The sequence below is a fragment of the Komagataeibacter xylinus genome (assembly GCF_009834365.1).
Lineage (GTDB): Bacteria > Pseudomonadota > Alphaproteobacteria > Acetobacterales > Acetobacteraceae > Komagataeibacter > Komagataeibacter xylinus_D.
The window spans coordinates 624,402-682,072 of sequence record NZ_CP041348.1; the positions used below are offsets into that span (position 1 = coordinate 624,402).

General features: G+C 63.9%; 49 protein-coding genes, 1 tRNA gene and 1 other annotated feature (2 of these 51 cut by a window edge). Of the genes, 19 read left to right on the plus strand and 31 right to left on the minus strand.

What is annotated here, in order from left to right:
* The 3 genes from speE to uvrA all read right to left on the minus strand — a co-directional run.
* Window positions 1-860, minus strand: the 5' portion of a protein-coding gene (gene speE, locus FMA36_RS02975) for a polyamine aminopropyltransferase (protein WP_159260699.1). 1 nt of this gene lie to the left of the window's left edge; the window shows 860 of its 861 coding nt (coding positions 1-860); it begins with the start codon at window positions 858-860; only part of the stop codon is in view: it crosses the left edge, with 2 bases visible at window positions 1-2.
* Window positions 861-996: 136 nt separating this feature from the next.
* Window positions 997-1,461 carry an adenosylmethionine decarboxylase gene (gene speD, locus FMA36_RS02980; protein WP_025437442.1) on the minus strand — a complete coding sequence of 155 codons (465 nt, stop codon included), beginning with the start codon at window positions 1,459-1,461 and terminating at the stop codon, window positions 997-999.
* Between the two features lie 159 nt (window positions 1,462-1,620).
* Window positions 1,621-4,668: an excinuclease ABC subunit UvrA gene (gene uvrA / locus FMA36_RS02985; RefSeq protein WP_159260701.1), complete on the minus strand. Its 3,048-nt coding sequence runs from the start codon at window positions 4,666-4,668 to the stop codon at window positions 1,621-1,623.
* Window positions 4,669-4,937: 269 nt separating this feature from the next.
* Here uvrA and ssb point away from each other — a divergent pair, with 269 nt between their 5' ends.
* The 8 genes from ssb to FMA36_RS03025 all read left to right on the plus strand — a co-directional run bounded on the left by ssb (window position 4,938) and on the right by FMA36_RS03025 (window position 13,199).
* Complete coding sequence (ssb, locus tag FMA36_RS02990) at window positions 4,938-5,483, plus strand: single-stranded DNA-binding protein (RefSeq protein WP_159260703.1); 546 nt, start codon at window positions 4,938-4,940, stop codon at window positions 5,481-5,483.
* A gap of 161 nt (window positions 5,484-5,644) precedes the next feature.
* Entirely contained in the window at window positions 5,645-8,422 is a 2,778-nt protein-coding gene (gyrA, locus tag FMA36_RS02995) for a DNA gyrase subunit A (RefSeq protein ID WP_159260705.1), read from the plus strand.
* Window positions 8,415-8,927, plus strand: a complete 513-nt coding sequence (gene coaD, locus FMA36_RS03000; RefSeq protein WP_159260707.1) for a pantetheine-phosphate adenylyltransferase — start codon at window positions 8,415-8,417, stop codon at window positions 8,925-8,927. The genes gyrA and coaD overlap by 8 nt, the downstream gene beginning before the upstream one ends.
* 64 nt (window positions 8,928-8,991) lie before the next feature.
* Window positions 8,992-9,483 (plus strand): peptidylprolyl isomerase, encoded by a 492-nt coding sequence (locus FMA36_RS03005; protein ID WP_061274494.1) that lies wholly within the window; start codon window positions 8,992-8,994, stop codon window positions 9,481-9,483.
* Window positions 9,484-9,648: 165 nt separating this feature from the next.
* Window positions 9,649-9,724 (plus strand) — tRNA-Lys (locus tag FMA36_RS03010).
* A 443-nt stretch (window positions 9,725-10,167) separates the two neighbouring features.
* Window positions 10,168-12,006, plus strand: a complete 1,839-nt coding sequence (edd, locus tag FMA36_RS03015) for a phosphogluconate dehydratase (RefSeq protein WP_159260709.1) — start codon at window positions 10,168-10,170, stop codon at window positions 12,004-12,006.
* Window positions 12,007-12,035: 29 nt separating this feature from the next.
* Window positions 12,036-12,650, plus strand: coding sequence for a bifunctional 4-hydroxy-2-oxoglutarate aldolase/2-dehydro-3-deoxy-phosphogluconate aldolase (gene eda, locus FMA36_RS03020; protein ID WP_159260711.1), 615 nt, complete (start codon window positions 12,036-12,038; stop codon window positions 12,648-12,650).
* 189 nt (window positions 12,651-12,839) lie between these two features.
* Window positions 12,840-13,199: a hypothetical protein gene (locus FMA36_RS03025; RefSeq protein ID WP_159260713.1), complete on the plus strand. Its 360-nt coding sequence runs from the start codon at window positions 12,840-12,842 to the stop codon at window positions 13,197-13,199.
* 12 nt (window positions 13,200-13,211) lie between these two features.
* On the opposite strand, the gene alkB is transcribed toward FMA36_RS03025, so the two are convergent.
* A complete protein-coding gene (alkB, locus tag FMA36_RS03030; protein ID WP_159260715.1) occupies window positions 13,212-13,868 on the minus strand; it encodes a DNA oxidative demethylase AlkB in 657 nt (218 codons plus the stop codon).
* Between the two features lie 184 nt (window positions 13,869-14,052).
* On the minus strand, window positions 14,053-14,835 hold the full coding sequence (locus tag FMA36_RS03035) for a DUF2076 domain-containing protein (RefSeq protein ID WP_159260717.1): 783 nt from the start codon (window positions 14,833-14,835) through the stop codon (window positions 14,053-14,055).
* A 209-nt stretch (window positions 14,836-15,044) separates the two neighbouring features.
* Here FMA36_RS03035 and FMA36_RS03040 point away from each other — a divergent pair, with 209 nt between their 5' ends.
* Complete coding sequence (locus tag FMA36_RS03040; RefSeq protein ID WP_061274502.1) at window positions 15,045-15,935, plus strand: glycine--tRNA ligase subunit alpha; 891 nt, start codon at window positions 15,045-15,047, stop codon at window positions 15,933-15,935.
* Window positions 15,936-15,941: 6 nt separating this feature from the next.
* Window positions 15,942-18,002 (plus strand): glycine--tRNA ligase subunit beta, encoded by a 2,061-nt coding sequence (gene glyS, locus FMA36_RS03045; protein WP_159260719.1) that lies wholly within the window; start codon window positions 15,942-15,944, stop codon window positions 18,000-18,002.
* Between the two features lie 74 nt (window positions 18,003-18,076).
* Here the strand turns inward: glyS and FMA36_RS03050 are convergent, their stop codons facing one another.
* From FMA36_RS03050 to FMA36_RS03075, 6 genes are all read right to left on the minus strand, one after another.
* The gene (locus tag FMA36_RS03050; protein ID WP_159260721.1) at window positions 18,077-18,469 is read right to left on the minus strand and encodes a DUF3293 domain-containing protein; all 393 of its coding nucleotides are present in this window, start codon (window positions 18,467-18,469) and stop codon (window positions 18,077-18,079) included.
* Window positions 18,469-19,626: a rod shape-determining protein RodA gene (gene rodA, locus FMA36_RS03055; RefSeq protein ID WP_130730205.1), complete on the minus strand. Its 1,158-nt coding sequence runs from the start codon at window positions 19,624-19,626 to the stop codon at window positions 18,469-18,471. Before rodA ends, FMA36_RS03050 begins: the two co-directional genes overlap by 1 nt.
* A gap of 50 nt (window positions 19,627-19,676) precedes the next feature.
* On the minus strand, window positions 19,677-21,596 hold the full coding sequence (gene mrdA / locus FMA36_RS03060) for a penicillin-binding protein 2 (protein ID WP_159260722.1): 1,920 nt from the start codon (window positions 21,594-21,596) through the stop codon (window positions 19,677-19,679).
* Between the two features lie 34 nt (window positions 21,597-21,630).
* On the minus strand, window positions 21,631-22,197 hold the full coding sequence (locus tag FMA36_RS03065) for a rod shape-determining protein (RefSeq protein ID WP_159260725.1): 567 nt from the start codon (window positions 22,195-22,197) through the stop codon (window positions 21,631-21,633).
* Window positions 22,194-23,096, minus strand: a complete 903-nt coding sequence (gene mreC / locus FMA36_RS03070; RefSeq protein ID WP_159260726.1) for a rod shape-determining protein MreC — start codon at window positions 23,094-23,096, stop codon at window positions 22,194-22,196. Before mreC ends, FMA36_RS03065 begins: the two co-directional genes overlap by 4 nt.
* Before the next feature lie 137 nt (window positions 23,097-23,233).
* Window positions 23,234-24,280, minus strand: a complete 1,047-nt coding sequence (locus tag FMA36_RS03075; protein WP_159260729.1) for a rod shape-determining protein — start codon at window positions 24,278-24,280, stop codon at window positions 23,234-23,236.
* 310 nt (window positions 24,281-24,590) lie between these two features.
* Here FMA36_RS03075 and FMA36_RS03080 point away from each other — a divergent pair, with 310 nt between their 5' ends.
* On the plus strand, window positions 24,591-25,169 hold the full coding sequence (locus FMA36_RS03080; RefSeq protein WP_159260731.1) for a hypothetical protein: 579 nt from the start codon (window positions 24,591-24,593) through the stop codon (window positions 25,167-25,169).
* A gap of 137 nt (window positions 25,170-25,306) precedes the next feature.
* Here the strand turns inward: FMA36_RS03080 and FMA36_RS03085 are convergent, their stop codons facing one another.
* The 4 genes from FMA36_RS03085 to FMA36_RS03095 all read right to left on the minus strand — a co-directional run bounded on the left by FMA36_RS03085 (window position 25,307) and on the right by FMA36_RS03095 (window position 28,601).
* Window positions 25,307-26,881 carry a 2-isopropylmalate synthase gene (locus FMA36_RS03085; RefSeq protein WP_159260733.1) on the minus strand — a complete coding sequence of 525 codons (1,575 nt, stop codon included), beginning with the start codon at window positions 26,879-26,881 and terminating at the stop codon, window positions 25,307-25,309.
* A gap of 300 nt (window positions 26,882-27,181) precedes the next feature.
* Window positions 27,182-28,111, minus strand: a complete 930-nt coding sequence (locus FMA36_RS03090; protein WP_159260734.1) for an N-acetylmuramoyl-L-alanine amidase family protein — start codon at window positions 28,109-28,111, stop codon at window positions 27,182-27,184.
* Between the two features lie 31 nt (window positions 28,112-28,142).
* Window positions 28,143-28,307 carry a hypothetical protein gene (locus FMA36_RS19120; RefSeq protein WP_167517986.1) on the minus strand — a complete coding sequence of 55 codons (165 nt, stop codon included), beginning with the start codon at window positions 28,305-28,307 and terminating at the stop codon, window positions 28,143-28,145.
* Window positions 28,308-28,379: 72 nt separating this feature from the next.
* Window positions 28,380-28,601 carry a hypothetical protein gene (locus FMA36_RS03095; RefSeq protein ID WP_159260736.1) on the minus strand — a complete coding sequence of 74 codons (222 nt, stop codon included), beginning with the start codon at window positions 28,599-28,601 and terminating at the stop codon, window positions 28,380-28,382.
* 176 nt (window positions 28,602-28,777) lie between these two features.
* On the opposite strand from FMA36_RS03095, the gene FMA36_RS03100 reads away from it, so the two are divergent.
* Entirely contained in the window at window positions 28,778-31,714 is a 2,937-nt protein-coding gene (locus tag FMA36_RS03100; RefSeq protein WP_159260738.1) for an Rne/Rng family ribonuclease, read from the plus strand.
* Between the two features lie 154 nt (window positions 31,715-31,868).
* Here the strand turns inward: FMA36_RS03100 and FMA36_RS03105 are convergent, their stop codons facing one another.
* The gene (locus tag FMA36_RS03105; protein WP_159260740.1) at window positions 31,869-32,030 is read right to left on the minus strand and encodes a hypothetical protein; all 162 of its coding nucleotides are present in this window, start codon (window positions 32,028-32,030) and stop codon (window positions 31,869-31,871) included.
* Window positions 32,031-32,106: 76 nt separating this feature from the next.
* Here FMA36_RS03105 and FMA36_RS03110 point away from each other — a divergent pair.
* A protein-coding gene (locus FMA36_RS03110; protein WP_159260742.1) for an IS3 family transposase occupies window positions 32,107-33,341 on the plus strand; the annotation gives its coding sequence in 2 pieces (ribosomal slippage) (window positions 32,107-32,401 and window positions 32,401-33,341; 1,236 coding nt in all).
* Window positions 32,394-32,510 (plus strand) — a sequence feature (AL1L pseudoknot). It overlaps the preceding gene by 117 nt.
* A gap of 187 nt (window positions 33,342-33,528) precedes the next feature.
* Here FMA36_RS03110 and FMA36_RS03115 read toward each other — a convergent pair.
* The 4 genes from FMA36_RS03115 to FMA36_RS03130 form a co-directional block, all read right to left on the minus strand.
* A complete protein-coding gene (locus FMA36_RS03115) occupies window positions 33,529-35,025 on the minus strand; it encodes a helicase HerA domain-containing protein (protein ID WP_159260743.1) in 1,497 nt (498 codons plus the stop codon).
* Window positions 35,022-36,278, minus strand: coding sequence for a TIGR03862 family flavoprotein (locus FMA36_RS03120; protein ID WP_159260745.1), 1,257 nt, complete (start codon window positions 36,276-36,278; stop codon window positions 35,022-35,024). The genes FMA36_RS03115 and FMA36_RS03120 overlap by 4 nt, the downstream gene beginning before the upstream one ends.
* Complete coding sequence (gene cysE, locus FMA36_RS03125; RefSeq protein ID WP_240906544.1) at window positions 36,278-37,054, minus strand: serine O-acetyltransferase; 777 nt, start codon at window positions 37,052-37,054, stop codon at window positions 36,278-36,280. The genes FMA36_RS03120 and cysE overlap by 1 nt, the downstream gene beginning before the upstream one ends.
* Window positions 37,055-37,194: 140 nt before the next feature.
* Window positions 37,195-38,427, minus strand: a complete 1,233-nt coding sequence (locus FMA36_RS03130; protein WP_159260749.1) for a UbiH/UbiF/VisC/COQ6 family ubiquinone biosynthesis hydroxylase — start codon at window positions 38,425-38,427, stop codon at window positions 37,195-37,197.
* 204 nt (window positions 38,428-38,631) lie between these two features.
* On the opposite strand from FMA36_RS03130, the gene FMA36_RS03135 reads away from it, so the two are divergent.
* Entirely contained in the window at window positions 38,632-38,970 is a 339-nt protein-coding gene (locus tag FMA36_RS03135; protein WP_061274536.1) for a P-II family nitrogen regulator, read from the plus strand.
* Between the two features lie 45 nt (window positions 38,971-39,015).
* On the plus strand, window positions 39,016-39,495 hold the full coding sequence (locus FMA36_RS19665; protein ID WP_159260751.1) for a hypothetical protein: 480 nt from the start codon (window positions 39,016-39,018) through the stop codon (window positions 39,493-39,495).
* A 551-nt stretch (window positions 39,496-40,046) separates the two neighbouring features.
* On the opposite strand, the gene FMA36_RS03145 is transcribed toward FMA36_RS19665, so the two are convergent.
* The 4 genes from FMA36_RS03145 to FMA36_RS03160 all read right to left on the minus strand — a co-directional run bounded on the left by FMA36_RS03145 (window position 40,047) and on the right by FMA36_RS03160 (window position 44,910).
* On the minus strand, window positions 40,047-41,492 hold the full coding sequence (locus tag FMA36_RS03145; RefSeq protein ID WP_159260752.1) for a glucosyltransferase domain-containing protein: 1,446 nt from the start codon (window positions 41,490-41,492) through the stop codon (window positions 40,047-40,049).
* A gap of 521 nt (window positions 41,493-42,013) precedes the next feature.
* Complete coding sequence (locus tag FMA36_RS03150) at window positions 42,014-42,880, minus strand: retroviral-like aspartic protease family protein (RefSeq protein ID WP_159263553.1); 867 nt, start codon at window positions 42,878-42,880, stop codon at window positions 42,014-42,016.
* A 68-nt stretch (window positions 42,881-42,948) separates the two neighbouring features.
* A complete protein-coding gene (pip, locus tag FMA36_RS03155) occupies window positions 42,949-43,905 on the minus strand; it encodes a prolyl aminopeptidase (protein ID WP_159260755.1) in 957 nt (318 codons plus the stop codon).
* Window positions 43,906-43,917: 12 nt separating this feature from the next.
* Window positions 43,918-44,910, minus strand: coding sequence for a tyrosine recombinase XerC (locus tag FMA36_RS03160; RefSeq protein WP_159260757.1), 993 nt, complete (start codon window positions 44,908-44,910; stop codon window positions 43,918-43,920).
* A gap of 214 nt (window positions 44,911-45,124) precedes the next feature.
* Here FMA36_RS03160 and FMA36_RS03165 point away from each other — a divergent pair, with 214 nt between their 5' ends.
* Window positions 45,125-47,374 (plus strand): primosomal protein N', encoded by a 2,250-nt coding sequence (locus FMA36_RS03165; RefSeq protein ID WP_159260758.1) that lies wholly within the window; start codon window positions 45,125-45,127, stop codon window positions 47,372-47,374.
* A 109-nt stretch (window positions 47,375-47,483) separates the two neighbouring features.
* Here FMA36_RS03165 and FMA36_RS03170 read toward each other — a convergent pair whose 3' ends face one another.
* Both FMA36_RS03170 and FMA36_RS19865 read right to left on the minus strand, forming a co-directional pair.
* Window positions 47,484-49,169, minus strand: coding sequence for an NAD(P)/FAD-dependent oxidoreductase (locus FMA36_RS03170; protein ID WP_159260760.1), 1,686 nt, complete (start codon window positions 49,167-49,169; stop codon window positions 47,484-47,486).
* Window positions 49,170-49,311: 142 nt separating this feature from the next.
* Window positions 49,312-49,521, minus strand: coding sequence for a hypothetical protein (locus FMA36_RS19865; protein WP_408885644.1), 210 nt, complete (start codon window positions 49,519-49,521; stop codon window positions 49,312-49,314).
* Here FMA36_RS19865 and FMA36_RS03175 point away from each other — a divergent pair, their 5' ends adjacent.
* From FMA36_RS03175 to FMA36_RS03185, 3 genes are all read left to right on the plus strand, one after another.
* Entirely contained in the window at window positions 49,522-50,418 is an 897-nt protein-coding gene (locus tag FMA36_RS03175; protein WP_408885645.1) for a cation diffusion facilitator family transporter, read from the plus strand.
* Window positions 50,419-50,440: 22 nt separating this feature from the next.
* Window positions 50,441-51,343 (plus strand): cation diffusion facilitator family transporter, encoded by a 903-nt coding sequence (locus FMA36_RS03180; RefSeq protein WP_159260764.1) that lies wholly within the window; start codon window positions 50,441-50,443, stop codon window positions 51,341-51,343.
* 168 nt (window positions 51,344-51,511) lie between these two features.
* Window positions 51,512-52,846, plus strand: coding sequence for a chloride channel protein (locus tag FMA36_RS03185; protein WP_159263555.1), 1,335 nt, complete (start codon window positions 51,512-51,514; stop codon window positions 52,844-52,846).
* Between the two features lie 76 nt (window positions 52,847-52,922).
* Here the strand turns inward: FMA36_RS03185 and FMA36_RS03190 are convergent, their stop codons facing one another.
* The 5 genes from FMA36_RS03190 to FMA36_RS03210 form a co-directional block, all read right to left on the minus strand.
* Window positions 52,923-53,960, minus strand: coding sequence for a glycosyltransferase (locus FMA36_RS03190; protein ID WP_159260766.1), 1,038 nt, complete (start codon window positions 53,958-53,960; stop codon window positions 52,923-52,925).
* 24 nt (window positions 53,961-53,984) lie between these two features.
* Window positions 53,985-55,046 carry a WD40 repeat domain-containing protein gene (locus FMA36_RS03195; protein ID WP_159260768.1) on the minus strand — a complete coding sequence of 354 codons (1,062 nt, stop codon included), beginning with the start codon at window positions 55,044-55,046 and terminating at the stop codon, window positions 53,985-53,987.
* Window positions 55,043-56,044, minus strand: a complete 1,002-nt coding sequence (locus FMA36_RS03200; RefSeq protein WP_159260770.1) for a CobW family GTP-binding protein — start codon at window positions 56,042-56,044, stop codon at window positions 55,043-55,045. The genes FMA36_RS03195 and FMA36_RS03200 overlap by 4 nt, the downstream gene beginning before the upstream one ends.
* A gap of 100 nt (window positions 56,045-56,144) precedes the next feature.
* Window positions 56,145-57,239: a glycosyltransferase family 4 protein gene (locus FMA36_RS03205; RefSeq protein ID WP_159263557.1), complete on the minus strand. Its 1,095-nt coding sequence runs from the start codon at window positions 57,237-57,239 to the stop codon at window positions 56,145-56,147.
* 14 nt (window positions 57,240-57,253) lie between these two features.
* On the minus strand, window positions 57,254-57,671 hold the 3' portion of the coding sequence (locus FMA36_RS03210; RefSeq protein WP_159263558.1) for a glutathione S-transferase family protein. It continues 251 nt past the right edge of the window; 418 of the gene's 669 nt are visible here — the last part of the coding sequence; its start codon lies off the right edge, out of view; it ends in the stop codon at window positions 57,254-57,256.

Consider the following 57,671-nt stretch of genomic DNA (forward strand, 5'->3'; position numbering starts at 1 on the left):
CAGCGCGGCAGGTTCTGCGCGATATAGGGCGGCAGGACGAAGGAGGCGACATGCATCTCCGGCGTCCAGTAGCGCGTGTCTGCAATGCCCGCCTTCTCGGCGCGCGCACGGATCACGTCAGCCGACTGCCGGCCCGGCACGGTGCCCTTGGCGGCAACGCCCAGCGTCATGAACCCGCCCACATAGGTCGGCACGGCGGCAACATAGGCCGAGACATGATCGAAGAACTGCGCACGCCGCGCACTGGTGTCACGCAGTTCATCAGCCTGCATGAACGGCACGCCGCACTGGTTCACGATAATGCCGTTGGCCGTGAGGATACGCGCGCAGTGCCTGTAGAACGAATCGGTAAACAGCACCTCGCCCACGCCGATCGGGTCGGTGCTGTCGACGATGATGACATCGAATGATCCATCGGGCGCATTGGTCACGTATTCAATGCCGTCACCCACGATCACCTCGGCGCGCGGGTCGTTCCAGGCATCGCCCGCAATGCCGGGCAGGAACTTCTTGGACAGGTCGATGACCTCGCCATCGATCTCGACCATCACGGCCTTTTCCACCGTGCGGTGCTCAAGCACGCGGCGCAGCACGCCACCATCGCCCGCGCCGATGATCAGCACGCGCTTCGCATCGCCATGCTCGAGCAGCGGCACATGGGTCAGCATTTCCTGATAGACGAATTCATCGCGTTCCGTGATCTGGACCACGCCATCAAGCATCAGCACCCGACCGAGATCGACATTCTCGAACACAGCGATGTCCTGAAACTGGCTTTTGGTGCGTGCCAGCAGCTTATCCACGCTCAGTTCCTGCCGCCAGCCTTCATACAGGCCTTCGCTGATCCACTCACGGGACATGACCAACCCCCTTTTCCGTCCTAATCGATGCACATGAAAAAGCACGGGCCGGAAATACATCCGGCCCGCCACTTCGACTTTGTTTTACTGAAAAGCATGCCAGGGCGCACAGACACGCCACCCCGGCCACAGCCACTTAAAGCTGCACGCGCCCACGGCGCTGCTCGTCCACCTCGATCCGGCCCGCCTGGAACAGGCGCTGCATGACCGGAATGGCAAGATGCGGATCGCACGCCCCACACATGAAAATATCCACGGCGGCAAAGTTGCGCTCGGGCCATGTGTGGATCGAGATATGACTTTCCGCCAGCACGACCACGCCCGACACGCCACCATTGGGCGTGAAGTGATGAAAGTGACTGTGCAGGATCGTCGCCCCTGCCGTGACGGCAGCCTCGCACAGGGTACGGTCGATCTGTTCCGGATCATCGAGATTCCGGGCATCCCATAGATCGACAAGAAGGTGCGTTCCCGCAAACTTCATTCCGTCTTTCTCGACGAAATAATCCTTCCGGTCGTCCTCGGACGAAAACGGCGCTGAAGAGATCTGGTTATCGCTCGGGTGTTCCGAGACCATCCCCAGTTGAGCAAGTGCGTTCATCACGTACCCCCAAACCAGTAGACAGCCTGTTGGGCAGAATTGCCCCCTTGGGCCAAGAGAGGCGCTGATAGGGCCTGCGGGCCTTGAGGTGCAAGTGTTTTTCGCAGCTTGCGAAAAGTTTTTTGCACCCACCGCTCAACCATCAGCACAAAGTGGTGTCTATTTTGCCGGTTTGCGCTTCGCTTTTGCCGGTTTTTCTTTCTTTTTCGGGCTTTCGGCCGTTTTGGTGCCTGCTGCCACTGTGGCTTTTTTGCCGCGCAACCTGCGCGGCGCCACAGGTGCAGGGGGCGAATCTTCCACCGGCACGAGCGGCCTGTTTTCCAGCAGCGGGCGCAGGAATCGCCCGGTATGGCTCTCGGGTGTGGCCGCCACCTGCTCGGGCGTGCCGCAGGCCACGATGCGGCCACCGCCATCGCCGCCCTCCGGCCCCATGTCGATCACCCAGTCAGCGGTCTTGATCACCTCGAGGTTATGCTCGATCACCACCACCGTGTTGCCCTGATCAACGAGTGCATGCAGCACCTCGAGCAGCTTGCGCACGTCCTCGGTGTGCAGGCCGGTGGTGGGTTCATCAAGGATGTAGAGCGTGCGGCCCGTGGCCCGGCGGGCCAGCTCCTTCGACAGCTTGACGCGCTGCGCCTCGCCGCCTGAAAGGGTTGTGGCCTGCTGGCCCAGCGCCACGTAGCCCAGCCCCACCTTCTGCAATATGGCCAGCCGGTCGCGGATGCGCGGCACGGCGGAGAAATAGGGCAGCGCCTCGTCTACTGACATGGCCAGCACATCGGCAATAGACTTGCCGCGGAACTTCACGTCCAGCGTCTCGCGGTTGTAGCGCGCGCCCTTGCAGGTATCGCAGGTGACGAACACATCTGGCAGGAAGTGCATCTCGATCTTGAGCACGCCATCACCCTGACATGCCTCGCACCGCCCGCCCTTTACGTTGAACGAGAAGCGGCCGGGCTTGTAGCCACGCGCCTTGCTCTCGGGCAGTTCGGCAAACCAGTCGCGGATGGGGCCGAACAGGTCGGTATAGGTGGCGGGGTTGGAGCGCGGCGTGCGCCCGATGGGCGACTGGTCGATGTCGATGATCTTGTCGAGCTGGTCCAGCCCGTCGATGCTGGCATAAGGCGCCGGATTCTGCCCCGAGCCCATCAGCCTGCGTGAGAGCGCCTTATACAGCGTGTCGATCACCAGCGTGGACTTGCCGCCACCCGACACGCCGGTCACACAGGTAAAGGTGCCCAGCGGGAACTTTGCCGTCACGTCCTTGAGGTTGTTGCCCGTTGCCCCGCGCAGCACAAGCTCGCGCTTCGGGTCGATCTTGCGGCGCTGAGCCGGCACGGGAATGCATTTGCGCCCCGAAAGGTAAGCTCCGGTCAGGCTGTCCGGGTTCGCGGCCACTTCCTGCGGCGTGCCGGCGGCGACGATATTGCCGCCATTCACACCTGCGCCCGGCCCCATGTCGATCAGCCAGTCGGCGGCCCGGATGGCGTCCTCGTCATGCTCGACCACGATTAGCGTGTTACCCAGCTTCTTGAGCCGGTCGAGCGTGCCGAGCAGGCGCTCGTTATCGCGCTGGTGCAGCCCGATGGAGGGTTCATCAAGCACATACAGCACGCCGGTCAGCCCCGAGCCAATCTGGCTGGCAAGGCGGATACGCTGGCTCTCGCCGCCCGAAAGCGTGGCCGACCCGCGTGACAGGGTCAGGTAGTCCAGCCCCACATCATCAAGAAAGCGCAGCCGGTCGAGGATCTCGCGCAATATGCGCCGCGCGATTTCGGCGCGCTGGGGCGTAAGCGTGGCCTCCACCGTGCCGAACCATTCCAGCGCCCTGCTGATGGGCATGTCGGATGCCTGGGCAATATTCAGCCCCGCCACTTTCACCGAGAGCGCCTCGGGCCGCAGGCGCGCGCCATCGCACACATGGCAGGGTTTTTCTGACTGGTAGCGCGAGAGTTCCTCGCGCACCCACACGCTGTCGGTCTCGGCCATGCGGCGGCGCAGGTTGGTCACCACGCCCTCGAACGGCTTGGTCAGGCTGTAGGCGCGGCGGTCATCGCGATAGGTGAACTCGATGGGGTCCCTGCCGCCTTCAAGGATCACGTCGCGCACGCCCTCGGGCAGGTCTTCCCACGGGGTATCCATCGACACGCCGTAATGCTTCGCGATGGAGGCCAGTGTCTGGGTATAGTACGGGCTCTGGCTGTTGCGCCACGGGGCGATTGCGCCAGCAGCCAGCGAAAGCGATTCGTCAGGCACGATCAGGCGCGGGTCGAAAAAGGTTTCCTGCCCGATGCCATCACAGGCCGGGCACGCACCCTGCGGGGCATTGAACGAGAACAGGCGCGGCTCGACTTCCTCAAGCGTAAAGCCACTGACCGGGCAGGCAAAGCGCGAGGAAAACACCGTGCGCGGAGCGTCCTCGCCTTCCTTCGCCCCCTTCACCACCTCCTCGGCATAGACCAACCCGTCGGACAGGCCCAGCGCGGTCTCGAAACTGTCGGCCAGGCGGCTTTCAATGCCTTCCTTGACCACGATGCGGTCCACCACCGCCTCCACCGTGTGGCGCAGGCGGCGGTTGAGTTCGGGCACCTCGTCAATGGTGTAGAGCGTGCCGTCCACCTTGGCGCGGGTGAAGCCCTTGCGCTGGAGTTCGGCCAGTTCCTTCTTGCACTCGCCCTTGCGGTCGCGCAGCACCGGGGCGAGCAGCATGAGCCGCGTGCCCTCGGGCATGGCCATGACGCGGTCAACCATCTGGCTGATGGTCTGCGCCTCGATCGGCAGGCCGGTGGCGGGAGAATACGGCACGCCCGCCCGCGCCCAGAGCAGGCGCATGTAGTCATGCACCTCGGTCACGGTGCCCACGGTGGAGCGGGGGTTCTTTGAGGTGGTCTTCTGCTCGATGGAAATGGCGGGGGAAAGCCCTTCGATCGAATCGACGTCAGGCTTGCCCATCAGCTCAAGGAACTGTCGCGCATAGGCCGAGAGGCTCTCCACGTAGCGGCGCTGCCCTTCGGCATAGACCGTATCGAATGCCAGCGAGGATTTGCCCGAGCCGGACAGGCCGGTCATGACCGTGAGCGCATCACGCGGAATGTCCACATCGACATTCTTGAGGTTATGCGCGCGGGCACCCCGCACGCGAATGGACTGCTGGCTGACATGCTGACCCGCCGGAACCTGCCCCGGACGCGAAGAAACGCTCATGAACTCTCCCTGTTCCGATCCCGTAAGGGGTGCGGATGCTGGCCGCGATATCCGGCCCTGTCATATCTGGTCCCGCCGGTCCATTCGGACAAGGGCCGCACTACGCATGAGGCGCGTGGGCAGGCACTGCCCGCCCCTCGCAATTTATACGATGATCCTTTAAGATCGCTACACCTCTATTCGCCACGGCGGCCCACGGGCAGCCAACGTGGCAACCGGCGGGGGCCAGCAGGCCGCAATCCGCCGGACCCATATTCGAAGGACAGCATATGGCGGGCAGCGTCAACAAGGTCATTCTGGTCGGCAATCTGGGCAAGGACCCCGAAGTGCGGAACAGCCAGAGCGGGGCAAAGATCGTCTCGCTCACCCTGGCCACGAGCGATACATGGAATGACCGCGCCTCGGGCGAGCGGCGCGAGCGCACCGAATGGCACCGGGTCGTGATCTTCAACGACCGTCTGGGCGACGTGGCCGAGCGCTTCCTGCGCAAGGGCCGCAAGGTCTACCTCGAGGGCACGCTGCAGACGCGTAAATGGACCGACCAGAGCGGCCAGGACCGCTACACCACCGAGGTGGTGATCGACCGCTTCCGTGGCGAGCTCGTGCTGCTTGACAGCAACCGTGGCGGTGACGCCGGTGGCGGCGATGACATGGGCGGCGGCTATGGTGGCGGTGGTGGTGGCGGCTACAGCGCGCCCGCGCGCAGCCAGCCCCAGCGCAACGAGCGCCCGGCAGGCGGTAGCAGCGGCGGTGGCGGTGGCGGATGGGACGCCCCCGCCGGTGGCAGCGATCTGGATGACGAAATTCCGTTCTGATCCGCCCCTGCCCCCTGCGCGGCGCTTCGCGCCAGGGGGCAAGCCATGCTATGAGAGACGCAGGGATATGATGGCTGCCTTCCGCGCCATGCCTGCCTTCCGCTCCACCCCCGTGGCCCTCTGGCCGTGGGGATGGATAACCCTGACATGACGGAACTGCCTTGACCGAGATACCCGACGATCCCCTGCCCCCGTCCGACATGCTGCCGGTCACGATCGAGGAGGAAATGCGCTCCTCCTATCTGGCCTATGCCATGTCCGTCATTGTCAGCCGCGCCCTGCCTGATGTGCGCGACGGGCTGAAGCCGGTCCATCGCCGCATCCTGTATTCCATGCGCGAGAGCGGGTTCACGCACGACAAGCCCTACCGCAAATCGGCCCGCGCGGTCGGTGACGTGATGGGTAAATACCACCCGCATGGCGACTCCTCGATCTATGACGCCATGGTGCGCATGGCGCAGTCGTGGTCGATGCGGGTGAAACTGATCGACGGGCAGGGCAATTTCGGCTCGGTGGATGGCGATTCGCCGGCCGCCATGCGTTATACCGAGGCCCGTCTGGCCAAGGCCGCCGCCTTCCTGCTTGATGACATCGACCGCGATACCGTTGATTTCCAGCCCAACTATGATGAAAGCGAGCAGGAACCCAAGATCCTGCCCGCCGCCTTCCCCAACCTGCTGGTCAATGGCGCATCGGGCATTGCGGTGGGCATGGCCACCAATATCCCGCCGCACAACCCCACCGAGATCATCGATGCGACGCTGGCGCTGATCGCGCGCCCGGACATGACGCTCGATGACCTGCTCGAATACGTGCCCGGCCCCGACTTCCCCACCGGGGGCACCATTCTTGGCCGCGCGGGCATCCGCAGCGCGTTCGAGACCGGGCGCGGCTCGGTCATCATCCGCGCCAGGGCCGAGATCGAGGAAATCCGCAAGGACCGCAAGGCCATCATCGTCACCGAGATCCCGTATCAGGTGAACAAGGCCACGTTGCAGGAGCGCATTGCCGACCTCGTGCGCACCAAGCAGGTGGAAGGCATTTCCGATATCCGCGACGAGAGCGACCGCTCGGGCATGCGCATCGTCATCGAGATCAAGCGCGAGGCGACGCCGGAGGTGGTGCTCAACCAGCTCTACCGCTTCACGCAGCTCCAGACATCATTCGGCGTGAACATGCTCGCCCTTGATGGCGGCCAGCCGCGCCTGATGGGGCTGAAGGACGTGCTCGAGGCGTTCATCCGCTTCCGTGAGGACGTGATCCTGCGCCGCGCACGCTTTGACCTCAACAAGGCCCGCGACCGCGCCCATCTGCTCGTCGGCCTCGTCATTGCAGTCGCCAACATTGATGCCGTGATCGCGCTGATCCGCTCGGCACCCGACACGGCCGCCGCCCGCGCGGCCCTGATGGCGCGCGCGTGGGATGCAGCCGACGTGGCGCCGCTGCTCGAACTCATCCATGATGAAGGCAATGTCATCGTGGACGGCAGGGTCCACCTGACCGAAGCGCAGGCCCGCGGCATCCTTGAACTGCGCCTGCAGCGCCTGACCGGGCTGGAGCGCGACAAGATCCAGAGCGAACTCTCGGAAGTGGCGGTCAAGATCAACGAGCTGCTGGAAATCATCGCCAGCCGCCCGCGCCGCATGGAGGTGATGTGCACGGAACTCGCCACCATCCGCGCCGAACTGGCCACCCCTCGCGCCACCGACATTGCCGATTACGCCGGCGACCAGACTGATGAAAGCCTGATCGAACCCGGCCAGATGGTTGTCACCATCACGCGCGAGGGCTTCATCAAGCGCACGCCGCTTGATGTGTTCCGCGCCCAGAACCGCGGCGGGCGTGGCCGCACGGCGGCAGGGCGGCGGGGTGATGACATCATCGTCCGCTCGTTCAACGCGCATACCCACCAGTGGGTGCTGTTCTTCTCATCGGGCGGCAAGGCCTACCGCGAGAAGGTATGGCGCCTGCCCGAGGCCAGCCCCACCGCCAAGGGCCGCGCGCTGGTCAACCTGCTGCCCGACCTGGGCAGCGATACGATTACCGCCGTCCTGCCGCTCCCGCAGGATGAGGAGCTGTGGGAGAACCTGCATCTGGTGTTCGCCACTGCCTCGGGCAGCGTGCGGCGCAACCGGCTGAGCGATTTCCGCAACATCCGCTCATCCGGCCTGATCGCCATGAAGCTCGATGAGGACGATCGCCTGATCGGTGTCGCCACCTGCCGTGAAGGGCAGGACGTGTTCCTTGGCACGCGCAATGCCCGCTGCATCCGCTTCCAGATTACCGATGACACGCTGCGCGTGTTTGCCGGGCGTGGCAGCTCGGGTGTGCGCGGCATCAAGCTGGCCGAGGGCGACAGCGTGAACAGCCTGTGCGTGCTGAACCATGTCGAGGCCACGGTGGAGGAGCGCGCCGCCTACCTGCGCATGGCCAATGCCCGCCGCCGCGCCGAGGCCGCCGCCAATGGCGAGGAAGCCGAGGAGGTCGTTGCACAGGATGACAGCGAAGCCGCCGAAGACCTGCCCCTGACCCCCGAGCGCTTTGCCGAACTTGAAGCGGCGGAGGAAGTGCTGCTGATCGTGAGCAATGCGGGCTTTGGCCGCCGGTCTTCCGCCTATGACTACCGCGTGAGCGGGCGTGGCGGCCAGGGCATCAACAACATGACCTTCTCGGCCAACAAGCGCGGCAACGCGGTGGTGGCGACCCTGCCGGTGCTCGAGGGCACGGATGTCATGCTGGTGACCGATGCGGGCCGCCTGATCCGCCTGCCGATCGCGCAGGTCCGCATCATGTCGCGCCAGGCCAGCGGCGTGACCCTGTTCCGCCTGAACGATACGGAAGAGGTGACAAGCGTCTTCCCCGTGATGGATGATGGCGAAGAAGGCGAGGACGATGATGCCGCCGAGGTCGCCACCCCTGATGCTGGCAGCGATGACTGAGGCCTCTCCCGCCCGCACCGGCTTCTATCCGGGCACGTTCGATCCCGTTACCTGCGGGCATATGGATATCATCGAACGGGCTGCGGGGCTGATGGACCGGCTGGTGATCGGCGTGGCCGAAAACCCCGACAAGCACCCGCTCCTCCCCCTTGAGGAGCGGATCATGTGCCTGCGTACCGATATCGCCCCGCTCAATGCGGGGCGGAGCATTCCCATCACCGTTGTCGGTTTTACGGGGCTGGTGGTTCATGCGGCGCGTACGCATGGGGCGCATGCAATCATTCGCGGGCTGCGGGCGGTTGCGGATTTCGAATACGAGAACCAGATGTTCGGTATGAACCAGCACATGGCCCCGGACATTGACACGCTGTTCCTCATGGCGCGCGAGGGACACCAGTACGTCTCCTCACGGCTCGTGAAGGAAATAGCCAAGCTGGATGGGGACATTTCCGGTTTTGTCCCTCCCTTTACGCGCAGGCACATGCTGAGCCGCCTGCGCGGCTGACGGGCCGGGGCCGCGCCTTACGCGGCACAGCCCTCCCACACCCCTTTTTACGAAACGGATCACGATGTCTGCTACAGAAAACAAGTCCGACCTGATCAACGTCGATCTCAAGACAGGACGGGTGGTGATCCGCCTGCGTCCCGACATTGCGCCGCTTGCGGCAGAGCGCATCCGCACGCTGGCGGCGGAAGGCTTTTACGACAACACGCCCTTCCACCGCGTGATCCATGGCTTCATGGCGCAGGGCGGCGACCCCACGGGCACCGGCACCTCGGGCAGCAAGCTGCCGGACCTGAAGGCCGAGTTCACCAACAAGGCCAAGTTCGAGCGCGGCACGGTGGGCATGGCCCGCACCATGAACCCCGATAGCGCGAACAGCCAGTTCTTCATCATGTTCGAGCCGTCGCCGCATCTTGATGGCCAGTACACCATCGTGGGCCAGGTGATCGAAGGCATGGACCATATCGACCAGATCAAGCGTGGCGCGGGCCAGAGCGGCATGGTGCAGGACCCCGACCGCATCATCAAGATGCGCCCGGCTGACGCCGAAGCCTGATTGATGACCCGCCGGGCGGCGCTCCCTGCCGCCGCCCGGCGCTATTGGGCCTGCATAAACGGCACGCGCAGGTTGACACTCCCGCCGTGGATGTTTAGAGACCTGCCCAAGGCGCCATGCCCCGGTCTGACCGGCAGGCAGGCCCCTTGATAAAACAGGTCATGTGAGCCGGTAGCTCAGTCGGTAGAGCATTCGACTTTTAATCGAATGGTCGTGGGTTCGAATCCCACCCGGCTCACCAGACCCTTCCCCTTTTCTGTTTTTATGGCCCCTGCGCTCCTGTTGCGTGGCGTAGGCGATGTCTGTTCGCGCATGCCTGCACGAACACAGGTGCTGCGACTTCATTTCCCCAAAATCTCGATATAACCACCATGGACCACCGCGGCCCGTGGCGACAGGTCGTGGCCGGATGCGGATTTTCTGGAGCCGGATGGGCTTCGGAAAAATGCGTTTTCAAACAGCTTCACATTCGTTTTAATAATTAAGTTATCTTATTGCTATTTTTTTTATAATTTTATGTCTTGATCTAGGTCCGTTTTTGCAAATAAATGGCCTTCCGCCATGCGGTCACAGGATATTCGCACATTCCGGCCGCTTTCCCTCCCGCTATCGTTGCCGGTGCAATGGATGGCGAGCCTGCTCTGGCACAGCCCGGCGCAGGTGCTTCAAAGTCTGTGAGATGCCATGAGCCTGCACCCCGTCCTGACCGCCGTGACCGAGCGGGTCATTGCCCGTTCGGCCCGCACCCGTAAGGCCTATCTGGACCTGATCGCCCGCGAGCGTGAAAACGGCATCAGCCGCCCGCGCCTGGCGTGTGGCAACCTGGCCCATGCCATTGCCGCATCAGGCAACGACAAGGCGGGCCTGCGCGGGGCGGGCGGCATGAATGTGGGCATCATCACCGCCTATAACGACATGCTCTCCGCCCACCAACCCTATGGCCGCTACCCTGACCAGATCAAGCTGTTCGCGCGTGAGGTGGGCGGCACGGCGCAGGTGGCAGGCGGCACGCCCGCCATGTGCGATGGCGTGACGCAGGGCCAGCCGGGCATGGAGATCTCGCTGTTCAGCCGTGATGTCATTGCGCTCTCCACCGCAGTCGGGCTGAGCCATGGCATGTATGAAGGCGTTGCCATGCTGGGCATATGCGACAAGATCGTGCCCGGCCTGCTCATGGGCGCGCTGCGCTTTGGGCACCTGCCCACCATCCTGATTCCGTCCGGCCCCATGCCATCGGGCCTGCCCAATAGCGAGAAGCAGCGCATCCGCCAGCTTTATGCCGAGGGCAAGGTGGGCAAGGACAAACTCATGGATGCGGAATCCGAATCCTATCACGCAGCAGGCACCTGCACCTTCTATGGCACGGCCAACACCAACCAGATGCTGATGGAGGTGATGGGCCTGCATCTGCCCGGCTCCTCCTTCGTGCCGCCCAACAGCAGGCTGCGGCAGGAACTGACGCGCGCCGCCATCCACCGCCTGAGCGAGATCGGCGCGCGCGGCGAGGATTACCGCCCGCTGGGCCTGTGCGTTGATGAGCGTGCCATTGTCAACGCCGCCGTGGGCCTGCTGGCCACGGGCGGGTCGACCAACCTTGCCATCCACATTCCCGCCATGGCGCGGGCGGCGGGCATCATCATCGACTGGACCGACCTCGACCAGCTCTCCGCCATCGTGCCGCAGCTCACCCGTGTCTACCCCAACGGGTCGGAGGATGTGAACGCCTTCCACAACGTGGGCGGCATGCCCAGCCTGATCGGCTCGCTGCTCGATGCGGGGCTGCTGCACCCCGATATCCTGACCGTGGCGCGTGGCGGCTTTGATGAATACCGCAAGAAGCCCGAACTGCGTGAGGATAAGGTGGTGTGGGAAGAGGCTGGCCCCTCCACCAACGAGAGCATCCTGCGCGCGCCTGCCAACCCCTTCCGTACTGATGGCGGCATGAAGGTGATGGAGGGCAATCTGGGGCGCGGCATCTACAAGACCAGTTCCGTCGCACCCGAACGCTGGACCATCGAGGCCCCGGCTGCCGTGTTCGACCATCAGGAAGATGTGCTGACCGCCTTCCGCGCGGGCAAACTCGACCGCGACGTGGTGGTTGTGGTGCGCTTCCAGGGTCCTGCCGCCAACGGCATGCCTGAGTTGCACAAGCTCACCCCCACCCTGGCGGTGTTGCAGGACCGGGGGCACAAGGTGGCTCTCGTGACCGATGGCCGCATGTCGGGCGCGAGCGGCAAGGTGCCCGCCGCCATTCATATCGGGCCGGAAGCCTATGTGGGCGGCCCGCTGTCGCTGCTGCGCGATGGCGACATGGTGCGCGTGTGCGCCCAGACAGGCCGCATCGAGGCGCTGGTGGAAGCCAGCGTGCTGGCCGACCGCACGCCCGCCCGGCCGCCTGCGCCGCAGTTCGGCACCGGGCGCGAACTGTTTGCGCTGATGCGCAATAACGTGGACCTGCCCGAGCAGGGGGCCTCGGCCATTCTTGCCTCCATGGACCACATGGCGGCACAACAGAGCGCGTGAACCCCAACGCCTTGCACAAGGGAGCCGACATGGCCCGCATTGAAGAGATCATGACCCTTGCCCCGGTTATTCCGGTGCTGGTCATTCACGACCCCGCCCATGCCCGCCCGGTGGCCGAGGCCCTTGTGGCCGGTGGCCTGCGCGCGCTTGAGGTCACCCTGCGCACCGACTGCGCGCTGGAAGTCATTGCCGAGATGGCGAAGGTGGAAGGCGCCGTTGTGGGCGCTGGCACCGTGCTCAATGGCGATGACCTCAAACGCTCGGTCGATGCCGGAGCCCGCTTTATTGTCAGCCCCGGCCTGACCACAGGTGTGGCACAGGCGGCACGGGCGAGCGACGTATCGCTGCTGCCCGGCACGGCCAATGCCAGCGACATCATGCGTGGGCTGGACCTTGGGCTGACGCATTTCAAGTTCTTCCCCGCTGTGGCGGCGGGCGGCATCCCGGCGCTGAAAGCGCTGTCCGCCCCGTTCGGGCAGGCGCGTTTCTGCCCCACCGGCGGCATCAAGGCCGAGACCGCGGCCGACTGGCTGGGCCTGCCCTCCGTGCTGTGCGTGGGTGGCTCGTGGCTGGTACCCGCCGGTGCGCCGGACGTGGCGGCCATTACAGCCCACGCAAAGCAGGCTGCGACCCTTAAGGGCTGATAGAAATAGAAGTTTCCAAGTGCCGCCTTTTTGCAAAAAGGCGGCATTCTTTTTTTGAAGCTTTTTTGAAAAAAGCTGCACCAAAACTTTCCTTAACTTAAATACCCGCTAACAATCCGCCTCTGCGCTCGCCTTTCGGACCATGACACCATAGGGTCAATGACAGTCACTCAAAGGAACGGACCCGTTATGGAGCAGACCACGGCGGAAGAGATTGTTGCGCACAATGCACCCTTCAGTTCCCACTTCCGCGATGATTCCTTTCTCGGCAGGCTGCATGAGGAATGGGTATGGGATGAAGGCGCGTTTGCACGGTTGAATCAGGCCATCACCTGCCTGACCCACCATAAATGCCAGGATGCCACGATACGCGCGCAGGCGTTCGACATCTTCAGCTACATCATGTCCGTCGCATTGCTCAGCCATTGTAATCCTGAAGATCTGTACAGAATCGCCAACATGGATACCGAACTGTTCTGGGCAAGACGCGAAGAAGTGCAGAGAGTGTTCGACCACTTTCTGGGCAGCTGGCAGTTCCGCCAAGCCTGAAGCAGCCCCGCCCTACCACACCCGCCGGAAGGTCAGGTTGTAGCGGCACGGCCCTGTAACCGGGTGCTGGCCTGCCCGCAGCGGCGCGATGCCGTGAAAGACATGCCGCGACGGGCCACCCCACACCACAACATCCCCATGTAGCAGCGCAATGCGCCGCACCGGGTCCGCACGCCGCAACCCGCCCCACTGAAAAATGGCGGGCAGGCCGAAAGAGACGGAAACGACAGGCGCATCCGCCCGCTCGTCATCATCCTGATGCAGCCCCATCCGCGCACCGGGGCGGTAGCCGTTGATCAGGCAGGTATCGGGCGCAAACCCCTCATACCCCGCAAGCCTTGCTGCCGCGATGGCCCACTCCCGCCACGCAGGCGGCAGGGTGGGCCAGGGCTGGCCGGTCATGGGGTCACGGGTTTCATAACGATGGCCCTGCGCGTCACTGCACCAGCCTGCCGCCCCGCAACAGGTCATGGCGACCGACATGCTGCCGCCGCCCGCCACTGTCATGCGCCGGAAGGGGGCGAGCCGGGCAATCTGCTTTATGCCCGCCAGCATCGCCTGCGCCTGTGACGCGGCATGACCGCGCAGCACGGTGGCCCCGGCATCAAGCGCTTCATGCTTCGGGGTGGATGCAGGTGGCGGGTCGAGCATGAATTCCTGCTGCGCCATATCCTGTTTCCCCCTGTGCCTGGCTGCGAACCGTAAGCGTGTGTTTGTTTCCGGGTGATGCCGGTTTTTAAAAAAGGCAGTGTTGTTCGAAGCTTTTTTTTTCAAAAATCTTCGAAAATCCTTCTTACAAAAAAAGGGGCACCCGCAATGGATGCCCCTTCCCCACGAACAAGACAGGGCGCACTCAGAAGCTGTTATCGTCGCCCGCGTCAAACCCGCCGTCGAAACCGCCGCCATCATCGCCGCCAGCGCCACCGGCATCAAAACCGGAATCCGCCGTGGTGCCACCACCGGCAAACGGGTCGGCGCCGCCGGTGCCTGCCGTGCTGTCACCGTAGTTGTTATTGATGATGGTCTCGCCCGTGCCACCCTGGGGCATGCCGCTGGCAAAGCCGCCATCATCATGGTGCCCGCTGAACAGGCCGGTCAGCGCGTTGCCCATCATCATGCCACCGGCCACGCCAGCCGCCGTGGTCAGGGCCGAGCCAAGAAAGCCCGAACCACCCGAGCGGAACATGCCCGGCTGCATGCCCTGCGGATAGACCGGCTGCGGCGGCGGTGACGAAGGCGCTGCAGCCCCACCCCAGCCCGGCGGGGGGGCTGCCTGCTGCGCGCGCTGGCCACCACCAAATATGCCGCTGAGGAACCCGCCCCCGCTACCACCCGATGCCTGCTGAGGCGGCACCTGCTGCTGCATCTGCTGGATCTGCTGCTGCGCCTGCTGGAGCTGCCACTGAAGCTGGCGAATCCGGTTCTGCGCCTCGGCAAGGGCCGCTTCCTGCACCACGGCGGTCTGGGTGATGCGGTAGCGGGCTTCAGGATATTTCTGGAACATCTGCCCGATATACTGATCGGCCTGCGGGTCGATCGGCGGGAGGGCGGTTGTCGTCTGCGGCACGCTGCCGGGGGCATTGCCCCCCACGCGGGCAAAAAACTGTGTAATCAGTTCGCGTTCCTGGTCATTCATCCTGTCTGTCCTGCCTTGGGCTGGGATACCGTATCCCTGCTGATGTGGTCCGTGCGGGCGCAATAAGCAAGGCCCCGCCCTGCCATGCGGGGCCGCTTTGGGCGTATGCCACGCCCGACCTTCCGGTCGGGGCCGCATAACGGTATGCTGTCCGGCGATTTTGCGCCAGATGGCGCAGACCTCTACCCGTTTACCGGAGCATCTCTTTCATGGACCCGGCCCCCGTGCCCCGATCACCCACCTCACCGCGCCCGCTGTCCTTTCAGGGGCTTATCCTGAAGCTGCACCAGTTCTGGTCCGATCAGGGCTGCGCCATCCTCCAGCCCTATGATACGGAGGTGGGCGCGGGCACGCTCTCGCCGCACACCACGCTGCGCGCCCTTGGCCCCAAGCCGTGGAAGGCCGCCTACGTGCAGCCATGCCGCCGCCCGTCGGATGGTCGCTATGGCGAGAACCCGAATCGCCTGCAGCACTATTACCAGTACCAGGTGCTGCTCAAGCCCACGCCGGAGGAGAGCCAGAAGCTGCTGCTCGACAGCTACCGCGCCATCGGCATCGACCCGCTCGAGCACGACATCCGCTTTGTGGAAGATGACTGGGAAAACCCCACCATCGGTGCCTGGGGCCTGGGGTGGGAAGTATGGTGCGATGGCATGGAGGTGACGCAGTTCACCTACTTCCAGCAGGTTGGCGGCATTCCCACCGTCATGCCCTCCACCGAACTGACCTACGGGCTGGAACGGCTGGCGATGTACGTGCAGGGAATCGAGAATGTCTATGACCTCGATTTCAATGGCCAGGGCCTGAAATATGGCGATGTATTCCTGCGCGCCGAGCAGGACTATTCGCGCCATAACTTCGAGGTGGCGGATGTGGAGATGCTGCACCGGCACTTCATCGATGCCGAGCGCGAATCCACAGCGCTTGCCGAGGCAGGGCTGGCCCAGCCCGCCTATGACCAGTGCCTCAAGGCCAGCCATCTGTTCAACCTGCTCGACGCGCGCGGCGTGATCAGCGTAAGCGAGCGCGCCGCCTATATCGGCCGCGTGCGCAACCTGGCCAGGCGCTGCTGTGAAACGTGGCTGGCGGGCGAGGAATAAGAGATCATGCCCGAACTGCTTATCGAACTCTTCTCCGAGGAAATTCCGGCCCGCATGCAGGCGCGCGCGGCGGCCGACCTTGAACGCCTCGTAACCGAGGCCCTTGCCGCCCTCAAGCCGCGCGCGGCCACGGCCTATGCCAGCCCGCGCCGCATTGCGCTGTCGCTTGAGGTCGACGCCACCGTGCCCGGCAGCACGGTCAATGAGCGCGGCCCGCGTGAAAGCGCGCCCGAGAAGGCACTGGCCGGCTTCATGCGCAAGCATGGCGTGACACAGGATGCACTGGTGGCCGAGAACGGCTTCTGGGTGCTGCATCGCGACATTCCGCCCGTTGATGCCGCCACCCGCATTGCCGATGTGCTGCCCGGCCTGCTGCGTCGCTTCCCCTGGCCCAAATCCATGCGCTGGGGCGTGGGCAGCGCCTTTACATGGGTGCGCCCGCTGCGCCGCATCGTATGCCTGCTTGATGGCAGGGTGGTCGATTTCACGCTGGCGGAAGGCGAGGATAACGGCCATGGCCTGAAATCGGGCAACCTGACCGAAGGCCACCGTTTCACTGCCCCCGGCGCGTTTGCCGTAAGCAGCACCAGGGACTGGCTGGAGGGCCTGCGCGCCCATCAGGTCGAACCCGATGCCGCCTGCCGCCGCACCACCATTGCTGAAGGTGTCGCCCGCCTTGCCAGTGAGGAAGGGCTGAGCGTAGTAGCTGATCCCGGCCTGATCGACGAAGTGGCAGGGCTGACCGAATGGCCGGTGCCCTTCCTTGGTCAGATCGATGATGAATTCATGACCCTGCCGCCCGAGGTGATGCAGGTTTCCATGCGGGTGAACCAGCGTTACTTCGCGCTGCGTAATTCGGATGGCTCGGCCGCACCCCGCTTCGCCTTCGTGGCCAACCTGCTGCCCAGTGATGGCGGGGCACTGACCATTGCAGGCAACGAGCGCGTACTGCGCGCCCGTTTTGCCGATGCCCGCCACTTCTGGGATCTCGACCGCGCCAACACGCTGGAAAGCCGCGTGCCCGCACTCGACCGCATCGTGTTCCACGCAAGCCTTGGCAGCCAGGGCGAGCGGGTGAAGCGCATCGTGCGGCTTGCGGGCATTCTTGCAGGCATGACCGGGGCCGATCAGGCTCAGGCCGAACGCGCGGCCCTGCTGTGCAAAGCTGATCTCACCACCGGCATGGTAGGTGAATTCCCCGAGCTTCAGGGCATCATGGGGGCCTATTACGCCCGCCACGATGGCGAGCCTGCTGCGGTTGCCGATGCCATTGGCGCGCATTACATGCCACGCGGCCCGCTTGATGCGGTGCCGACTGCTCCGGTCTCGGTGGCTGTGGCGCTGGCCGACAAGATCGACATGCTGGTGGCCTTCTTTGCCGCGGGCGAGAAGCCGGGCGGCTCGGGCGACCCGTATGCGCTGCGCCGGGCGGCCCTTGGCGTCATCCGCATCATTCGTGAAAACGGGCTGCGGCTGGATCTGGCAAAAGTGTTCTGGGAGGCAGCCCAAGGCCTGCCCGAGGCACTGCGCCTTGCCCCCGATCTGGACGTGCTGCCCGAATTCGTGGCTGACCGCCTGCGCGTTCAACTGCGTGGCGAGGGCGCGCGGCATGACATTCTGGCCGCCGTATCGGTAGGCAATACCGATACCGACATCGTGCGCCTGCTGGCCCGCGCCAAGGCCATTGCCGACATGCTGGAAACCGATGACGGGCGCAACATGCTTGCCGCCACCAAGCGTGCCGCCAATATCCTGCGCATCGAGGACCGCAAGGACGGCCCGCATGAGGGCACGCCCAACCCCGTGCTGTACACCCAGCCCGAGGAAAAGGCGCTGGCCGATCAACTGGCCACGACCATCCCTGCCGTCGAGCAGGCCACGGCGCAGGAACGCTACGCCGATGCCATGCGTGATGTCGCTTCCCTACGCCCCGCGCTGGACCAGTTCTTTGACAAGGTAACGGTCAACGACAACGACCCCGCCATCCGCGCCAACCGACTGCGCCTGCTGTCGGAACTGTGCCGCATGACGGTGCTGATTGCCGATTTCAGCCAGATCGAAGGCTGATAAATCTTTAAAAAACAAAAGTTTTGGGGTGCCGCCTTTTTTCAAAAAAGGCGGCATTCTTTTTGATTTCAGCCTCAGGCCAGATACACCAGCCGCGCGGGCCGGTTACCATGCACCACCACCACGGCATTCTGCCGGAACCGCCGTGCGAGTACCAACCCACGCGCAAGCCCCACCTGCACGCCATAAAGCGGCTCGGACCATCTTCCCAGCCGTCCTTCCCCCAATGCATGGGGCAACCCTGCCAGGCATTGCGCAAGCCGCGCCATCATGCGCCGGTTCCAGCCATCGGGCCGCAACCTGCCACCGGGGTTGCATGCGCTGAGCAAAACAATATCGCCCGCGGGCGCACGCCCCGGCCAGCCCGGCCTGTGCCCGATGCGAATGACCGGCATGCCGGGCACATGATAGGTGCTGAGCCGGTAGGAGCGGTGAATGGCAGGCGTGGGCGGCACGATGGCTGCCATCAGTCCTTTTCCCCCGGCGTGGTCTCGCCAAAGGTGGAATTGCGATGCACCCACGCTGACATGAGCAGCCCGAAGCCGAACATGACCATGAGCATGGCCGACCCGCCATAGGAGATGAGCGGCAGCGGCACGCCACCCACCGGGATCGCCCCCATCACCATGGACAGGTTGACCGCACAGTACAGGAAGAAGTTCATGGAAATGCCAAGCCCGAGCAGCCGCCCGAACTGGTTGCGGCTGCGCATGGCGATCAGCATGCCGCCAAATACCAGCAAAAGCAGCATGCCGATCACGGTGATGCCGCCCACGTACCCCCATTCTTCCGCAATCATGGTGAAGATGAAGTCGGTCTGCTTTTCAGGCAGGAAGTTGAGCTGCCCCTGCGTGCCCCGCAGGTAGCCCTGCCCCCACATGCCGCCCGACCCCAGCGCGATCTTGGACTGGATGATGTTGTAGCCTGCACCGAGCGGATCACTCTCGGGGTGAAGGAAGGTGGTGACCCGCGCCTTCTGGTAATCATGCAGGTGGCTGTAGGCGATTTTGGCAAGGAAGGGCATGGGCAGCACCAGCAGCGCAATCTGCCACAGCCGCATGCCCGCCCCGAAGAACATGCTCGCCCCCACCGTGCCGATAATGACGGCGGTGCCAAGGTTTGGCTCCTTGAGCACAAGGGCCACCGGCAGCAGCACCATGAGGGCAGGCGGCACCAGCATGAGCGGGTTGCCCATGCTGCGGTAACTGATCTTGTGAAACCACGAGGCCAGCATGAGCACCAGCGCGATCTTGGCCAGTTCCGAGGGCTGGACCTGCATGCCCCCCAACATCAGCCACCGCTCCGCCCCCTTGCCCACATGCCCCATGCGCAGCACCGCAACGAGCAGGATGAGCGAGAAGATGTAAAGCGGCCACGCCATGCGCACCAGAATGGCCGGACTCATCAGCGCTATGCCCAGCATCATGACCAGGCCAAAGCAGAAGCGGATGGATTGCGGCCCGGCAAACGGCCGCGACGTGCCACCACCTGCCGAATATAGCGCCCCGTAACCGATCACCGCCAGCGCGCAGATCAGCAGCACGTACAGCCAGTTGACCTGCCACAGCTTGGTCAGGATCTGGAAATTGGGTTCGGCGCGCAGCAGGCGCTTCTGGAATTTCATTCCATTCTCCACAACAGGCGTGGGCGGTGGCGGGGCACGCGTGGCCCGTATCAGTCCACCTCGGCCTGCGCCACTTCCTGGCCCGGCGGTTCGCGGTGGTTGACCGGGTCGCGGCGCAGGGTATCGGTCATGATATCACGCGCAAGGGGGGCGGCCACATCCGCACCCGCATTGCCGTGTTCGATCACCACGGCCGTGGCGTAACGCGGGGCATCATAGGGCGCGAAACAGATGAACAGCGCATGGGGGCGGTATTCCCATGGCAGGTTGGCGGAGTTGAAGTGCCCGCTCTCGCGCATGGCGCGCGAAACACGCCGCACCTGCGCCGAACCGGTCTTGCCCGCCATCTGCACGCCCGGAATGTCCAGCCGCGCCTTGGGAGCGGTGCCGCCTTCCTCATTCACCACGGCGTACATGCCCGCCCGTATGTCTTCAAAAAAGTGCTCGGGCATGTCCATGCCCGGTGCGCGGCCCAGATCGGTCAGGTCCGCCATGCGCCCTGCCACCGAGCGGATCAGGTGCGGCTGCACGTTGCGCCCCGTGGCAATGCGCGAGGCATAGGTGGCAAGCTGCAGCGGCGTGACCTGCACGAAGCCCTGCCCGATGCCGCTGACAATGGTGTCGCCACCATTCCAGTGATGGCCATGCGCGCGCCGCCATGTGGGCGTGGGGATCAGCCCCTGGCGCACATGCGGCAGTTCGATCTCGGGCAGCCTGGCGCCAAGGCCAAACAGTTCGGACGTGGCCGCGATGGGGTCCATGCCGGTGCGGCGCGCCACTTCATAGAAGAACACGTCGCACGAATATTTCAGCCCCTGCCGCAGGTTGATCGTGCCATGCCCGTAGCGCGACCAGCAATGAAAGCGCGTGCCGCCCACATCGATATAGCCGGGGCAGTTAATGCGGTCGGAGGGGGAGAGCGTGCCCGCGCGCAGTGCCGCCATGGCCACGGCAGGCTTGAAGGTGGAGCCGGGCGGATACAGGCCCGACACCGCCTTGTTGATGAGCGGGGTCTGGCTGTTGTTGGTCCACTCGATCCACTGTGCCTGGCTTACGCCACTATCGAACAGCGAAGGGTCGAAGGAGGGGTTGCTGACCATGGCCAGCACCTCACCATTGCGGCAGTCCATCACCACCGCGCTGGCTGACTGGTCGCCAATGCGACCAAGCACCTGCTGCTGCAGGCCGCTATCGATAGTGAGCGCGATCTCGTCGCCCGCAAGGCCGGGGTCGCGGTCAAGCTCGGCCATCACGCGGCCCACCGCGTTGACCTCCATCTCCACCGAGCCTACCTGCCCGCGCAGGTTCAGATCCTGTGTCTGCTCAATGCCCGAGCGCCCCACGCGCATGCCCGGCAGGGCGAGTTCGGCATTGTGCACCACGTCCTTTTCCGCCGGGGGCGCGACATAGCCCACCACATGCGCCATGAGCGGGCCGAAGGGGTAGACGCGCGTGGTGCCGACATCGATCAGCACACCCGGCAGGGAGGGCATGTTGAGTTCCAGCCGCGCCATGTCATCCCATGACAGGAAATCACGCAGCATGATGGGGATGAACCGCCGCTTGTGGCGCAGTTCATGCTCGATGCGCACGCTGTCGCGCGGCTCGAGCGGCACGAGCTGGGCAAAACGCTCGAGCGTGCCGTTGATGTCACTGGTTTCCTCGGCCAGAAGCAGGGCGCGCCAGTTGATGCGGTTGGCCGCGACCGAAATGCCGAACCGGTCGGTAATGCGCCCGCGCGGCGGGGCGAAGAAGCGTTTGCTCAGGCGGTTGTTTTCCGCAAGCTTCGCATAATGGCTGCCGTTGAGAACCTGAAGCCCGTACAGACGTTCACCCAATGCCCCGAGCACCGCGCCCTGGGCTGCCATGAGCAGCAGGGCGCGACGGGTAAAGACGCCACGGGAGGGATTCTTGCCCTCCTCCGGGCGCGACATGAGCCGGTTGCCGGATTTCTTCTTGCGTAACTTCATTCACTCATCCGGCACGCAGGCCGTGGCACCGGCTTCAGGCGCGGTCCGCGTTATTGACGACAAAACGGTAGGTCCAGACAAATCCCGTATACAGGACAGGAAAGCTGCCAAAGGCCAGGACTGTCTCGAACACAAAGGGCAGAAACTCCACAATATGCAGCGCAAGCGCGCAGCACAGCACCCATTGTAGCGCCGTAACGCCCACCATCACCACGCCAAACACAAGCCAGAGAATAAAAAAATTAACCCGTGCCAGTGTATAACGCCCCGACAGGGCCACACCATGCACGATCAGCATCATGAGCAGCATCACGCCTGCGGGGCCAAAACTCAGAATATCGGCCCATATGCCCAGCACGAACACTGCCAGTGAGGGCATGAGCACCGGCACGAACACCGACCACAGGAAGATGGTGGCCATGATGATGGCCGGCATCAACTCGACCTGCCCTGGCAGGTTGAGCGGTGCCGAGAGCACCAGTGTGGCAAAGAACACGAACAGGAACGGCACGCTGCTGCGCACGCCATGGTCGATACGGTAGCCCAGCCCCGAACGGGGCTGGATGCCGGGGCGGATCGGGGGGGGCGTGAAGGCTTTCATCCGTGCAGGCCCTGATCGGGGTGCGCGGGCAGGGGCATGGCACCGCCACCTGCGGGCAGGGGCACGCGACCCGGCGCATCGGGTGGCACCACGCTGTCCTCATAATCGAACACGCGCAGCATATCGACATGGTCGAGCGCAGCCGCAGGCACAACCACCGGCTGGCCGGGGCGCAGGTAATGCACATGCCCCACCGGCAGGCCTGCGGGCAGGCTTTCGATCTCGCCATTGGTCACGACACGCTCGCCCTCGATCGGCACATTGTCCTGCGGGTAGAAGATGATGCGCGGCAGGGCCGAATTGTCGCCCGCCATGATGGCCGCCGCATGGCTCGATTCAAGCGTAACCGGCAGGCGGCTTGACGAATCGGTAATCAGCAGCACGCGCGCCGAGCGCCGCCCCACCTCGGTCACGCGCCCGACCAGCCCCGCGCCATCAAGGGCGATCCCACCCTTGCGCACCGCCGTATCGGGGTTGAGGGCCAGCAGCACCGCGCGTGCGTACAGCCCGCTGGTATCGCGCACCACCCGCCCGCTGACAAAGGTGGGCGCGTTATCGGGAATCCAGTGCAGGTTGGCCTTCAGCGTCGCGTTTTCATCGGCAAGTGCCGCGGCCACGTCATACCAGTGGCGCAGCGATACGTTCTCGGTGCGCAGACGGATGTTTTCGGCCTCGAGGTTGCGGATATCCTGCAGGTTGCCAGACACCCAGCGCAGTTTTTCCTGCGGCCAGGCCACCAGCCCGTAGGCGGGGGCGAGCAGGTCGGCGGTGTTCATGCGCAGTTTTTCAATGAGGCCGCGATCGGCCTTGCCCAGCAGGATGACGCCGCAGGCCACGAGAATGAGGGCAGGCAGCACAAGCTTGCCCAATGCCTGGCGGAACTGGATGGAGACAGGCATCACGCACGCTCCCCACGCGCGGCGCCTGCGCCATGCCGGTCGGATCGTTCACTTATGCCTGCTCGCCGGACCTGCATCGTCCTGCGTCTCCCCCCTCGGCACGCCGCCCTGCCTTGCGCCGTGGGCGGCGGCCGTCGTTAGTACATGCTGGTCAGTACATTGCGCAGGCGCTTCATTTCCTCAAGCGCGCGGCCCGTGCCCATGGCCACGCAGGACAGCGCATCCTCGCCCACCGTAACCGGCAGGCCGGTTTCGCGCCGCAGCACTTCATCAAGCCGGTACAGCAGCGCGCCGCCACCGGTCAGGACAATGCCCTTGTCCACGATATCGGCCGCAAGTTCAGGCGGGGTATTCTCAAGCGCCGTGGTCACCGCGTCAAGAATCTGGCTGACAGGCTCGGCCAGGCTCTCGGCAATCTGCGCCTGCGAGACGACAACCTCGCGTGGCACGCCATTGATCAGGTCACGCCCCTTGACCTCACGCCACGGGCCGGGATCGTTCGGGTCATCGGGCAGCATGGCCGAGCCGAGGTGGATCTTGATCTGCTCGGCCGAGCTTTCACCAATCAAAAGATTATGATTGCGGCGGATGTAGGAGATGATCGCCTCATCCATCTTGTCGCCGCCCACCCGCACGGAGCGCGCGTATACAATGCCGCCAAGCGAGATGACGGCCACTTCCGTCGTGCCACCGCCGATATCGACGATCATGCTGCCCGAAGGCTCGGTCACCGGCAGCCCCGCACCGATGGCCGCCGCCATGGGTTCCTCGATCAGGAATACCTTGCGCGCACCGGCACTTTCAGCGCTTTCCTGGATGGCGCGGCGCTCGACGGCGGTGGAACCCGACGGCACGCACACGATAATCAGCGGGCTTGCGAACATGCGGCGGTTATGGACCTTGCGGATGAAATGCTTGATCATTTCCTCCGCCACCTCGAAGTCCGCGATCACGCCATCGCGCAGCGGGCGGATGGCCGTGATGTTGCCGGGCGTGCGGCCAACCATCTGCTTGGCTTCCTCGCCAACTGCGAGAACCTGCTTCTTGCCCCGTACCTCTGCCAGCGCGACGACCGAAGGTTCGTTCAGGACGACGCCACGCCCCTTCACGTAAACCAGCGTATTCGCCGTGCCGAGGTCGATCGCCATGTCAGCGGAAAGCAGACCCAGTACACGAGCAAACATCCAGAACTCCCGACAACAACCACCAGACAGGACCGTCCATCTCCCGACCGGCGGCACCGCATGCCCTCATGGCATACCTGCGTCACGTCGAAAACCGTCTGGGTATGGTCGAGGGATTACCGGCGCATGCAGGCAGGGGCAAGAGGCGAGTGAGTTTTAATTTATTAAAATCTTCACAGCCGGGCGGATTGTTACAAATTGCCCCTCTTTAGTCATGGTCAAACCACCCTCGCCGCTTCATCTATAATCCTGTACCAGGCGGAAAGCGGGCCATCGTGGCATCGCCCGCCATAAAAGCGGAAAAACCTACATGAAGACTTCATCGCCCCGCATGACCATTCGCCCGGCACTGCTGCTTGCGGCGACATTGTGCCTTGGCCTTGGCGCATGCGAGGACACGCGCGACCCCGGCCAGCGCGCCATTGGCGGCGGCCTGCTCGGCGCGGGCGGCGGCGCGCTGATCGGGGGGCTGGCGGGCGGCGGCCAGGGTGCCGCCATTGGCGCGCTGGCCGGAGCGGCGGGGGGCGCTGCCATCGGCGCTGGCACCACGCCGCGCAACCGCCCCCGTGGCGAGGCACCTTCCACCGTATGTGCAGGCGGCCGTGTGCTGCCACCGGGCTACGGACCGCAGAGCTGCCCCGAGGCTGCGGGCCAGCGCGCGGGCTATGGAAACCAGCGCGGCTACGCCACCCCCAGCTACCCCCAGCAGGGCGGGTATGGGCAAGGGGCGTATGGCCAGAGTGGATATGGCCAAGGCGGATACAGCCAGGGCGGATATGACCAGAGCGGCTATTACGGCCAGCAGCAGGGTGGCTATGCCCAGCCCTATGGCTACGGGCAGGAAAGTGGCTACCCGCAGCAGGGTTATGAAGGCGAAGGCGGCTACTGAGCCCCATGACACAACGCCCCGCCGTGACATGACACGGCGGGGCGTTATGGCGGCATCCGGAGTGATGCCTTTTATTTAAAATGGCAGCGTTTTACGAAGCTTTCTGAAAAAACGCTTCACCAGAAGCTTTTCTCCACTCAGGCTTCGAGGGCGGCAGGCTCGGCCCGGTCGCGCTTGACCAGCAGCTTGTTGAGCGCATGCACATAGGCCCGCACGGCCGAGACCAGCGTATCGGCATCGGCACCCTGGCCATCGACCAGCTTGCCATCTTCTTCCAGCCGCACGGAGGTACGGGCCTGCGCATCACTGCCCTCGGTCACGGCACCGACGGAATACAGCTGCAGCGTCGCGTCATGCGGCACGATGGCGCGGATGGCGTTGAACGCGGCATCGACCGGCCCCTGCCCTTCCGCATGGCCTTCGCGGCGCGCGCCATCGACTTCCAGCACCAGATCGGCGGTGGCGGGGCGGCGCGAGCCTGCGGTTACATCCAGCGAGATGAAGCGGATGCGGGCATGATCGCGCACTTCATCATCAACCAGCGCCACCAGATCCTCGTCGTAGATGACCTTCTTGCGGTCGGCCAGATCCTTGAAGCGGGCGAACGCCTCGTTGAACTGCTCTTCTTCCAGCTTGTCGTAGCCCATCGCCTTGAGCTTGTCGCGGAAGGCCGCCCGCCCCGAATGCTTGCCCAGCACCAGCGACGAGCGGGTCCAGCCCACGCTCTCGGGCGTCATGATCTCGTAGGTGGCGGCGTTCTTCAGGATGCCATCCTGATGGATGCCACTTTCATGCGCGAACGCGTTGCGGCCCACGATGGCCTTGTTGGGCTGCACGTCAAAGCCGGTAATGGTGGCCAGCATGCGCGAGGTGCGCAGCAGGCGTTCGGTATGGATGCCGGTGGTGTAGGGCAGCACGTCATGGCGCGTGCGCAGCACCATGATGATCTCTTCCAGCGCAGCATTGCCTGCACGCTCGCCAATGCCGTTGATGGTGCATTCCACCTGGCGCGCACCCGCCTTCAGCGCCGCGATGGTGTTGGCAACCCCCAGGCCGAGGTCATTATGGTTGTGGGTGGAGAAGATGACGCCATCGGCCCCCGGCACGCGGGCACGCAGGTCAGCAAAGATGCGGGCCATGTCCTCGGGGGTGGAATAACCCACCGTATCGGGGATGTTGATGGTGGTGGCACCCGCGCGGATGGCGGTCTCGACACAGCGGCACAGGAAGTCGGGTTCGGTGCGCGAGCCATCCTCGGCGGACCATTCCACGTCATCGGTGAACTGGCGGGCAGCGCGGTTGCCGGCCTCGATCACTTCGAGCACCGTCTCGGGCTCCATGCGCAGCTTGTACTTCATGTGCAGCGGCGAGGTGGAAATGAAGTTGTGGATGCGCCCGCGCTTTGCGGGCCTGATCGCCTCGCCCGCGCTGGCGATGTCGTTCTTGCCACCGCTGCGTGCGAGCGCGCACACAACGGTGTTCTTCACCTTCTGGGCAATCTGGTAAACGCTGTCGAAATCACCTTTCGAGGCCACGGGAAAACCCGCCTCCATCACGTCCACGCCCAGTTCTTCCAGCGCTTCGGCCATGCGCAGCTTCTCGGCGAGGTTCATGGAAAAACCGGGCGACTGCTCGCCATCACGCAGCGTCGTGTCAAAGATGATGATGCGATTGGGGTCGATGCGGCCAAAGGAAGGATGGTCGATGCTCATGGTAATAACCTCGGACTTGGTCCTGATATGGGACGGGCGACGGCACGCGCATGCGGCCTGTCTGTTCGTGTTCGCGCGGCTGCATGGCCGCTCCGATCAATCCCCTGGGCGCGCCGGCACGCAGGCCGGCCCTGATCGCTCAGGGGCGGATAAGTCGAAGACGAAGGAGCCCCGTCGCGGCACATGCGCGCGCGGAAAGGCGCGCGTATGCGCCCGATCCGATCCCCACGATGTGCGCTGTCGTTACCATGCCGGGCACAATACAGCCCCGCAACGTGATTGCAACCCGAAAAGCATGCCCTAGCCCGTGGCATGGGTGACCATGCTGTCGGTGGCAAAATAACGGTCAATGGCCTGCACCATGGCCCCTGCCACCACCATGCGGTGGGCGGCCTGCCTGAGCGCTGCTTCATCCATGTGGTTGGACATGAAGCCCATCTCGACCAGCACGGAAGGGATATCGGCCGATTTCAGCACCACGAAGGAGGCATGGCGCGAAGGATGCTGCAACAGCCCGATGCGCGGACGGAACGAGGAGACGATGCTGCTGGCCATGTGGGCGGCGCCGTGGCGGGTTTCCTCGGTTACGAGGCTTGCGAGGATTTCCTGCACCTCGGGCGAGTCCGCATGCACGTGGGGGCCGCCATAGCGGTCGGCGCTGTTTTCGGTGCGCGCCAGCATGGCCGTCTGCCGATCTGACGCCTTTGAGGACAGCGTATAGACGCTGGCCCCGCGCACCGCACGGTTGGTCAGCGCATCGGCATGCATGGAAATGAACAGCGAGGCCTTGTGGCTGTGCGCGATATCCACCCTGCCTTCGAGCGGGATGAAGCGGTCATCGACGCGCGTCATGGCCACGCGGTAGCGGCCACTGGCCTCAAGCTGGCGCTGCAGCTCGCTGGCTGCGGCTTCAGCCACATGCTTTTCATAGGTGCCGGAAATGCCGATGGCGCCGGGGTCCTTGCCGCCATGCCCGGGGTCGAGCATGACCAGCGGCTTTGGCGGCGCCGCACGCCCCACGATGGCGGGCGCGTGCAGCGGGTGGGCGGCGGCATGATGGGCGGCAGCGGCCGCATGCACGTGGGCGGGCACCTGGGGCGCCACCCGTGCCAGCGCACTGCCGGGCAGCAGCACGCCCAGCCCCGCCACAACAGTGCGGCGCGGTAGCACGGGGTCGGGCCTGCGCGCTGTCAGGCCCGCCTTGTTTCCATCAGGCCAGCCAGTGGTCATGCATCGGGTTCCGGTGAAGACGGTTGCGGGTTCATGTATCCTTTTCCTTATCACCATCCACGCCCTTCGTCAGCGGGATAAACGCAAGCCCCTTGCAGGAAGGGCCGCATTGCGTCATGCTGCCCAGCCGTGATGGACCGCGCCCGGTCTGGCTGCCCTGCCGGCATGCCTGATAGGGCGAGATGCCAGCAGGCATGACTTTAAAAACTCCATCCGGCATGCATCATGCATGCGCGACATGCGCTTACCGGTATGCTTACCGGCCACGTTACGGCGTGGGGGCACATGCCACGCACGACCTGAGGCAGCCGCGCCGGTGTTCCCTATCGACAGGAAACCGGATGGCATACCAGTCGATACGGAAGGTTACGCCCCGGCAATCAGGCCGGGCCGCGCCCTCCCCAGCCAGGACCGAGGATGGATTGGACATCACGCGGACCCATTGCGCCCATGCGATGGCACCATGCCCGAACACGGACGGCACAAGCATGCCGTATCCGGTCGTGGCGCATGGCCTGTCCGCCCGCGCGGCGCGCGGTGGTCTCCTGTCCGATTTCAGTCACGGCTTTTTCAATCATGCTTTTGTCCGCTCCCCCGCCCTTCCTGCCGCCACGACTCGCGCGCAGCCCGGATGCCGGAGCGTGACACACCGGAGTGCGCCTATTTATGAGCAAACGCATGCTGATCGACACGACCCACGCGGAAGAAACCCGCGTGGTCGTGATGGATGGTAACCACCTTGAGGATTATGATGTCGAAGCCGCTTCCAAGAAGCAGCTCAAGGGCAACATCTACCTTGCCAAGGTTATCCGAGTAGAGCCCAGCCTTCAGGCTGCGTTCGTGGATTATGGCGGCAACCGCCATGGCTTTCTCGCCTTCAGCGAAATCCATCCCGATTATTATCAGATCCCCGTAGCCGACCGCGAAAAGCTGCTCGCGCTGCAGGAGGAGGAACGCCGCGCGGAAGAAGAACGCCGCGCGCGTGATGACGAGGAAGAGGACGCCCCCCGCGCCGAGGACGAAGCCGAAACCCCCGCGGGTGACGAAGGCGACGAGCCCGAAACCGTAGGCGGCGAGAACGATACCGGCGATGAAGCCCAGGCCCAGCGCCGCATCGCCCGCTTCCTGCGCAACTACAAGATTCAGGAAGTCATCCGCCGCCGCCAGATCCTGCTCGTGCAGGTGGTCAAGGAAGAGCGCGGCAACAAGGGTGCGGCGCTGACCACCTACGTGTCGCTTGCAGGCCGCTACTGCGTGCTCATGCCCAACTCGCTGCGCGGGGGCGGTGTTTCGCGCAAGATTACCTCGGTGGCCGACCGCCGCCGCCTGCGCGACATCATCACCGAGCTGTCGATTCCGCGCGGCATGGCCATGATCGTGCGCACCGCCGGCGCCCAGCGCCCGCGCGCCGAGATCATGCGTGACTGCGAATACCTGCTGCGCCTGTGGGATGACATCCGCCAGCACACGCTGGAATCGGTTGCGCCCGCCCTGATCTATGAGGAAGCGAGCCTGATCAAGCGCGCCATCCGCGATATCTACACGCGCGAGGTGAGCGAGATCCTGATTGATGGCGAGCCGGGCTGGAAGTCGGCACGCGAGTTCATGCGCATGCTCATGCCCCAGAACGCACAGAAGGTTCGCCTGTGGCAGGACCACGAGCAGACCCTGTTCTCGCACTACAAGGTTGAGGGGCTGCTCGATTCCATGCTCTCGCCTTCCGTGCAGCTCAAGTCGGGTGGCTATCTGGTCATCAACCAGACCGAAGCACTGGTCGCGATCGACGTGAACTCGGGCCGCGCCACGCGTGAGCGCAACATCGAGGAAACGGCGCTGCGCACCAACCTCGAAGCTGCCGAGGAAGTCGCCCGCCAGCTGCGCCTGCGTGACCTGGCCGGCCTGATCGTGATCGACTTCATCGACATGGAAAGCCGCAAGCATAACGGCATGGTCGAGCGCAAGCTCAAGGATGCCCTGCGCACCGATCGCGCGCGCATCCAGGTGGGCCAGATCTCGCATTTCGGCCTGCTGGAAATGTCGCGCCAGCGCCTGCGCCCCTCCATTGCCGAATCCGCCTTCATGCCCTGCCCGCACTGCCAGGGCACCGGCATCGTGCGCGGGATCGAAAGCTCGTCGCTGCACGTGCTGCGCGCGATCGAGGACGAAGGCATGCAGCGCAAGGCCGCGGAAATTACCGTGCAGGTCGCACCCGAGGTCGCCTTCTACATCCTCAACAACAAGCGCACCTGGCTTTCGGAAATCGAGACGCGGCACAAGATGCAGGTCGTGTTCGCACCCGATGCCACGCTGCAGCCGCCCGAGTGCAAGATCGAGCGCGTGCGCCAGCAGACGGCCCGCTTCGAGACCCCTGCCGCCATCACGCACGCCCCGGCCGAAAGCAGCACCGTGCGCGAGATCCAGATACAGGCCGAGCCGCCAGTAGCGGACGCTGCCCCGGAAGCCCCGGCCAGCACGGAAGAGGACGAAGATATCGCATCGGGCACCGACCATCGCCGCCGTCGCCGCCGTCGCCGCCGTCGTGGTTCCGCTGCCACCACCACGCCCGAGCAGACGAGCGAAACGCAGCAGCCTGTAGCCGAGGAACCGGCCCCCGTGCCTGCTCCCGCGCCGCGTGAAGTCTATCGTGGCCCCACCCCGGCTGACCCGTATGGTGACCCGATCATCGACATCTTTGACGTGATCGAGCAGACCACGGCCCCTGCCGAGATCGTGGAGGAGGTTGTGGAAGCCGAGCCTGCGGTCGTTGCCGTGGTGGAAGAAGAGGAAGCGCCCAGGCCGCGCCGCCGCCGCCGCACGCGCCGCCGCACCCCGGTGGAAACGGAAGCCACCACCGAGGCCCCGCAGGCAGAAGCGGAAGCCGAAGTGAGCGCGCCAGTGGCCGAAGCCCCAGAGGTGGAAGCCGAAGCAGTTCCCGCCGAGCCGGTGGCTGTGGAAGCCGTTGCGGAACCCGTGGAGGAAGCGCCCAAGCCGCGCCGCCGCCGCGCCAGCACGGCCACCACCACGCGCAGCCGCCGCACCAAGGCCGCCGCCAAGACGCCGGAAGAAACCCCGGCCGAGGCGGCTGCCCCCAGCGCTGCGGAAGAAACGGCCCCTGCCGAGGAAGCCGCACCCGCCAAACCCGCACGCAAGCGGGCGGCAAGCCGGAGCACGGGCACGACGACGGCCACCACGCGCCGCCGCACCACCCGCAAGACGGCTGCCAAGGCAGATGAGGCCACCGAGGCAGCGGCTGAAGCGCCCGTGAAAGCGGAAGCCGAAGCCCCGGCTGCGGAAGAGGCCCCCAAGCGCCGCCGTGCCCCGGCACGCCGCAAGAAGGCCGAGCCTGCTGCCACCGAGGCCGTGGAAGCTCCGGCGGAAGCAGTAGCCGAGACGGCGGAAGCCGCACCGGCAAAGCCCGCGCCGCGCAAGCGGGCCACCACCCGTAAGGTGGCTACCACCACGGCCACGGCCACCCGCACGCGCCGCCGCAAGAAGGCGGAAGACGCAGCAGCGGACCCGGCAACGGACGCAGCGGCAGAGCCGACGGCTTCGACCGAAGCGGAAGCGACTCCCCGCCGCCGCACGGGCTGGTGGAAGCGCTGATTACAGCGTGACTGGCTGACAGGTAAAAAACCTGCCTTCGCAAGAAGGCAGGTTTTTTATTGCCCGGACGAATTGTGTTTTTCATTTCAATAAAAATTTTTTGGTGAATATTTTTTCAAAAAGCCTCGAATAACGCTGTCTTTCCAAAAAAAAGTCAGAATCCAAAAACTTCTATTATTTCTTCATCAATGTACAACAACCATGACCCCAGCCGCCGGCAAATGCCTTGATCAGCTTCGCGCCCGGCGTCGGTCGCCACCGCAGGCGGCTTCCGCCCGCCATCCGACCCGGCCACGTCATGGTTCTGCAGGGCCATAGGCCATCCGGGGGAAAGAGTGGAATTGAACTGCCCCGGGTTTACCGGAGAGTAAAACTCTCGGAGGATGAACCCTATGGTAGAGAAGAAGAAAACATCGCGTTATTCGCCTGAGTTCCGTGAGCGCGCCGTGCGCCTTCTGGACGAACATCGATCGGATTACCCGAGCATTTCGGCAGCCTGTCGGGAGATTGGTGGCAAGCTTGGCTGTTCGGGAGACAGCCTGCACGACTGGTGGAAGCAGGCGCGGCGAGATGTTGGTGCACAACCGGGACCGACCACAGCCGGGACGGCACGGATCAAGGCATTGGAGCGTGAGGTTCGTGAACTGCGTCAGGCCAATGAGATCCTCAAGAAAGCTTCGGCTTATTTTGCGCAGGCGGAGCTCGACCGCCCGTTTCGCAAATGATCGCGTTTATTGAAGCCTGTCGTACCGATTATGGGGTCGAGCCAATCTGTCGCGTTCTGCCGATTGCCCCTTCCACGTTTTATCATCAGGCGGCCATAGCGAGAGATCCGGCCAGAGCCAGCATACGAGCACAATGTGATAGGGATCTGATGGCGCATATCCGTCGGATCTGGCACGACAACCGTAGTGTTTATGGTGCGCGCAAGGTCTGGCACAGCCTGCAGCGTGAAGGACGGAAGGTCGCGCGCTGCACTGTCGAGCGCCTGATGCGGCAGATGGGCCTGAAGGGGGTGATCCGGGGCAGGAAGGTCATCACGACCCGTCCGGATACGGCGCGTCCCTGTCCCGATGACAGGGTCAACCGGCAGTTCCGGGCCGAGGCTCCCAACCAGCTCCGGGTCTCGGACTTCACCTATGTCCAGACCCGGAATGGCATGGTCTATGTGGCGTTTGTCATTGATGTGTTCGCCCGCAGGATCGTGGGCTGGAAGGTCTCGACCTCCATGACCACCCAGTTCGTGCTCGACGCCCTTGAACAGGCCATCTGGCAACGAAAGCCCTCGGGAAACAAGGCGCTGATCCATCACTCGGATCGTGGTTCACAATATCTGTCGATCCGATATACCGAACGCCTGGCGCTGGCTGGCATCGATGCCTCGGTCGGCACGGTCGGTGACAGTTACGATAATGCACTGGCGGAGACGATCAACGGTTTATACAAGGCCGAAGTTATCCATCATCTGGGGCCATGGAAATCCATGGTGCAGGTCGAATGGGAAACACTCAGATGGGTGGACTGGTATAATAATCGACGCCTATTGGCGCCAATCGGCTACAGGCCACCCGCCGAAGCCGAACGCGCCTTCTATGCAGATCAGAGCAGACTTGATATCGCAGCCTGAGCGCTGAACAAATCGCTCTCCGGTAAACCCGGGGCAGTTCAAATGGCCTATTTCTTCCGCGCGCCTGATGGGGCATGGCGCTGGTCATGCCAGTTTGTTTGACTGGCCCGCAGTCGCATATTTTCAAAAAAAAGCGGTGTTCTTTCTGAGCTTTTTTAAAAAAGCTTTACCAAAAACTTCTTTATGATTAGCCGCCCTCAGGCAAAGCGGGCGCGGTTTCCCAGCCGGGGCCGATGATGGCGGCACTCCGGCGACCCAGCCCGTCATGGCGGAGCACGATCATGTTCTGCTCCTCAAGATAGGCAAGCTGCCGCCGGGCGCGGCCGAGCGAGTGGGTGCCGTAGGTCCGCGCAATCAGGCTGTCGGACGGGCATGGCTCCCCATGCAGCGCAGCGCGTGCAATGAGCAGGAAAATGCCCTGTATGTCATCGGGCAGCACGGCAGCCATCTGTTCGGCCTGCCGCCAGTCATCGCTTTCCACCGTTGTGGCATCCACGCCCGCGCGGGCGACTGCCAGCAGGCGGCGGAAGCGCGGCATGTCGAGCGCGTCACGCCCCATGCCCTCGATCCGGCAGCGCACCAGAAAATCCTGATACAGCACATGCACAGGGCGGAAGCCTGCATCCTCATCGCGCAATATATCGGTCAGGATGTCGATAAAGCGCAGCCTGAGCGCTGCCGCATCGACCGGCGGAGCCTCGGGTGCGGCGGTTTCGGCCTCCATCGTCGCGGTCTCGGCATGGGCTGCAAGCTGCGAGAGAATATCGGGCGGCGGGCTGATATGGCGCGGCGGGCGGGCGGGCAGTTCACGCTCGGGCACCGGGGTCAGGATCAGTTCACGGATCTCATCGCCCGCGGGTACCGGCTCGAAGGGCATGAGCGTGGGGCCTGCGGAACGGCTTTCGGTCTCGACCGGGCCAATCTTGACCGCAAGCGGCCTGCGGCACACGGCGGGGCCGAGGGCCACGAAATAACCGCGCTCAAGGTCACGGAAACTCTCGGCCTGCCGCCGTTCCATGCCCAGCAGGTCGGCAGCGCGCATCATGTCGATATCAAGGAAAGTGCGGCCCATGAGGAAGTTCGAGGCCTCGGCCGCGACATTCTTGGCAAGCTTGGCCAGGCGCTGGGTGGCGATCACGCCTGCCAGCCCACGCTTGCGGCCACGGCACATGAGGTTGGTCATGGCACCGAGCGAGGCGCGGCGTGCCTCATCCGACACCTCGCCCGCGGCGGCTGGCGCAAAAAGCTGGGCTTCATCCACCACCACCAGCACGGGGTACCAGTAATCACGCGGGACCTCGAACATGCCGCCAAGGAAAGCGGCGGCACGGCGCATCTGCACATCGGCATCCACGCCCTCAAGGTTCAGGATGACCGAGGCGCGGTGCATGCGCATGCGCTCGCCCGCCGCCTGCAGGGCCGCCTCGGTATGCTCGGCGGCATCAATGACCAGATGGCCAAAGCGCTCGGCCAGACTGACGAAGTCGCCCTCGGGGTCGATGATGGCCTGCTGCACCATGCGCGCCGACTGCTCAAGCAGGCGGCGCAGCAGGTGCGACTTGCCCGAGCCGGAATTGCCCTGCACCAGCAGGCGGGTGGAAAGCAGTTCGGCCAGGTCCATCGTCACCGGGCCATCGCCCGCAACAGCCCCGCGGCGCTCGCCAATCGTGATTGCAACACTCATGGCGCTGACGGATACCGCTCGCGCCGCGAGTCCTGCAACCACGCCCATGCGCCCTCGCCCGCCATGCGGCCCGTGGCCATGCAGCCCTGCAGCAGGTAACCGCCGGTCGGTGCCTCCCAGTCCAGCATCTCACCTGCCGCGAACACGCCGGGCAGTGCGCGGATCATGAAATGCGCATCAAGCGCAGGCCACGCTATGCCGCCGGCTACCGATATGGCGCGGTCCAGCGCGGCGGGGGCATTCACATCAACCGGCACCGCCTTGACCCGTGCGGCTAGCGCCTGCGGTGCGCGCGGCAGCGGTCCATCACCGCCTTCACGCATAAGCGCCACCGCAACGGGGGAAAGCTTCAACGCCTTGCGCAGTGTGTTGGACAGGCTCTCACGCGCCCGCACGCGGGCGATGCGCGTAGTGACCTCGCCGGGGTCAAGGGCCGGGCGCAGATCAATGAGCAGGCGCGCGTGACCCGTCCGGGCAATCCGCTCGCGAATGGCGGCTGACAGCGCATAGACCGCGCCGCCCTCGATTCCCGTATCGGTCACCACTGCCTCGCCGCGCACGCCCGGCCCATTTTCCAGCGCAAGGCCGATGCCGCGCAGTGGCGTGCCCGCAAACCGCTCACGAAAGGCCGGGCTCCATCCGGTCACGAACCCGCAATTGGCGGGCGCGAACGGCGTGACATCAACACCAAGCCCCCCAAGGCGTTCGCGCCATGCGCCATCAGACCCCAGCCGCGCCCAGCTTGCGCCGCCCATGGCCAGCACGGTGGCATCGACCCGCCAGCTCACCACTCCGCCGGGGCCGGACACGTGCAGGCGGCCCGCTTCATCCCAACCAAGCCAGCGGTGGCGGGTGAGCAGCCGCACGCCACGCGCGGCCAGCCGCTCAAGCCACGCACGCAGCAGGGGCGAGGCCTTCATGGCGCGGGGAAACACCCGGCCACTGCTGCCGGTAAAACACGGCTGACCCAGCCCTTCGGCCCATTTCACCATATCGGCCGGGCCAAAGGCGGACAGGGCAGCCTGCATCATCGGCCTTGCTGCGCCATAGCGCGCACCAAAGGCTGCTGCATCCTCGGAATGGGTCAGGTTCAGCCCGCCGCGTCCGGCCATGAGCAGCTTGCGGCCCATGGTAGGCATCTGCTCGACCACGCTCACCGCACAGCCCCGCCCGGACAGGATCTCGGCTGCGGCAAGGCCCGCCGGGCCACCGCCAATAATGGCCACATGCGGCCTGAAAACGAATTCGGTCATCAGATAATGTAATCAATCGGCGGGAGCATCTGGTCCATGGTGAAGGCAGGCAGGCTGGAATGGCGCGTGCCGACCACGCGGGCCGGGTTACCCACCACCGTGGTGTAGGGCGAGACGGATTCAAGCACGATGGACCCCGCCCCCACCTTGGCCCCCTCGCCAATCTCGATATTGCCCAAAATGGTGGCCCCTGCCCCGATCAGCACGCCCCGGCGCACCTTGGGGTGGCGATCGCCTACATTCTTGCCGGTGCCGCCAAGGGTCACGCCCTGCAGCAGCGACACGTCATCCTCCAGCACCGAGGTCTCGCCAATGACAATGCCGGTGCCATGGTCGAACAGAACCCGCCGCCCCAGCCGGGCTGCGGGGTGAATATCGACCCCGAACAGTTCCGAACACCGGCTTTGCAGGTGCAGCGCCAGATAGCTGCGCCCGTTATGCCACAGCCAGTGCGCCACGCGGTGGCTCTGCACGGCGTGGTAGCCCTTGAAGAACAGGAAGGGTGTTACATATTCCGCCGTGGCCGGGTCGCGCTCACGGATGGCCACGAGGTCGGCCGCGGCGGCGTTGACGATATCGGGGTCAGCCTCGAACACTTCCGTCACCAGTTCGGCCAGCGCGTCGTCCGCCACCGAGCGGTCGCCCAGCTTGCGCCCGAGCAGGGCCGCGAGCGCACCGCGAAAGGAGCCGTGATTGCGGATGCCCGTAGCCAGCAGCCCCTTGACCAGCGGGTCGTTGCAGCCACATGCGCCGCTTACGATCTCGCGCCACAGCATGGCGGGATCGATCGGCCCCAGCGTGGGGGGCAGGACGGGGCTGGCGCGGTCCTTCAGCGAAAGGGTGGCAGGGGGGTTTTCAGGCATGATCGGTCCGTTCCGTCCGATGAGCGGTTGTCATATGGCTGGCAGACAGGCGTTCACAGCCCCATGGCGTGCCGGGCAAAACTACGGCGCAGCGGCGTGATGCGGTTGACGGTGGCAAGCCCCACGTCGCGCGCCAGGCGCAGCACGGGGTTATCGTTGCCAAACAGGCGCTCGAGCGCATCGGTTGCAGCCAGCATGAGCATGTTGGCCGGCCTGCAACGCGCCTGATAGCGGCGCAGCACGTCGGGCGCGCCCACATCGCCGCCCGCCGCATGCACCTGCGCCAGAATATCGGCCATGGCGATCACGTCACGGAAACCAAGGTTGAGCCCCTGCCCCGCAATGGGGTGAATGCCATGAGCCGCATCGCCCACCAGCGCCAGACGGGTATCAATATAACGCTGCGCGTATTGCGCGGAAAGCGGATAGACCCAGCGCCGGCCCACGGGTGTCACGGCACCCAGCCATTCATCGCCCATGCGGCGGCGGATCTCGTGGGTAAAGGTCTCATGCGGCAGGTCGGCCAGACGGTGGGCCACCTTCTCGCTCTCGGTCCAGACCAGGGCGGAGAGGTTCGGATGCTGCTCATTGCCTGCCATGGGCAGCTGGGCAAAGGGGCCTGCGGGCAGGAAATGCTCCAGCGCGCGGCCTTCATGCGGGAATTCGTGGGCTACGGCGCACACGATGCCGCACTGGTTGTAGGGCATGCGGGTAACCGTGATGCGGGCCTGGTCACGCAGCGGGCTGCGACGGCCCTCGGCGGCCACTACGAGGCGGGCGTTGATGGTACGGCCGCTGGTGGTGTGGATCACAGCACCTTCGGGCGTGCGGGTCACGCGGCCTTCATCAGGGGCGAAAACATGTAGCCCCGGCGTTGCGTGGAGGGCGGCGTTGAGCGCCACGCGCAGGGCGCGGGCCTCGATCATGGCGCCGAAGGGCTGGTCGGCATCCGCTCTGCCAAATTCCAGGAACAGGGGCGAAGGCGGCTGGCCGGGCCTGCCATCGGTCACGCGGATCTCGTTGATGTCGCACGACTCCATGGGCAGGCGGGCCCACACGCCCGCCTCCTCAAGCAGGCGGCGCGAGCCTGCGGCGATGGCATAGGCGCGGCCATCAAAGGCCGGGTGCTCCATGGGCGGCAGGGCCGCGCGGTCGATGATTGCGACCTGCAGGCCCGCAGTTGCCAGACGGCAGGCCAGCGTGGCGCCAACCGGACCCGCCCCCACGATGCAGACATCAACCCCAAGGGTTTCGGGCATAGTGGTGGCTGTCATGTTCGCGGTCATTTCGTTTCCTGTTCTGGGCCCCCCGGGCAACGGGGCAGGCCACACGGATTTACTCCCCAGCAGGGGCAACGCACAAGCGCACATGCCAGATGCATGGCGTGAAGGCGGATGACATGCATCACCCGATCAGGGTATAGACGAAGCGGTTACCTTAGTTCACCCACGGTCAACCGGCCGGAACAGCAAGAATGGAGACGCGGTGCGATGAAGCTTGTCACAGCCATCATCAAGCCTTTCAAGCTCGACGATGTGCGTGAGGCCTTGACCCCGCTGGGGATTCAGGGGCTGACCGTATCGGAAGTCAAGGGCTTCGGTCGCCAGAAGGGCCAGACCGAAATCTATCGCGGGGCGGAATACCATGTCAGCTTCCTGCCCAAGATCAAGATCGAGGTTGCCGTGACCGACGAACTTGTGGAGCAGGCAGTCGAGACGATTCTGGAAGCCGCCCATACCGGCAAGATCGGCGATGGCAAGATCTTCATCTCCCCGCTTGACAGCGTCATCCGCATCCGCACGCGCGAGACGGGCGACAGCGCGCTGTAAAACCCCTACTTTTTTCATACATCATTTCAGGACCGACCAGACCCCATGGCCATATCATTCCGCATCACCCTCACCACTGCCTGCGCCCTGACGCTTGCCCTTTCCACCGGAGTTGCGCAGGCGCGTGAAACGTCCAAGGCGTGCCACGCCAAATTCACGGCGGCCCGCACGGCAGGCACGCTGGGCACGCAGTCCTACAAGGAATTCAAGGCCGCGCAGTGCGATACCGACACGGCGACCGCTGCATCCCCCGAGGCCGCCAAGCCCGCAACCCCGGCCCCTGCCGCAGCCCCTTTGCCCGCACCGGCGGCAGCCAGGGCCGCAGCGCCCGCAATCGCCACCTCGGCCACCATGCCCACCGCCGTGGCTGACAAATACAGCAAGGAACCCGCAGGCAAGGGCCGCCTGCACACCTGCCTTGACCAGTACAACGCCAACAAGGCCACAAACGCCAATGGTGGCCTGCGCTGGATCCAGAAAGGCGGCGGCTACTACAGCATCTGCAACACCAAGCTCAAGGGCTGAGACCCTGCCCGGGCCACCTGCGGGTGGCCCGGGCGAAATTTCTGGCCCATTGCGCCGGACATGGAAGACGGCACAGGACCCCTTCGGCACCCCCGTCATCCAGCAAACCTTTCTTCCTGTCTTTCCCGCAATACCAGGCAGTCCTGAGCACAGGCTCCCGTGTAGCCGCAGTGCGGCAATAACGTGACTCAATGACAGGTTACGGCATGAAATATGCTTCTTCTGTCAGTTGATGCCATGATTTCCCGTGATGACATCGAGACATGGCACGACCAGATGGCTCTGGCATCGCGCCAAGCAGGACATGCACGCCATGGCCGCGGCATTTTATGGCGATCTACCGGAGTGCCTTTTCGCGGCCTGCGGGGATAACCAGAAAATGTCTGGTTCTCGATCCGGATCATATCCTATGGGGCGACGGAATCGGCGATGACGGGCCGGAAGGGAGTGCTCATGGCGAGTGCGTTAACTGACGACACGCCCCAACCATGAGAAATATCCTGAAAAACATTGAAATTATAAATTAAACGAAATTAATATTTATACTATTTTTACTCATTTATATCAATAATGTAATATTGTTTTTCTTTATATAGGGAGAACCGGAAATCAGAGTAAACAGGCTTCATTCCAATTATACTTTCTTTTGCCAATTCCTGTTCAGCCGGACCAAGAAGGGTAAGCCCTGCCCCTAATTTGGCAAAGACAAACAAACCCCATTTACTGTTTCCGAGTTGGATGGGAATCAGGTTTCGTAAGGCAGGATTTGATTTAATCGCGAAGACATTGGCGGGAGATATGGGTTCTCGACCAATCAAAAAGATCTTGTCACTTTTCTTATATCCATTTTCTAATAACTTATTGAAAATATGGCCTGCAAAATTTTCCCTATACAGGTTTTGTGCATATAAAACATTCCCGTAAGCGTAGCATGTAGAAGTTGCAGAAAATAAATTAAGAAAAATAATCAAATTTTTTAAATATTTTACATTTGAGTTAATGGCAATATAAAATAAAAACATTACAAGCACAGGGAACCCGAGCAAGGTTCGATATTCCATGACTGGATTTTCTAGAAGCAGGCATAACCCTGGCGTGCTAAATGCAAAAAAAACAATTCCTGTGATAATTATCATTCTGGATTTTGTTTTTGAGACAGGACCTTTATTATAAGGAAAAATTATGGAAATAAAAATGAGAGAAACAATTGATAAAAAATAAATGCGTGGCATCTGACATATAAAATGGAAGAAAATATTTATATTGATAAATATATTTTTAAAGAAAAATTTATTCATATGTATGAATGAACTATGAGATTCACCATAAGAACTGAAATTTATGAAATGTATGATGCATAATTTATATATTACAAAAGAAACCATCATCAAAAAGAAGTCAATAATAAAACAAATTAAACTTTCCCGGAATTTAGATCCGTTTAGCAGATCTACAATCATAATTAAAAAACATATGGAAATATAAAAATTTAATGATGCCTGATATGTAGACAGGATTGCTGTAAGCAGAGATATTCTTATAATGCAATCTGATATTGTCTTTTTTCTAAAAGTGGTTGCCGCAATAGCAGACATAAATTGCGCTATTGTCATGGTCCAGCAGTCAAACCGAAAAGAAAGGTTGCCAAGAAAAAAAGGATTTATCAATATTGGCAAAGATATAATTATCTTTTTCTGCACTTCATAATTTTTAAATACTCTATTGTTAATTATTATGCCACAAAAAGAAAGAAGGAGCAAGGAAAGAAGAAGAGGCATCGGGGATATATCAATGCCTTGCCATGAATCAGTTAATAAAAACATGAAAAAATTAGCAAGAGGCCGACCAGCCTGTTCCCACTCATAATAATAACCGAGGGAACGTCTGTAATCATCTACATAATAAACATTACTCAGAATCAACGGTAATATATAAAACATTCCTATTATATTAAGTATGATAAATACTTTTTTATCTTTTGTTGTAAAATTTATCATATTCCACCAAATTTATATTTCGTGAAGCAATTCCTGTTATCCTTCATGATAACACTTCATGTTGGGAAAATGAAGAGTCCGTAGGGTGTACCGTCAGTTAACGCCCTAACCATGGGTTTTGTACTCCTGCGTGTTTTGTGATGTTTTTCTCTGTTTCCTGGGAAATATGACAAATGCACAGCAAAAAAGGATCGCAGATCAGACAGAGCACCAGAGAACCCTGTGGCGGACTGACAACCCAAAACCATGTAATAATCGATGCTGCGGAAAAGGCTGCGGTTCTTTCCCTGACACAGGGGCAGAAGGCAGACATCACCGAAGCGGCACTGGTGCGGAATGTAGTCGAACCCGCACTCTTTATCGCCAATAAGGCTTATGACGCCGATCCGCTTATTGAGCGTTTTTTTGCCAGGCTCAGACCGTTCAAAGTCATCGCAATGCGTTACGACAAACTGAAATCAATCTGCCTCGCAGCCGTCCAGCCTGTTTCAACCGTAACAGGAATGAACGGACAACACGCTCTAATGCGCGGGGCGGACAAAAGCCTGGCTGGTAGCGTAGGATATCCACACCCTGTGGCTTGCAAACCAGTCGGAGCCCAGCAGCATTTCAAGGTGCTCGCGCAAGGGTGCCACGGTCAGCGTGACATTGCGCTCAAGCTCGTGGCCCACCTGCAGGCTGCCAAAGCGGTGCCAGTGATAGATGTCCTTGTGCCCGTCCACGCTGGCGGTCACACCGCCGGGGTCGCGCTCAAGCTGTGACTGGGCCACACCCGCGCGGTGCGCCACATCAGGCGAGACAATGCGCGAACGCGCGCCACTATCAAGCAGGGCTGTAACCGGCCTGCCATCAAGTTTTACGTCAAGCAGAAAGCGGTTGTCCTGCCGGCGCAGGGGCAGGCTTTCATATGGGCCATCCCACGCGGGCGGGGGGGCGCAGGCAAGCGAGCCGTGCTGTATGTTCCACAGGCTCAGCGTGCCGCCGGGCACGTCCATGTCGAGGTCAAAGCGCGAGAGAATATCGCCACCGAGCAGCCCCGCCACGGGCGGCTGGATCATGGGCTGGCCGGGCAGTTCGCCCACCGGCACGGAGCGTGCGCCAAAATCCACACCGCCCACCCGCAGATCGGGCACGATGGCGTTGGGCGTGGCCTGCGCCACCCCGCCCGTGCCATGCACTACCGTTTCATGATCGGGGTCGAGGCGCAGGCGCAGGTAGCCCACCATCTCGGGCGTGAGCAGCCCGCCATCCGAGCCGGTATCGACCAGCGCGCTCAGGCTGTGGCCTGCAATGCTGATTACGATGGAGAGGTAACCCCCATCATCGCGCAGCGGCACCTGGGCCACGCGCTCATGGTTGCATAGCCGCGCGGCATCAGGGGCGGCCATGGCACTGTGGGCCACACCAAGGCCACAGGCCAGCCCTATAATGGCCAGCAGGGTAGTGCGCCCCGCCACTAACCCAGGCGCTCCGCCATGGTATCGGTCGCGGCGAGAAGGGCCTCGAGAATGCCGGGCTCGGTCATGGCATGCCCCGCAATATCAATGACCTGAAAATCCGCCTCCGGCCAGGCGCGGTGCAGGTCCCACGCCGTGCGCATGGGGGTCGCCACATCATAGCGCCCCTGCACGATGATGGTGGGGATGTGGCGGATGCGGTCAACGTTGCGGATCAGTTGCCCCTCCTCCAGCCATCCGGCATTGATGAAATAATGGTTCTCGATGCGCGAGAAGGCCAGCGCGTAACGGGGGTCACCGTGCCGGATGGCGGTATCGGGTGCCGGGCGCAGTGTGATGGTGCGGCCTTCCCATACGCTCCAGGCAATGGCAGCCTTCATGCGCTCATCGGAGTCCGGGCCGGTCAGCCGGCGGTTATAGGCCGTAATCAGGTCGCCGTGCTCCTCGGGCGGGATGGGGGCGATGAACTGCTCCCACTGGTCGGGAAAGAGCCATGAAGCCCCTTCCTGATAATACCACAGCAGTTCCGCCCGGCGCAGGGTGAAGATGCCGCGCATGACCAGCGCCGTCACCCGCTCGGGGTGTGTCTGTGCATAGGCCAGCGCCAGCGTGGAACCCCATGAGCCACCGAACACCATCCACCGTTCGGCGCCGGTCAGTTCGCGCAGGCGCTCCATATCGGCCACGAGGTGCCATGTGGTGTTGTGCTCAAGCGAGGCATGCGGCGTGGAACGCCCGCAGCCGCGCTGGTCGAACAGCAAAATACGGTAGCGCGCGGGGTCGAACATGCGGCGCTGGAATGCCGAGCACCCGCCACCGGGGCCGCCATGCACGAACACGACCGGAATGCCCTCGGGGTTGCCGCACAGCTCCCAGTAAACGCGGTGCCCCTCCCCCGTATCAAGCCAGCCGTGGTCGTAGGGGTCGATGGGGGGGTAGGCAAACCGCTCAGGCATGGATTTTCCTGTTCATGGGGCAGTATCGGGCGGGGTATCGGTGGTGGCATGCGGATGGGCGCGTGTCCAGACATCCATCAGCCGCGCTTCATCCGCCAGGGTATAGCGCTGGGTGGTGGACAGGCTGGCATGGCCAAGCAGGTCCTGTATCACGCGCAGGTCGGCCCCGCCTTCCATCAGGTGCGTTGCAAATGAATGCCGCAGCGCATGCGGGGTTGCATGCTCGGGCAGGCCTGCCATGTGCCGCCACGTGCGCATGGCGCGCTGGGCAATGCCTGCCTGCAGCCGCCCGCCACGCACGCCCACGAACAGCGGCGCATCGGGCTGGGGCAGCGGGTGGGTATTGCGCCACCGCCTGAGCGCCTGCATGACCTGCGGCAGCACCGGCACCATGCGCTCCTTGCCGCCCTTGCCACGAATACGCAGCACGCCATCGCCCTGCACCGGGTTGCCAAAGCTGGCGGCCTGATCGAAATCGCGCACATCCAGCCCCAGCGCCTCCGAAATACGCAGCCCGCAGCCATAAAGCAGCATGAACAGCGCCCCGTCACGCACCTGCGCCATGGGGGTATGGGCAATGTCGGCCACGCCTTCGGGCACTTCAAGCGCATCCGGCTTTGGCAGCGGGCGGGGGAGCGGGCGGCGGGTGCGCGGGGTTGCCAGCAGGGCAGGAGCCGGGTTGTCCACCCCGTGGTAGCGGGCAAGGTAGCGGTAGAACGAGCGCAGCGCCGAGACCCGCCTTGCCCGCGTGCGCGCCGCGCGGTCCTGCGTGGTGGCACGCCTGCCGGTCAGGGCGGCTTTATGCTCATGGGCCAGCCAGGCCCGCAGGTCCGCCAGCGAAAGCCCTGCCAACGCACCCAGATCGGGTTCCGCGCCCAGATGCCCCATGAGGAAGGCCAGAAAGCGGTCCAGATCGCCCCGATAGGCTGCGAGCGTGAGGGGAGAAGCCCGGCGTTCGGTCTGCATCCACTGCAGAAAGGCATCGCGTGCCTCGGTTGCCATCATGCCGCGTCCCTTTCCCTGACTGAAAGACGTTCTTGGTAAAGCTTTTTTCAAAAAGCCCCGAAGCATGCCGCCTTTTTGAAAAAAGGCGACACCCAAAAAGTTTTATCACCTGTTCTCAATGGTTTGCCTCAAAATAATATCTTATCGGGGCGATGGATGCGCCATGCCTCATGGAGGGACAAGACACAGGCGCTGCCTGACGGTAGAAAAACACATGCCGCATCGCAACCCCACCCAGACGGACCTGCTGCCCCCCGCCCCTGACGGGCGCGTGCGGGTCATGCTCACCCTGCCCTTTGCCGGGCCGCTGGACTACCTGCTGCCGCCCCGCCTGGCCGCCGCCCGCCCCGGTGATATCGTAAGCGTGCCGCTCGGCCGCCGCACCGAAACCGGCGTGATCTGGGATGCCTCCCCCAACCTGCCGCCCGAATTCAGGCCGCCGCTCCCCAAGGAAGTCGCCACCAGCCGCCTCAAGCCCGTAGCCGCCCGCCTCGACCTGCCGCCATTACCCGCGCAGCTGCGCCAGTTCGTGGACTGGGTGGCCGCCTATACCCTCTCGCCGCCAGGCATGGTGCTGGCCATGGCGCTGCGGGCCAATGCGCTAGCCGCCCTGCCCAAGCCCAGCACGGGCTACACCCCTGCGCCCACATTGCCCGCCGACCTCCGCCTCACGCCTGCCCGCCAGAAGGTGCTTGATATTGCTGCCGCCGGGCCTGCGCTGGCCGCCGCCGAACTGGCCCGCCGGGCAGGCGTAGGGGCTGCCGTCATTCGCGGGCTGGCGCAGGCGGGTGCGCTGCAGGCGGTTGAAATCACACCCCCGCCACCCTTCGCCACACCCGATCCCGCGCATTGCCCGCCCACGCTGGGTGGCAACCAGGAAGAGGTGGCGACCGAATTGCGGGCAAGGGTGGCCGAAGACTGCTTTTCCATCACGTTGCTGGAAGGTGTGACTGGATCTGGCAAGACCGAGATTTACATGGAGGCCATCGCCGCCTGCCTTGAGGCCGGAAAGCAGGCGCTGGTGCTGCTGCCTGAAATCGCGCTCTCGGCGCAGTGGACCGGGCGCTTTGCCCGCCGCTTTGGCGCGGAACCCGCGCTGTGGCATTCCGACCTCGGGGCAAGGCTGCGGCGGGTGACATGGCGCGCGGTGGCCGACGGCACGGCCCGCGTGGTGGTGGGCGCGCGCTCGGCGCTGTTCCTGCCATTCGACCAGCTTGGGCTGATCATTGTTGACGAAGAGCACGAGACCGCCTTCAAGCAGGAAGATGGCGTAACCTACCACGCGCGTGACATGGCGGTGGTGCGCGCGCGCATGAGCAAAGCCCCCATCGTGCTGGTCTCGGCCACGCCCAGCCTTGAAAGCCTGGCCAATGTGGGCGCGGGCCGCTACCGGCACCTCAAGCTTAATGCCCGCCACGGCAACGCCACCATGCCGGTGGTGCAAACGCTGGACATGCGCGCCGACCCGCCCGAGCGCGGGCTGTTCCTCTCGCCCATGCTGACCGGCGCGATCAACGACGCCATCGGCCGGGGCGAGCAGGCCATGCTGTTCCTCAACCGCCGGGGGTACGCACCACTCACGCTGTGCCGCACCTGTGGCCACCGCATGCAGTGCCCCAACTGCACCGCATGGCTGGTTGAGCACCGCGCCCGCCATATCCTGACCTGCCACCATTGCGGGTATGACGAACCTATTCCCCAGACCTGCCCCAAATGCGCCGATGCCGACAGCCTGACCCCCATCGGCCCCGGCGTGGAGCGCATAACGGAGGAGGCGCGCGCCACCTTTCCCGATGCACGGATTCTGGTCATGGCGAGTGATACGCTCAGCGGCCCCGCCGCCACCGCCGCTGCCGTCGAGCGCATTGCCCGGCGCGAGGTGGACCTTGTGATCGGCACCCAGATCGTGGCCAAGGGCTGGCACTTTCCGCATCTCACACTTGTTGGCATTGTCGATGCCGATCTCGGCCTTGGCGGCGGCGACCTGCGGGCCTCGGAGCGCACGGTGCAACTCCTGCATCAGGTCGCGGGCCGCGCGGGCCGCGCGGAGGCGCCGGGCCGGGTGCTGTTGCAGAGCTACGTGCCCGACCATCCGGTCATGCAGGCGCTGGTTTCAGGTGATTTCGGCAGCTTCATGGAGCAGGAGGCCGAGCAGCGCCGCCCCGGCTTCTGGCCGCCTTATGGCAGGCTTGCCGCCGTAATCGTGAGCGCCGAAACACCTGATGCCGCCGAACTGACCGCCCGCGCCCTTGGGCAGAACGCGCCGCGGCTTGATGGCGTGCAGGTGCTGGGCCCGGCCCCGGCACCTCTGGCCATTTTGCGCGGGCGGCACCGCCACCGGCTGCTTTTGCGCGCGCGGCGCAATATTGCGGTGCAGCCCATCATGCGTGAATGGCTCAGCCGCGTGAAACCCGAGCGCGGAGCGCGGATTGACGTGGATATTGATCCGGTCTCGTTCCTGTAAGCAGGACAAAACAGATAAAAGTTTTTGGTGAAGCTTTTTGCAAAAAGCTTCGAAGAACGCCGCCTTTTTTGAAAAAAGGCAGCACCTCGAAAATTCTGTTCTTATTTCTTTACTGCGCCTCGGTGGCATGGGTCATGCCCCGATGCAGCGCCTGCTCCACATCCCGCCCCGCCAGCGACAGGGCCACCGCCTCGGCAATGCGGATGCCATCAATGCCCGCCGAGAGAATGCCCCCGGCATAGCCCGCCCCCTCGCCTGCCGGGAACAGCCCGCGCAGGTTGATACCCTGCCCGTCCACCCCGCGCGGAATGCGCAGCGGGGAGGAAGTGCGTGTTTCCACCCCTGTCATCACCGCATCGCGCATGGAAAAGCCTGCCAGCTTGCTGTCAAAATGCGGCAGCGCCTCGCGCATGGCTGCGATGGCGAAGTCCGGCAGGCAGGTTGCAAGATCGGTCGGTGTCACGCCGGGGCGGTAGGATGGCACGACAGCGCCAAGCGTTGTGGAGGCCACGCCGTCAAGGAAGTCGCCCACCGTCTGCGCCGGTGCGAAATACGCCCCGCCACCGGCCTCGAACGCGCGGCGCTCCCACTCACGCTGGAAGGCGATGCCCGCAAGCGGCCCGCCGGGGTAGTCGCGCTCCGGCGTTACGCCGACCACCAGCCCCGCATTGGCATTGCGCTCGGCGCGGGAATACTGGCTCATACCATTGGTCACCACCTGCCCCACCTCGGATGTTGCGGCCACCACCGTGCCGCCGGGGCACATGCAGAAGGAGTAGACCGCACGCCCGTTGCTGGCATGGTGCACCAGCTTGTAATCCGCAGCCCCCAGCAGCGGCACGGCCTCGGGCTGGCCATAGCGGGCGGTGTTGATGACCGATTGCGGGTGCTCGATGCGCACCCCGATGGAAAACGGCTTGGCCACCATCGCAACGCCTGCCTCGTGCAATGCGCCAAACGTGTCACGCGCGCTATGGCCGATGGCCAGCACCACATGGCTGGCTGCAATCTCATCGCCATCCGCCAGGCGCAGCGCGCGGATGCGCCTGCCCCCTGCGCCATCATCACCGGTCACGAATTCGGTTACGTGCGCGCCAAAGCGGTATTCACCGCCCAGCGCCTCGATCTCGGCGCGGATATGCTCGACCATCGACACGAGGCGGAACGTGCCGATATGCGGACGCGAAAGGTATTCGATCTCGGGCGGGGCGCCCGCGCGCACGAATTCGGCCAGCACCTTGCGGCCATAATGGCGCGGATCGCTGACCTGGCTGTACAGCTTGCCATCGGAGAAGGTACCCGCGCCGCCTTCACCAAACTGCACGTTGCTCTCGGGGTTGAGAATGGATTTGCGCCACAGGGCAAAGGTGTCGACCGTGCGCTCGCGCACCACCTTGCCGCGCTCAAGCACCACGGGGCGCAGGCCCATCTGCGCCAGCACAAGCGCTGCCATCAGCCCGCACGGCCCCGCCCCGATCACCACCGGGCGCGTAAAGCCGGGCCGGGCGGCAAGGGCCGGGCCATCCTCCACCGCAAAACGGTAGGCGGTATCAGGCGTGGGCATGATGTTGCGCGTGCCTGCATGGACGGCAAGCACGGCGGCCTCGTCACGCACGGCGCAGTCCACGGTATAGACCAGCATCACGCGGTGCCGGTGGCGGGCATCATGACCGCGGCGGAAGATGGTGATGGCTTCAATATCCGCCCGCGCCACACCCAGCCGCTCGGCCACCGCCTGTTCCAGTGCGGCTTCGTCATGCGCGATGGGCAGGCGCAGTTCGGTCAGTCGGATCATGGGGCGGGTTTCCGTGGCTGATGGCAGTGCGGGAGCCATATCACGCCGGGGCGCCGCACAGGAATGTGCTAAATGCTGGTGACGCACGGTAACCTTCTGCTAGGAAGGCGGCGATACCCTGCCCCTCACGATCAATATGGATTCAGGCCCCATGGGCGAATGCCAGCACAACCATGGCGCGGATGGCCATGACCACTCCCATGACCATGCCGCCCCGCCAGCGCATGCTCCCGCCTGCAATGGCCACGACCATGCGCATGATGCCCATGCGGGCCACGATCACGCTGACCACGGGCATGATGGCGACTGCGGGCACGACCACGGGCATGGCGGGCTGTTCGGCCACCGCCATGTGCACACGCCGGCCTCCTATGGCCGGGCGTTCGCCATCGGTATTGCACTCAACCTTGTCTATGTGGCGGGCGAGGCAGTGTGGGGCGTGCGCAGCCATGCGCTCTCGCTGCTGGCCGATGCGGGGCATAACCTGTCGGACGTGCTGGCCCTTGGGGCCGCATGGCTGGCCGAGGTGCTCTCGCGCCGCTCGCCCACTGCCAATTTTACCTACGGGCTGCGCCGCTCCTCCATTCTTGCAGCCCTTGGCAATGCCGTGGCCCTGCTTGTGGTGACCGGCGGCATCATGTGGGAGGCCGTGCTGCGGCTGATCCACCCGCACCCGGTGGCAGGCGTTGCGGTGATGGTGGTGGCCGGAATCGGCATTGTGGTGAACGGGCTGACAGCCCTGCTGTTTGCCAGCGGCGGCAGGAAGGACCTCAACCTGCATGGCGCGTTCCTGCACATGGCATCCGACGCGCTGATGTCGCTGGCCGTGGTGGCAGGCGGCGGCCTGATCCTGCTGACCGGCTGGCTGCGCATCGATCCCGTCATCTGCCTTGTGGTGTCGCTGTCCATCATTCTCGCCACATGGTCGCTGCTGCGCGATTCGCTCGACATGGCGCTTGACCGCGTGCCGCGCGGCATCGACCCCGCGGCTGTCGATGCCTTCCTGCGCACGCTGCCCGGTGTGTGCGACCTGCATGACCTGCACATCTGGCCCATCAGCACCACCGAAACCGCGCTCACCGTTCACCTCGTGCGTGAGGCGGGCGAGCAGGGCCACGCCCCTGATGGCCTGCTGAACCGCGCTGCCAGCGAGCTGCAGGCCCGCTTTGGTATTGTTCATCCCACCTTGCAGATCGAGACCCTGACCGATGCCAACCAGTGCATTCTGGCCGAAGCCCACTCCGTCTGATCGCAAGGACACCCTGTTCAGCATGTTCTCCCGTACCGACCCCAAGATCCGCGCGGCCTGGTGCAGCGTTGCCGTAAGCCTCATCGCCCTGGGCATGAAATATGCCGCATGGCGGGTTACAGACAGCATCGCGCTGTATTCCGATGCCATCGAGACCATCATCAACGTGGTCTCCGCCGTGGCCGGGCTGTGGGCGCTGCGGGTGGCGAGCCTGCCGCCCGACCACAACCACACCTATGGTCACTACAAGGCCGAATACCTCTCTGCCGTGGCGGAAGGGGTGCTGGTGGTCATTACCGCCATCACCATCGCGCATGAGGCGTGGATCGGCTTCCAGCACATGCATGCGCCGCAGGATTCGCTGCTGGGTATCGCGCTCAATGGCGGCGCGGGCGTGCTCAACCTGGCGTGGGGGCTGTTCCTGCTGCGGCTGGGACGCGCGCGCCATTCACCCGCTTTGGTGGCCAGCGGGCACCATGTGCTGTCCGATGTCTGGACATCGGCGGTGCTGATCACGGGGTTCGTGCTGATTCCGCTGACCGGCTTCTTGTGGCTCGACCCGCTGCTCGCCGCCCTGATTGCGGTGAACGTGCTGCGCACAGGGTGGGAGATGATGCGCACCTCCATCGCGGGGCTGATGGACGAGGCCCCCAATTCCGAGACACTGGGCGAGATCCGTTCCATCATCTCGCACACCGCCACCGGCGCGATGGAGGCGCATGACATCCGCGCGCGCATCGTGGGTGCCATGACGTTTATCGAGTTTCATCTTGTCGTGCCCGGTGCCATGAGCGTAGAGGAAGCCCACCACATATGCGACCGGGTGGAAGAGGGCCTGCGCGCGGGGCTGGGCGATGCGCTGATCAATATTCATGTCGAGCCCGAGCGCAAGGCCAAGCATACCGGTGTGCTGGTACTACCCTGACCTGGCAGAAAGGGCGGATATTCTGCAAATGACCGCCTGACCTGCGATAAATGCCACCCCTGCCGCGAAACCGGACGGCCTGAACCCGGTTTTACCCGTTTCAGGGCAGTTGCTGAAAGTACGTTACCGGGCATGCGAACCGACCTTACCGAGATACGCCGGAAACACATGCGCCACCTGCGCCGTTCCGCGCGGATCACCACCGAGCAGTGGCGGCGCAAGATCGCGTGCTGGGCTGCAGCCGTGGTAGTGGGCGTGGTGGCGGTGGGCTTTGCCATGGCCGCTGATGCGGCGGCGAGCCTGCGCACGCACATCATCGCGTTCAACCCGTGGCTCATGCTGGTGCTGACACCGGGCGGGCTTGCGCTTTCAACGTGGCTGACGCGCACCTGGTTTCGTGGCGCGCAGGGCAGCGGCATACCGCAGACCATTGCCACGCTGCACCTTGAAAATTTCGCCATTGTCGACCGGCTGCTGTCGCTGCGGGTGGCGGCAGGCAAGATCGTGCTGACCTCGCTGGGGCTGGTGGCGGGCGCGTCCATCGGGCGCGAGGGGCCGAGCGTGCAGATCGGCGCGGCCATCATGCATGCGTGCGGACGGTGGCTCAACCTGTCCACCATCAGCATGCGGCGCGGGCTGATCCTGGCGGGCGGGGCTTCGGGTGTGTCAGCCGCGTTCAACACGCCGCTGGCAGGCATCGTGTTCGCCATCGAGGAGCTCAGCCACTCGTTTGAGCAGCGCACCAGCGGCACCATGCTCACCGGCGTCATCCTGTCGGGTGTGACGGCCATCGCCCTTGTGGGCAATTACAGCTATTTCGGCCACACGGATGTGGTCGTGCCCATTGGCATCAGCTGGATCGCGGTGCCGACCTGCGGCATTCTGGGCGGCATTGGCGGGGGCGTGTTCTCGGCCATTCTCATCCGCGCAACGCGCGGCCTGCCCGGCGGGCTGGGGCGCTTTGCCAAGGGGCGGCCCGTGGCGTTTGCCGCCGTGTGCGGGCTTTTGCTGGCCATACTGGGCATTGCCTCGGGCGGGATCACCTATGGCACCGGCTATTATCAGGCGCATGAAATCATCGATGGGCGGACGCATTATCCCGCCTCGTTCTTCATCCTGAAATTCATCGCCACCATCATCTCCTACTGCTCGGGCATTCCGGGCGGGCTGTTTGCGCCCTCGCTTGCCATCGGGGCCGGGTTTGGCGGCTGGGTGGCGCAGTTCCTGCCGCACACCACGCCGGGTGCCGTGGTACTGCTGGGCACGGTGGCGTATTTCTCCGCCGTGGTGCAGTCACCGCTGACGGCCTCGGTCATTGTCATGGAAATGTGTGACAACCAGCAGGTCACGCTGGCGCTGCTGGCGACGTCGTTCCTGGCCTATGGCGTATCGCGCATGATCTGTTCGCAGCCGCTCTACGCGGCTCTGGCCGAAGCGTTTCTTGATGGCATGGCCTCTGCCCCCAAGCCCCCGCCCGCGATCAGGGCGGCTGCAAAACAATAGAAGTTTTTGGTGAAGCTTTTTTCAAAAAGCTTCGAAGAACGCCGCCTTTTTGAAAAAAGGCGGCACCCAGAAACTTTCATTCGTTTTTCGCCTGTAGCACCCGATCATAGAAGGCCAACCATTGGTTGGTTACGGCCTGCGGCGTAAAGCCTGCCTCGTAATCGCGCGTGCCGCCAGCCGCAATACGCGCGGCAAGGGCGGGATCATCGATCACCGCGCGGATGGCCGTAGCCAGCGCCGGTGCATCATCTATGGGCACCAGCATGCCGTTTTCACCGTTGCGGATATGGGCGCGCGGGCCGTCCGCCGCACAGGCAACCAGCGGCACGCCCGCTGACCAGGCATCGAGAATGACGGTGCCGAACGGCTCATAGCGCGAAGGCAGCACGCACAGGTCGGCTGCCGCCAGCAAGGCCCCCCGATCCGAGCGCCAGCCCAGAAAATGCACCCGATCCGCTACCCCCAGTCGCGCCGCCTGCGCCCCAAGGGCCGCGCGCAGTTCGCCCTCGCCTGCCAGCCATACATGGCAGCGCGGCAGGGTGGGCAGCGCATCAAGCAGGGTTTCCAGCCCCTTGGCCGGGTGCAGGCGCGAAAGCACCAGCAGCACCGGGGCATCGGGCGGCGTATCAAGCGCCTGCCGGGATACCGGCGGCTGTGGTTTGACGGAGGGGAACGTGGGAATATAGGCCACGCGGTCCGCTGGCGCACCACGCGCGACCATAGAGGCCGCCATATCCGCCGTGCAGCCCACAAACCAGTCGCAATGCGCAAACGGGCGCAGGTCCTTGTAATTGCCGAACCAGCCAATCACCGGCACCCCGGTGTCCGCAGGCACGATCTCGGCCGCGCGGCGCAGCCAGCAGTGAATGATGTCGGGCTGCATGTGCCCGATCAGCCGCCGCAGGGCATGCCGGGCGGCAGGACGCAACGGCAGGCGCAGCGGGGCGGTATGCACGTCCATGCCCGCCGCCCGCATGGCGGGCACGCGCGGGGCTGCGGGGTGCATGACCACGCCCTGTTCAAGCCCTGCCTCATGCAGGCTGCACATGACATCGGTGGCATAAAGCTCCGCTCCGCCATTGCCCTTCGCCGCCATGACATGCAGCACCCGCATGCGTTTTCCCGCCCCCTTGCTGCTTTATTTGGCCGACAGGTCGATCACGGCGGCGCGGCCATCTTCCGTACCAAACGCCAGCGCACAGCCATCGGGGCTGAAGGCAAGCGCGGTCACGGCCCCCTCGCCCGCCATGCTGACCGGCAGCAGGCGCTGGGCATTGGTATCGACCATCAGCACCGCGCCATCGGCAAAGCCTGCGGCCACGATGTCATGCACCGGGTGGCAGGCAACATGGGTGCACATGATGCCGGGAATGCCGCCAGCCTCCGCCGGTGGCTTGCCCATCGGGCCGCCACCAAAAAACGGCCACATCACGATGGTGTCCGCCCCGCTGGTCACCAGCCATTTGCCATTGCGCGTAAAGGCCATGGACTGCACCTTCGACGGGTAGCCGCTCATGCGCATGTTGTGCCCATCCGACAGCCGCCAGCCATGCAGTTCCGATTCCTGCATGGAAGTGACCAGCGCCTCGCCAGTGGGATGGATGGCAATGCCGATATGGCTGCCCTTCCATTCCAGCTGACGGGGGTTATCCACCTTGGCCTGCACGAACCACATCGATGCGCCATTGTAGTGCGAGGCCGCGATGCGCTTGCCCTTGGCGTCAAACACGATGCCGCTGACGGTGGAGGGATGTTCGAGCACCTTGAGCGTGTCGCAGCCCGCCGCATCACGCAGTTCGACCTGCTTGCCGGATGCAAAGGCGATCACGCCACCCTTGTCACCCGCCCAGGTGGTGATGTGCTCGATCCAGCGCCGCCCCTTTGCCAGTTCGCTCACGGTGCCATCGGCGGCAATACGGCGCAGGCTATTGTCATCGCCGCCGGTCAGGAAGCCGGTGGGGGCAGCATCGGGGGCGATGGACAGCACCGAGCCGTCATGCACGGTCTGCACATCCCACGCATCCGACCGGCCCCAGTCGGCGCGATTGGCCACCATCACGTCGCCCTCGGCCGTGGCGAAGGCGATCTGCTGGCTGTCACGCGCAATGGCGCAGCCGGTGATCTGGCCTTCAAGCTGGCGCTGCGCCCCCCGGCGTTCGAGCAGCGAGGGGGGCATGGTGTCGTTCATGGTGCCGCTCATTTCGCACGGCAGCTTTCAAAACCGCGACGCAGGCGCGGGCGGTTGAGGTTGCGGCCAATGAAGACAAGGCGCGACACATGCGGCTCGTCCTTCTTCCACGGGCCGATAAAGCCGCCATCGGCCATCATGTGCACTGCCTGAAAGGCGAAGCGCTGGTCTTCGCCCGCATAGTTCAGGATACCCTTGGCGCGCAGGATATCCGCCCCCTGCTCCTGCAGCACGGCCCCGATCCAGGCCTGGAACTTGGCGGCGTCGAGCGGTTCCTCCACTTCAAAGGACATCGACGTCACATCAGCCTCATGCGAATGGCTGGTGTCCTCAAGAAAGTTGGGGGCATGCTCGAGCGCGCGCTGCAGGTCAAAGCCGCCCTGGTCGAGCACGTCAGACAACGGCACGTCGCCGCGCTTCGCGCGGTGGATACGGCACACGGCGTTGATGGAGCGGATGCGCTTTTCAATCGCCTCAAGCCCTGTTTCATCCACAAGATCGACCTTGTTGAGGATGATGACATCGGCAAAGGCGATCTGGTTCACCGCCTCGGGGCTTTCCTCCAGTGTCGGGAGCACGTTGTAGGCGTCGACCACGGTCACCACTGCATCGAGCCGGGTCTTGCCGCGCACGTCTTCATCGACAAAGAAGGTCTGGGCCACGGGGGCGGGGTCGGCAAGGCCGGTGGTCTCGACGATGATGCCGTCAAACTTGGCGCGCCGCTTCATGAGGTTGCCGAGGATGCGGATCAGGTCGCCACGCACGGTGCAGCAGATGCAGCCGTTATTCATCTCGAACACTTCCTCGTCGGCATCGACCACGAGGTCGTTGTCCACGCCCAGCTCGCCAAACTCATTGACCACCACGGCGTATTTGCGGCCATGCTGGGCGGTGAGGATATGGTTGAGCAGCGTGGTCTTGCCTGCGCCGAGGAAGCCCGTCAGCACCGTAACCGGCACGAGGGCGTTCGTAGCTGTGGCGTCAGGTACGGCCTGAACGGTATCGGACATGGAACCTCCAGTGTTTGGGCATGGGCCTTGTGTGCCCAGATATAGGACGGCGCACCGGCCTCTCCCATACCTGCACGGCATAAAAACGCAAAACGCGGCCTCAGATACGGCGGCGCAGGGCTTCGGCCCGCATGTGGGCGCGGCACGCACGGGCATGCTCCATGCCAAAATGCAGCGCCTGCGCCCGCCCGCGCGCGGCAAGGTCCACGCGCAGGGCCGGATCATCCATCAGCCGGGCGATGGTCTGTGCCAGTTCCGGGGCAGTCTGGGGCGGGCAGAGCAGGCCGCCATCGCGCACGACCTCCGGCAGGCCGCCGGTGGATGTCGCGACAAGGGCAGCGCCTGCCGCCATGGCCTCCAGCGCCACAAGGCCAAAGGGCTCGAGCCAGCGGCTGGGCACGACCACGATGGCAGACCGCGCCATGGCGGCCAGCACATCCGCATGCGGCCGGTAGCCCTCAAGCCTGATGCCTGCCCTTCTGGCGCGGGGCAGCAGTTCCGCAATGAAAGGGGTTAAGGGTGCATCGGCACGGAACCGGTCGCCCCCGATCATGTCAAAACGCCAGTGCGGGTAAGCGGGTGCCAGTCGGGCGCAGGCCTCCACAAACAGGTCGGCGCCCTTGGTCTCCACCAGGCGCCCGGCAAACAGCACCTGTGGCGCGCGATCCGGCATGGGCAGCACGCTGGGGGGAATGGCCACCCCGTTGGGCGAGACGCCAACCCACTGCCCAGCCGTGGCAGGCACGCCTTCCATGAAGCGCTGGCGCACCCAGCCGGACACGCAGGCCACGTTCATCCACCGCAGCAGGTTCGCGCGGCGGGCGGGTGTCTCGGTCCCGTTCATGCCATGCGGGTCGTTATGCAGCACCAGCAGCACATGCTGGCCGGGGCGGCTGCGGGCGATATGCAGAGCGATCTCGGGCCGGTTATGCACCTCGACCACCGCGGGCGCGATATCACGCACGATCCGCAGCACGGCGGCGGCATAACGGTGGCGCCGGTTGCCCGGCGGCCACAAACCGGGGCGCACTGCCCGGTATTCATGGCCGGGCAGTAGCGTGGGGCCTTCCACCGGCGCGCCGATGATGACATCATTCGGCCCAGCAAGGGCCGCGACCTGCAGGCCGACCGCGCCCACGGCCCCCGTGCTGAAGCCTTCACGCGCAGGCAGCACCACCGCTACGCGCCAGGGCAGGGTCTCCACGGGGTTCAGGCGATGCCTTCGAAGCGCGCCTGCTGCCACTGCTTTGGCTCCCGGGCGGCAAGCTGGTACCATTCCTCCATGAGCGGATGCGCGCGCACGGCGGTCATGTAGGCCCGTGACTCCGGCGAGGGGCCAACGCCATAAGACAGGAAGCGCGAGACGATGGGCGCGAACATGGCATCCGCCATGCCGAATTTTTCCCCGAACAGGAAATCCCCACCCTTGCCAAAATCCAGCCGCGCCTCTGTCCAGATCGCGTCGATCCGCGCGATATCGGCATCGATATCCGCCGTGGTGCCTGCGGCCAGCGGGCGGTTCTCGCGCCCGGTATTCATGGGCATGGCGGAACGCACGGCGCGAAAGCCTGCATGCATCTCGGCGGCGATGCTGCGGGCATAGGCGCGCGCGCGGACATCGGCAGGC

Bases quoted from the DNA above. Each gene is read 5' to 3' on its own strand.
- FMA36_RS19865 (WP_408885644.1), bottom strand. From the start codon at position 49,521: ATGGCGGTGGCCGAACAGCCCGCCATGCCCGTGGTCGTGCCCGCAGTC.
- mrdA (WP_159260722.1), bottom strand. From the start codon at position 21,596: ATGAAGTTACGCAAGAAGAAATCCGGCAACCGGCTCATGTCGCGCCCG.
- FMA36_RS03065 (WP_159260725.1), bottom strand. From the start codon at position 22,197: ATGAAAGCCTTCACGCCCCCCCCGATCCGCCCCGGCATCCAGCCCCGT.
- FMA36_RS03200 (WP_159260770.1), bottom strand. From the start codon at position 56,044: ATGTCCGATACCGTTCAGGCCGTACCTGACGCCACAGCTACGAACGCC.
- glyS (WP_159260719.1), top strand. From the start codon at position 15,942: ATGCCCGAACTGCTTATCGAACTCTTCTCCGAGGAAATTCCGGCCCGC.
- FMA36_RS03040 (WP_061274502.1), top strand. From the start codon at position 15,045: ATGGACCCGGCCCCCGTGCCCCGATCACCCACCTCACCGCGCCCGCTG.
- uvrA (WP_159260701.1), bottom strand. From the start codon at position 4,668: ATGAGCGTTTCTTCGCGTCCGGGGCAGGTTCCGGCGGGTCAGCATGTC.
- FMA36_RS03185 (WP_159263555.1), top strand. From the start codon at position 51,512: ATGCGCCACCTGCGCCGTTCCGCGCGGATCACCACCGAGCAGTGGCGG.
- eda (WP_159260711.1), top strand. From the start codon at position 12,036: ATGGCCCGCATTGAAGAGATCATGACCCTTGCCCCGGTTATTCCGGTG.
- edd (WP_159260709.1), top strand. From the start codon at position 10,168: ATGAGCCTGCACCCCGTCCTGACCGCCGTGACCGAGCGGGTCATTGCC.
- rodA (WP_130730205.1), bottom strand. From the start codon at position 19,626: ATGAAATTCCAGAAGCGCCTGCTGCGCGCCGAACCCAATTTCCAGATC.
- FMA36_RS03160 (WP_159260757.1), bottom strand. From the start codon at position 44,910: ATGATGGCAACCGAGGCACGCGATGCCTTTCTGCAGTGGATGCAGACC.
- FMA36_RS03150 (WP_159263553.1), bottom strand. From the start codon at position 42,880: ATGGCCGCCCCTGATGCCGCGCGGCTATGCAACCATGAGCGCGTGGCC.
- FMA36_RS03105 (WP_159260740.1), bottom strand. From the start codon at position 32,030: ATGGCCCTGCAGAACCATGACGTGGCCGGGTCGGATGGCGGGCGGAAG.
- FMA36_RS03035 (WP_159260717.1), bottom strand. From the start codon at position 14,835: ATGAATGACCAGGAACGCGAACTGATTACACAGTTTTTTGCCCGCGTG.
- FMA36_RS03090 (WP_159260734.1), bottom strand. From the start codon at position 28,111: ATGACCACTGGCTGGCCTGATGGAAACAAGGCGGGCCTGACAGCGCGC.
- FMA36_RS03025 (WP_159260713.1), top strand. From the start codon at position 12,840: ATGGAGCAGACCACGGCGGAAGAGATTGTTGCGCACAATGCACCCTTC.
- alkB (WP_159260715.1), bottom strand. From the start codon at position 13,868: ATGGCGCAGCAGGAATTCATGCTCGACCCGCCACCTGCATCCACCCCG.
- ssb (WP_159260703.1), top strand. From the start codon at position 4,938: ATGGCGGGCAGCGTCAACAAGGTCATTCTGGTCGGCAATCTGGGCAAG.
- cysE (WP_240906544.1), bottom strand. From the start codon at position 37,054: ATGCTGTGGCGCGAGATCGTAAGCGGCGCATGTGGCTGCAACGACCCG.
- FMA36_RS03120 (WP_159260745.1), bottom strand. From the start codon at position 36,278: ATGACCGAATTCGTTTTCAGGCCGCATGTGGCCATTATTGGCGGTGGC.
- FMA36_RS19120 (WP_167517986.1), bottom strand. From the start codon at position 28,307: ATGCCTGCTGGCATCTCGCCCTATCAGGCATGCCGGCAGGGCAGCCAG.
- FMA36_RS03095 (WP_159260736.1), bottom strand. From the start codon at position 28,601: ATGCTTGTGCCGTCCGTGTTCGGGCATGGTGCCATCGCATGGGCGCAA.
- FMA36_RS03180 (WP_159260764.1), top strand. From the start codon at position 50,441: ATGTTCTCCCGTACCGACCCCAAGATCCGCGCGGCCTGGTGCAGCGTT.
- coaD (WP_159260707.1), top strand. From the start codon at position 8,415: ATGACTGAGGCCTCTCCCGCCCGCACCGGCTTCTATCCGGGCACGTTC.
- FMA36_RS03075 (WP_159260729.1), bottom strand. From the start codon at position 24,280: ATGTTTGCTCGTGTACTGGGTCTGCTTTCCGCTGACATGGCGATCGAC.
- FMA36_RS03085 (WP_159260733.1), bottom strand. From the start codon at position 26,881: ATGAGCATCGACCATCCTTCCTTTGGCCGCATCGACCCCAATCGCATC.
- FMA36_RS19665 (WP_159260751.1), top strand. From the start codon at position 39,016: ATGGCCATATCATTCCGCATCACCCTCACCACTGCCTGCGCCCTGACG.
- FMA36_RS03170 (WP_159260760.1), bottom strand. From the start codon at position 49,169: ATGATCCGACTGACCGAACTGCGCCTGCCCATCGCGCATGACGAAGCC.
- FMA36_RS03050 (WP_159260721.1), bottom strand. From the start codon at position 18,469: ATGGCAGCCATCGTGCCGCCCACGCCTGCCATTCACCGCTCCTACCGG.
- pip (WP_159260755.1), bottom strand. From the start codon at position 43,905: ATGCCTGAGCGGTTTGCCTACCCCCCCATCGACCCCTACGACCACGGC.
- FMA36_RS03135 (WP_061274536.1), top strand. From the start codon at position 38,632: ATGAAGCTTGTCACAGCCATCATCAAGCCTTTCAAGCTCGACGATGTG.
- FMA36_RS03145 (WP_159260752.1), bottom strand. From the start codon at position 41,492: ATGATAAATTTTACAACAAAAGATAAAAAAGTATTTATCATACTTAAT.
- mreC (WP_159260726.1), bottom strand. From the start codon at position 23,096: ATGCCTGTCTCCATCCAGTTCCGCCAGGCATTGGGCAAGCTTGTGCTG.
- FMA36_RS03100 (WP_159260738.1), top strand. From the start codon at position 28,778: ATGAGCAAACGCATGCTGATCGACACGACCCACGCGGAAGAAACCCGC.
- FMA36_RS03115 (WP_159260743.1), bottom strand. From the start codon at position 35,025: ATGAGTGTTGCAATCACGATTGGCGAGCGCCGCGGGGCTGTTGCGGGC.
- FMA36_RS03165 (WP_159260758.1), top strand. From the start codon at position 45,125: ATGCCGCATCGCAACCCCACCCAGACGGACCTGCTGCCCCCCGCCCCT.
- FMA36_RS03130 (WP_159260749.1), bottom strand. From the start codon at position 38,427: ATGACCGCGAACATGACAGCCACCACTATGCCCGAAACCCTTGGGGTT.
- FMA36_RS03195 (WP_159260768.1), bottom strand. From the start codon at position 55,046: ATGAGCGGCACCATGAACGACACCATGCCCCCCTCGCTGCTCGAACGC.
- FMA36_RS03080 (WP_159260731.1), top strand. From the start codon at position 24,591: ATGAAGACTTCATCGCCCCGCATGACCATTCGCCCGGCACTGCTGCTT.
- FMA36_RS03005 (WP_061274494.1), top strand. From the start codon at position 8,992: ATGTCTGCTACAGAAAACAAGTCCGACCTGATCAACGTCGATCTCAAG.
- FMA36_RS03190 (WP_159260766.1), bottom strand. From the start codon at position 53,960: ATGCGGGTGCTGCATGTCATGGCGGCGAAGGGCAATGGCGGAGCGGAG.
- speD (WP_025437442.1), bottom strand. From the start codon at position 1,461: ATGAACGCACTTGCTCAACTGGGGATGGTCTCGGAACACCCGAGCGAT.